The sequence below is a fragment of the Flavobacterium sp. PLA-1-15 genome, assembly GCF_049060005.1.
Lineage (GTDB): Bacteria > Bacteroidota > Bacteroidia > Flavobacteriales > Flavobacteriaceae > Flavobacterium.
This window is the reverse complement of record NZ_JBMGQS010000005.1, coordinates 1-57,671: the sequence shown is the minus strand read 5'-3', so window position 1 is coordinate 57,671 and position 57,671 is coordinate 1. Positions and strand designations below refer to the sequence as shown.

Annotated in this window: 48 protein-coding genes and 1 other RNA gene (1 of these 49 running past the window's edge); 25 read left to right on the top strand and 24 right to left on the bottom strand. The window is 37.0% G+C overall.

The window, feature by feature from the left end; all coding sequences use genetic code 11:
- The 7 genes from ACI6PS_RS05365 to ctlX form a co-directional block, all read left to right on the top strand.
- A protein-coding gene (locus ACI6PS_RS05365) for a tetratricopeptide repeat protein (protein WP_421011526.1) crosses the window boundary here: on the top strand, positions 1-1,510 show its 3' portion. It extends 467 nt beyond the left edge of the window; only the last 1,510 of its 1,977 coding nucleotides appear in the window; its start codon lies off the left edge, out of view; it ends in the stop codon at positions 1,508-1,510.
- 45 nt (positions 1,511-1,555) lie between these two features.
- Entirely contained in the window at positions 1,556-2,317 is a 762-nt protein-coding gene (locus ACI6PS_RS05360; RefSeq protein WP_421011525.1) for a LytR/AlgR family response regulator transcription factor, read from the top strand.
- Positions 2,318-2,424: 107 nt separating this feature from the next.
- Complete coding sequence (locus tag ACI6PS_RS05355) at positions 2,425-5,058, top strand: DUF7619 domain-containing protein (protein WP_421011524.1); 2,634 nt, start codon at positions 2,425-2,427, stop codon at positions 5,056-5,058.
- Between the two features lie 169 nt (positions 5,059-5,227).
- Entirely contained in the window at positions 5,228-9,130 is a 3,903-nt protein-coding gene (locus ACI6PS_RS05350; protein WP_421011523.1) for a DUF7619 domain-containing protein, read from the top strand.
- A 196-nt stretch (positions 9,131-9,326) separates the two neighbouring features.
- Positions 9,327-10,610 (top strand): citrate synthase, encoded by a 1,284-nt coding sequence (locus ACI6PS_RS05345; RefSeq protein WP_421011522.1) that lies wholly within the window; start codon positions 9,327-9,329, stop codon positions 10,608-10,610.
- A gap of 169 nt (positions 10,611-10,779) precedes the next feature.
- A complete protein-coding gene (locus tag ACI6PS_RS05340) occupies positions 10,780-11,694 on the top strand; it encodes a dimethylarginine dimethylaminohydrolase family protein (protein WP_421011521.1) in 915 nt (304 codons plus the stop codon).
- Position 11,695: 1 nt separating this feature from the next.
- Positions 11,696-12,631, top strand: a complete 936-nt coding sequence (gene ctlX / locus ACI6PS_RS05335; RefSeq protein WP_421011520.1) for a citrulline utilization hydrolase CtlX — start codon at positions 11,696-11,698, stop codon at positions 12,629-12,631.
- A 106-nt stretch (positions 12,632-12,737) separates the two neighbouring features.
- Here the strand turns inward: ctlX and ACI6PS_RS05330 are convergent, their stop codons facing one another.
- From ACI6PS_RS05330 to ACI6PS_RS05320, 3 genes are all read right to left on the bottom strand, one after another.
- A complete protein-coding gene (locus ACI6PS_RS05330; RefSeq protein WP_421011519.1) occupies positions 12,738-15,218 on the bottom strand; it encodes a DUF5686 and carboxypeptidase regulatory-like domain-containing protein in 2,481 nt (826 codons plus the stop codon).
- A 111-nt stretch (positions 15,219-15,329) separates the two neighbouring features.
- Positions 15,330-15,743 (bottom strand): type II 3-dehydroquinate dehydratase, encoded by a 414-nt coding sequence (aroQ, locus tag ACI6PS_RS05325; RefSeq protein ID WP_421011518.1) that lies wholly within the window; start codon positions 15,741-15,743, stop codon positions 15,330-15,332.
- 93 nt (positions 15,744-15,836) lie between these two features.
- Positions 15,837-16,379: a porin family protein gene (locus ACI6PS_RS05320; RefSeq protein WP_421011517.1), complete on the bottom strand. Its 543-nt coding sequence runs from the start codon at positions 16,377-16,379 to the stop codon at positions 15,837-15,839.
- A 340-nt stretch (positions 16,380-16,719) separates the two neighbouring features.
- On the opposite strand from ACI6PS_RS05320, the gene ACI6PS_RS05315 reads away from it, so the two are divergent.
- From ACI6PS_RS05315 to ACI6PS_RS05305, 3 genes are all read left to right on the top strand, one after another.
- Positions 16,720-17,307, top strand: coding sequence for an outer membrane beta-barrel protein (locus ACI6PS_RS05315; RefSeq protein ID WP_421011516.1), 588 nt, complete (start codon positions 16,720-16,722; stop codon positions 17,305-17,307).
- Between the two features lie 74 nt (positions 17,308-17,381).
- Positions 17,382-18,278, top strand: coding sequence for a site-specific tyrosine recombinase XerD (gene xerD, locus ACI6PS_RS05310; protein ID WP_421011515.1), 897 nt, complete (start codon positions 17,382-17,384; stop codon positions 18,276-18,278).
- Between the two features lie 83 nt (positions 18,279-18,361).
- The gene (locus ACI6PS_RS05305) at positions 18,362-19,879 is read left to right on the top strand and encodes a sensor histidine kinase (protein ID WP_421011514.1); all 1,518 of its coding nucleotides are present in this window, start codon (positions 18,362-18,364) and stop codon (positions 19,877-19,879) included.
- Between the two features lie 78 nt (positions 19,880-19,957).
- Here ACI6PS_RS05305 and rny read toward each other — a convergent pair whose 3' ends face one another.
- The 4 genes from rny to ACI6PS_RS05285 form a co-directional block, all read right to left on the bottom strand.
- Positions 19,958-21,523, bottom strand: coding sequence for a ribonuclease Y (gene rny / locus ACI6PS_RS05300; RefSeq protein WP_421011513.1), 1,566 nt, complete (start codon positions 21,521-21,523; stop codon positions 19,958-19,960).
- 51 nt (positions 21,524-21,574) lie between these two features.
- A non-coding RNA gene (gene ssrS / locus ACI6PS_RS05295) (6S RNA) lies at positions 21,575-21,681 on the bottom strand.
- Between the two features lie 53 nt (positions 21,682-21,734).
- Entirely contained in the window at positions 21,735-22,028 is a 294-nt protein-coding gene (locus ACI6PS_RS05290) for a cell division protein ZapA (protein WP_421011512.1), read from the bottom strand.
- Positions 22,029-22,033: 5 nt separating this feature from the next.
- The gene (locus ACI6PS_RS05285; RefSeq protein WP_421011511.1) at positions 22,034-22,324 is read right to left on the bottom strand and encodes a hypothetical protein; all 291 of its coding nucleotides are present in this window, start codon (positions 22,322-22,324) and stop codon (positions 22,034-22,036) included.
- 184 nt (positions 22,325-22,508) lie between these two features.
- Here ACI6PS_RS05285 and ACI6PS_RS05280 point away from each other — a divergent pair, with 184 nt between their 5' ends.
- The 3 genes from ACI6PS_RS05280 to ACI6PS_RS05270 all read left to right on the top strand — a co-directional run bounded on the left by ACI6PS_RS05280 (position 22,509) and on the right by ACI6PS_RS05270 (position 27,471).
- Positions 22,509-24,203 (top strand): M23 family metallopeptidase, encoded by a 1,695-nt coding sequence (locus ACI6PS_RS05280; RefSeq protein ID WP_421011510.1) that lies wholly within the window; start codon positions 22,509-22,511, stop codon positions 24,201-24,203.
- Between the two features lie 12 nt (positions 24,204-24,215).
- Complete coding sequence (locus ACI6PS_RS05275; protein ID WP_421011509.1) at positions 24,216-26,684, top strand: TonB-dependent receptor; 2,469 nt, start codon at positions 24,216-24,218, stop codon at positions 26,682-26,684.
- A gap of 61 nt (positions 26,685-26,745) precedes the next feature.
- Complete coding sequence (locus ACI6PS_RS05270) at positions 26,746-27,471, top strand: hypothetical protein (RefSeq protein WP_421011508.1); 726 nt, start codon at positions 26,746-26,748, stop codon at positions 27,469-27,471.
- 166 nt (positions 27,472-27,637) lie between these two features.
- Here the strand turns inward: ACI6PS_RS05270 and ACI6PS_RS05265 are convergent, their stop codons facing one another.
- The 6 genes from ACI6PS_RS05265 to ACI6PS_RS05240 all read right to left on the bottom strand — a co-directional run bounded on the left by ACI6PS_RS05265 (position 27,638) and on the right by ACI6PS_RS05240 (position 34,370).
- Positions 27,638-28,474 (bottom strand): helix-turn-helix domain-containing protein, encoded by an 837-nt coding sequence (locus ACI6PS_RS05265; protein WP_421011507.1) that lies wholly within the window; start codon positions 28,472-28,474, stop codon positions 27,638-27,640.
- 63 nt (positions 28,475-28,537) lie between these two features.
- Positions 28,538-29,239 carry a hypothetical protein gene (locus ACI6PS_RS05260; protein WP_421011506.1) on the bottom strand — a complete coding sequence of 234 codons (702 nt, stop codon included), beginning with the start codon at positions 29,237-29,239 and terminating at the stop codon, positions 28,538-28,540.
- A 68-nt stretch (positions 29,240-29,307) separates the two neighbouring features.
- Positions 29,308-31,137: an ABC transporter ATP-binding protein gene (locus tag ACI6PS_RS05255; protein ID WP_421011615.1), complete on the bottom strand. Its 1,830-nt coding sequence runs from the start codon at positions 31,135-31,137 to the stop codon at positions 29,308-29,310.
- Positions 31,138-31,139: 2 nt separating this feature from the next.
- Entirely contained in the window at positions 31,140-32,864 is a 1,725-nt protein-coding gene (locus tag ACI6PS_RS05250) for a phospho-sugar mutase (protein ID WP_421011505.1), read from the bottom strand.
- A gap of 19 nt (positions 32,865-32,883) precedes the next feature.
- A complete protein-coding gene (locus tag ACI6PS_RS05245; RefSeq protein WP_421011504.1) occupies positions 32,884-33,840 on the bottom strand; it encodes a glycosyltransferase family 2 protein in 957 nt (318 codons plus the stop codon).
- 2 nt (positions 33,841-33,842) lie between these two features.
- Positions 33,843-34,370 (bottom strand): DUF4199 domain-containing protein, encoded by a 528-nt coding sequence (locus ACI6PS_RS05240; protein ID WP_421011503.1) that lies wholly within the window; start codon positions 34,368-34,370, stop codon positions 33,843-33,845.
- Positions 34,371-34,604: 234 nt separating this feature from the next.
- On the opposite strand from ACI6PS_RS05240, the gene ACI6PS_RS05235 reads away from it, so the two are divergent.
- Positions 34,605-34,856 carry a type B 50S ribosomal protein L31 gene (locus ACI6PS_RS05235; protein WP_421011502.1) on the top strand — a complete coding sequence of 84 codons (252 nt, stop codon included), beginning with the start codon at positions 34,605-34,607 and terminating at the stop codon, positions 34,854-34,856.
- A gap of 145 nt (positions 34,857-35,001) precedes the next feature.
- Entirely contained in the window at positions 35,002-36,177 is a 1,176-nt protein-coding gene (locus tag ACI6PS_RS05230) for a GlmU family protein (RefSeq protein WP_421011501.1), read from the top strand.
- Positions 36,178-36,228: 51 nt separating this feature from the next.
- On the opposite strand, the gene ACI6PS_RS05225 is transcribed toward ACI6PS_RS05230, so the two are convergent.
- The gene (locus ACI6PS_RS05225; protein ID WP_421011500.1) at positions 36,229-36,666 is read right to left on the bottom strand and encodes a PepSY-like domain-containing protein; all 438 of its coding nucleotides are present in this window, start codon (positions 36,664-36,666) and stop codon (positions 36,229-36,231) included.
- Positions 36,667-36,732: 66 nt separating this feature from the next.
- Positions 36,733-37,167, bottom strand: coding sequence for a PepSY-like domain-containing protein (locus ACI6PS_RS05220; protein WP_421011499.1), 435 nt, complete (start codon positions 37,165-37,167; stop codon positions 36,733-36,735).
- A 372-nt stretch (positions 37,168-37,539) separates the two neighbouring features.
- On the opposite strand from ACI6PS_RS05220, the gene ACI6PS_RS05215 reads away from it, so the two are divergent.
- Together ACI6PS_RS05215 and mtaB are read left to right on the top strand one after the other, a co-directional pair.
- The gene (locus ACI6PS_RS05215) at positions 37,540-39,150 is read left to right on the top strand and encodes a tetratricopeptide repeat protein (protein ID WP_421011498.1); all 1,611 of its coding nucleotides are present in this window, start codon (positions 37,540-37,542) and stop codon (positions 39,148-39,150) included.
- Positions 39,151-39,464: 314 nt separating this feature from the next.
- Positions 39,465-40,793: a tRNA (N(6)-L-threonylcarbamoyladenosine(37)-C(2))-methylthiotransferase MtaB gene (gene mtaB / locus ACI6PS_RS05210; protein WP_421011497.1), complete on the top strand. Its 1,329-nt coding sequence runs from the start codon at positions 39,465-39,467 to the stop codon at positions 40,791-40,793.
- Between the two features lie 149 nt (positions 40,794-40,942).
- Here mtaB and ACI6PS_RS05205 read toward each other — a convergent pair whose 3' ends face one another.
- The 3 genes from ACI6PS_RS05205 to ACI6PS_RS05195 all read right to left on the bottom strand — a co-directional run bounded on the left by ACI6PS_RS05205 (position 40,943) and on the right by ACI6PS_RS05195 (position 42,381).
- A complete protein-coding gene (locus tag ACI6PS_RS05205) occupies positions 40,943-41,284 on the bottom strand; it encodes a hypothetical protein (protein ID WP_421011496.1) in 342 nt (113 codons plus the stop codon).
- 71 nt (positions 41,285-41,355) lie between these two features.
- Positions 41,356-41,640 carry a GNAT family N-acetyltransferase gene (locus ACI6PS_RS05200; RefSeq protein ID WP_421011495.1) on the bottom strand — a complete coding sequence of 95 codons (285 nt, stop codon included), beginning with the start codon at positions 41,638-41,640 and terminating at the stop codon, positions 41,356-41,358.
- Positions 41,641-41,658: 18 nt separating this feature from the next.
- Complete coding sequence (locus ACI6PS_RS05195; protein WP_421011494.1) at positions 41,659-42,381, bottom strand: pirin family protein; 723 nt, start codon at positions 42,379-42,381, stop codon at positions 41,659-41,661.
- 117 nt (positions 42,382-42,498) lie between these two features.
- Between ACI6PS_RS05195 and ACI6PS_RS05190 the strand changes: the two genes are divergently transcribed.
- Complete coding sequence (locus tag ACI6PS_RS05190; protein ID WP_421011493.1) at positions 42,499-43,164, top strand: alpha/beta hydrolase; 666 nt, start codon at positions 42,499-42,501, stop codon at positions 43,162-43,164.
- 35 nt (positions 43,165-43,199) lie between these two features.
- The gene (locus ACI6PS_RS05185) at positions 43,200-44,090 is read left to right on the top strand and encodes a lytic transglycosylase domain-containing protein (protein WP_421011492.1); all 891 of its coding nucleotides are present in this window, start codon (positions 43,200-43,202) and stop codon (positions 44,088-44,090) included.
- Positions 44,091-44,124: 34 nt separating this feature from the next.
- Here ACI6PS_RS05185 and ACI6PS_RS05180 read toward each other — a convergent pair whose 3' ends face one another.
- The 3 genes from ACI6PS_RS05180 to ACI6PS_RS05170 all read right to left on the bottom strand — a co-directional run bounded on the left by ACI6PS_RS05180 (position 44,125) and on the right by ACI6PS_RS05170 (position 45,300).
- Positions 44,125-44,418: a type II toxin-antitoxin system RelE/ParE family toxin gene (locus ACI6PS_RS05180; RefSeq protein WP_421011491.1), complete on the bottom strand. Its 294-nt coding sequence runs from the start codon at positions 44,416-44,418 to the stop codon at positions 44,125-44,127.
- Entirely contained in the window at positions 44,415-44,663 is a 249-nt protein-coding gene (locus ACI6PS_RS05175) for a hypothetical protein (protein WP_421011490.1), read from the bottom strand. Before ACI6PS_RS05175 ends, ACI6PS_RS05180 begins: the two co-directional genes overlap by 4 nt.
- A gap of 121 nt (positions 44,664-44,784) precedes the next feature.
- Positions 44,785-45,300, bottom strand: a complete 516-nt coding sequence (locus ACI6PS_RS05170; RefSeq protein WP_421011489.1) for a DUF2892 domain-containing protein — start codon at positions 45,298-45,300, stop codon at positions 44,785-44,787.
- Positions 45,301-45,470: 170 nt separating this feature from the next.
- On the opposite strand from ACI6PS_RS05170, the gene rpmH reads away from it, so the two are divergent.
- Together rpmH and carB are read left to right on the top strand one after the other, a co-directional pair.
- Entirely contained in the window at positions 45,471-45,632 is a 162-nt protein-coding gene (gene rpmH, locus ACI6PS_RS05165; protein WP_022828464.1) for a 50S ribosomal protein L34, read from the top strand.
- A 153-nt stretch (positions 45,633-45,785) separates the two neighbouring features.
- On the top strand, positions 45,786-48,641 hold the full coding sequence (gene carB / locus ACI6PS_RS05160) for a carbamoyl-phosphate synthase large subunit (protein WP_421011488.1): 2,856 nt from the start codon (positions 45,786-45,788) through the stop codon (positions 48,639-48,641).
- A 104-nt stretch (positions 48,642-48,745) separates the two neighbouring features.
- On the opposite strand, the gene ACI6PS_RS05155 is transcribed toward carB, so the two are convergent.
- Positions 48,746-49,123 (bottom strand): hypothetical protein, encoded by a 378-nt coding sequence (locus ACI6PS_RS05155; RefSeq protein WP_421011487.1) that lies wholly within the window; start codon positions 49,121-49,123, stop codon positions 48,746-48,748.
- Positions 49,124-49,452: 329 nt separating this feature from the next.
- On the opposite strand from ACI6PS_RS05155, the gene ACI6PS_RS05150 reads away from it, so the two are divergent.
- The 4 genes from ACI6PS_RS05150 to ACI6PS_RS05135 all read left to right on the top strand — a co-directional run bounded on the left by ACI6PS_RS05150 (position 49,453) and on the right by ACI6PS_RS05135 (position 55,753).
- A complete protein-coding gene (locus ACI6PS_RS05150) occupies positions 49,453-49,872 on the top strand; it encodes a hypothetical protein (RefSeq protein ID WP_421011486.1) in 420 nt (139 codons plus the stop codon).
- A gap of 157 nt (positions 49,873-50,029) precedes the next feature.
- On the top strand, positions 50,030-51,112 hold the full coding sequence (locus ACI6PS_RS05145; protein WP_421011485.1) for an efflux RND transporter periplasmic adaptor subunit: 1,083 nt from the start codon (positions 50,030-50,032) through the stop codon (positions 51,110-51,112).
- A 26-nt stretch (positions 51,113-51,138) separates the two neighbouring features.
- On the top strand, positions 51,139-54,333 hold the full coding sequence (locus ACI6PS_RS05140; RefSeq protein WP_421011484.1) for an efflux RND transporter permease subunit: 3,195 nt from the start codon (positions 51,139-51,141) through the stop codon (positions 54,331-54,333).
- On the top strand, positions 54,326-55,753 hold the full coding sequence (locus tag ACI6PS_RS05135) for a TolC family protein (RefSeq protein WP_421011483.1): 1,428 nt from the start codon (positions 54,326-54,328) through the stop codon (positions 55,751-55,753). The genes ACI6PS_RS05140 and ACI6PS_RS05135 overlap by 8 nt, the downstream gene beginning before the upstream one ends.
- Before the next feature lie 262 nt (positions 55,754-56,015).
- Here the strand turns inward: ACI6PS_RS05135 and ACI6PS_RS05130 are convergent, their stop codons facing one another.
- Positions 56,016-57,026 (bottom strand): hypothetical protein, encoded by a 1,011-nt coding sequence (locus ACI6PS_RS05130; RefSeq protein WP_421011482.1) that lies wholly within the window; start codon positions 57,024-57,026, stop codon positions 56,016-56,018.
- 456 nt (positions 57,027-57,482) lie between these two features.
- Positions 57,483-57,671 (bottom strand): T9SS type A sorting domain-containing protein (locus ACI6PS_RS05125; protein ID WP_421011481.1); only part of this gene is annotated, 189 nt, incomplete at its 5' end.

Below are 57,671 nucleotides of genomic sequence, written 5' to 3'. Positions count from 1 at the left end.
TTTGAAGTCGGTGAAGATTTATGAAGAAATTAATGATTTGGGCAGATGTGCACGGGTGTACAACAATATCGGGATTGTCTATAAGGCGCAGGGCGAGGATTTCAAGGCATTGGATTATTATATAAAATGCTTGAAAATTCAGGAAAAAATTCAGGACGAAACGATAGGCATTACTACGACCAACATTGGGAATATTTATCTTGACCAGAAGAATTTTGCGAAAGCATTTGACTATTATACGAAGGCGAAACAGTATTTTGAGCGGTTTCCGAACCAAGTAGGTTTGGGTGAATTGTATAATAATCTGGGACTGTATTATTATAAAACGGGAAATGCCACCGAAGCTTTGGCACACTATAACAAGGCATTGACGGTTTTTGGAGCTATCGATAACAAGTTTGGGATTTCGGATTCCTACTACCATATAGGTGAGGTTTATATGGGGCAAAAAAAGTATGAAGAGGCTTTGGTTGCTACCAATAAAGCGCTGGCTTTGGCAAAAGAACTCGACGTGATGGAGCAGGTGAAGAATACGGAGCTACGGCTGAGCGCCATTTATGAAAGGCTGCACCGACCGGCGGAAGCACTGGCGCACTACAAGATGTTTACGGTTGCGAAGGACAGTGTGAGTAATTATGAGAACATCCGCAACAGCGTGAGGGCGGAAATGAATTTTGAATTTGAGAAAAAGGAGGCGCTGCAGAAAAAGGAGCGGGAGAAGCGGGAACTGATTTACAGCGAGCAATTGAAAAGGCACCAGCAACAGATTGGGTTTGTGATCCTATCGCTTTTATTGGTGGTGGGGATTGTATTCTTGTTCTACAACCGTCTGCAGTTGAAGAAAACGCTGACGTTGCAGAAGGACCTTGCGGAGTATGAGCAGAAAGCACTGCACTTGCAGATGAATCCTCATTTTGTATTCAATTGTTTGGGGTCGATTTCGAGTTTTATTGTGCAGAACGGGACGGATTCGGCTATAAAATATCTTTCGAAATTTTCTAAATTGATGCGATTGACGTTGGAGTATTCGAAGGAATCTTTGATTCCGATTGACAAGGAAATTGAGAGCCTGCAGAATTATCTGGAATTGGAACAGCTTCGTTTCAACAAGAAATTTGAATTTAATATTACGAAAAGCAGCGAACTTGAAGACGATATGGCTTTGCCACCCTTGTTGTTACAGCCTTTTGTAGAGAATGCGATCATTCATGGATTGATTCCGAAAAAGGAAAGAGGGTATATTGATATTGATTTTTCGATTGAGGATCAAAGCCTGGTGTGCAAGATTATCGACAACGGGATTGGTTTTAATAAATCGAAGGAGTTGAAGGAAAATTTGGTTTCGGTACACAAGTCGATGGCGTTGGATATTACGCGGAAGCGACTGGAAATGATGGAGGCGATAACGGCAAAGACATCGCATGTGGAAATTGAGGAGCGTATTGCGGCAAACGGAGAAATTATGGGGACGATTGTGGTGTTGAAATTGCCGATTCAGTATATTAAATAGAGATTAAAAGGATTAAAATATTTAGGGATTTCCAATACATACACTATGATTACAGCTTTACTTATAGACGACGATCAGAATTTACGGAATGGGATGAAGGGGCTTTTGGAGCGTTATGCTCCGGAAATCCATATTTTGGGTGAAGCAGATTCTGTGAAGACGGGGATTGAGGCGATTGATAAATGGAAGCCTCAGGTGGTTTTTTTGGATATTCAATTGGGCGACGGGACAGGGTTTGATATCTTGGAACAGCTTGCGCTGAAAAACGGAAAGTCGTCTTCGCATATTGTTTTTATTACAGCACATGAGCAGTATGCCATAAAGGCATTCCGATTTAGTGCGTTGGATTTTTTGTTGAAGCCTGTAGATCCGGAGGAATTGCAGAAAGTGGTGGAGAAAATCAAAAATGTGCTGAAGCAGAACGATGGTTATGCGCATATTGACTTGCTGTTGGAAAATATCCGAAAGAAGGTGGATAATTTCAAGAGGATTGCGCTTTCAACTTCGGACGGGATTCATCTTTTTGAAATAAGCGACATCATCCGATGTGAGAGTGAAGATAATTATACGAAGTTCTATATTAAGAACAGCAAGCCAATCATGATTTCGAAAACCCTGAAGGAATATGAGGAGATGCTGACGGAACATGGGTTTGAAAGGATCCATCAGTCGCATTTGATTAATCTATCGTATTTGAAATCCTATATCAAGAAGGATGGAGGTTACGTGGTGATGGCGGATAACTCGAACCTGCCGATATCGCAACGCAAAAAGGAACGCTTGCAGGAACTTTTGAAGACGATTTAGTGGAATTCTAATTGAAAACCGTCGAATACTCATTTGTGCAAAATTGATCGTAAAGGAGAATTATCTTTATAAAAAACATTTTCAGCAATTATAAATTACCCCTAAATATGAAAAAAATACTACTCTTATTGTTGTTTATCTCCTCGAGTTTGTATGCTCAAATTCCAATTGGACAGGCTAATGATTTGTTGGCTTGTAATGATAGTGGAGACGGTGTTGAAACTTTCGACCTGACTTCTGTTGAAATGGCGGTTCTAAACGGTTTGAATCCATCGGAGTATTCGATTGATTATTATACTAGTCTGTCAGATGCAGAAACGGAGGAGGGAGCTATTGAATTTCCTATGAATTATGTAAATACTACAAATCCTGAGATAATTTATGTGCGGGTGGAAGAGATTGCAGATCCTACCAATTTTGAGGTTGTAACTTTTGAATTGAGGGTGAATGAGCCCCCTGTTTTTAGTATCAATGATATTACTATTTGTGAAGGATCAACTGGACTTTTGGATTCGGGATTAAACCAAGGGCTTTATAATTTTCAATGGTATTTTGGTTCTTTACCAATTGGAGGTACTATTGGAGGGAGTTATCTGGCAACACAAGCGGGAACTTATTCAGTAGTGGTAACACATATATTATCGGGATGCAGTTATGAGGATAGTGCTGTTGTGACGGTTGTACCTGGAGCAACTGCTGTAATAGCTGGATATTCTTTGGAAGACCAATGGATCCAAATAGAGGGAACACCAGGTGCAGAAGTTACCTATACTATTGATGGTATTAATCCGATTTCGGTAGTTATTAGTTTATCAGGAGCTCTTCAGGTTAGTTTACCTGTTTTGCCGTCTAATTCTATTTTCTGCTTAACAAGTGTGACTTCTTCTACAGTGCCATTTTGTACTATTGCTTTATCCAATTGTACTGCCCTTATTGATAATCCAACAGACATTGTAAATATTCCTGATGCTAACTTTAAGGCTAAATTAATAGAGTTAGGAATTGATACTAATAACGATGGCGAAATTCAATATTCTGAAGCCGCTGTAGAAACCGGAACGTTATATGTGTCGGGTTCTAATATAGCAGATTTGACAGGACTCGAAGCTTTTGTAAATTTAACGGGTCTTTATTGCTCGGGTAATAATTTGACCCAAGTAGATGTCAGTCATATTCAAGGTGATAACTTTGATTTTTCGTCAAATCCTAATTTACAATACATCAATATGAAGAATGGGATTAGCAATGGCTGTGTAGTTTTATTAGGAGATTGCTGTGATCATATATGTGCCATGTTTCTGGATCTACCCTCTTTGCAATATGTTTGTATTGACGAAAACGAGGCAGTTCCAGGAAATGATTGGCTTGTGACTGAAGGGATTAATCTAAATAGCTATTGCTCTTTTTTTCCTGGAGGAAATAATAATACGATAACAGGCTCAGTAGTATTTGATTTTGACAATAATGGCTGTACTGATAATGATGCCCAGCCTTTTATTAAAATGAATATCATTAATGGATTGCAAGAAGGAACAAGCTTTGCAGATGAAACTGGGAATTATATTTTTTATACCCAAGAAGGAAACTTTACAATAACGCCACAGTTAGAAAATTCATCATTATTTACGATTTCGCCAGCCAATGCAACTGTGAATTTCCCAACCAATAATAATTCCGTTTCAACCAATAATTTCTGTATCACTCCAAATGGAGTAGTGCCAAATGCAGAAATCGTGGTAGCTCCGGTAACTCCAGCCCGTCCAGGTTTTGACGCTGAGTATAGAATTGTTTACAAGAATACAGGAAATCAGGTACTTTCGGGACAGGTTTATTTCTATTATCAAGATGCAGTTTTAGACTTGGTGAGTACAAGTGAGCCGACTTCTGCCCAAGCAACAGGACTGCTAACATGGAATTATACAGATTTGCATCCTTTTGAATCAAGAAGCATCAATGTGATTTTGAATGTAAACGGTCCGATGGAAACACCGGCAGTAAACAATGGAGATGAATTGACTTTTAATGTGGCATTGAATCCGATAGACAATAACGAGATTGTCTTCTCCTATCCTCAAATTGTTGTTGGTTCTTTTGATCCGAATGATATTATTTGTTTGGAGGGTGAAAATGAAGCTCCATCGGCAATTGGGGATTATCTGCATTATATTGTGAATTTTGAAAACACAGGAACAGCTCCGGCAGAAAATGTGGTTATAAAAGTAGAAATTGATACAACGAAATATGATCTTCCGAGCTTGCAGCTCTTGAGCGGTTCGCATCCGGTTGAAGCAAGGGTAAAAAATAATGTTGCCGAATTCATTTTTAAAACCATCAATTTAGAAACCAATGGACACGGGAATATTCTATTGAAAATACGATCAAAAGAATCACTGGAAGTTGGAGCAACGGTAACTAAGAAAGCGAATATTTTCTTTGATTATAATTTTCCGATCCTAACGAACGATGCCAATACTACTTTTCAGGATCTTTCGGTAGAAGAACATTTGCAGGACAATACGATAGCAGTTTATCCTAATCCAAGTCGGGATGTAGTGAATATAGAAGCAAGTTCTGTAATCAATTCGGTTCAGGTTTATGATATCCAAGGTAGATTGTTGATGACGCATTTGGCAAGCGACTTGAAAACGAGTATTGATATTGCAGATAAAACCAGCGGTATCTATTTCTTTAAAATTTATTCTGATAAGGGAATAAAGGTTGAAAAAATCATTAAAAAATAAGTCTATAATGCTGGCAAGGTACTGATGTATTTTGCCAGCTTTTGTTTTAAAAAGATTACTCAATGCGAATTCTAATTTGAAACATACGAATACTCATTGACCCAAAATGAATCAGAAAAGCCGAATTATCTTTATAAAAAAATAATTTCAGCAATTAAAAACACCAAAAATGAAAAAAATATTATTCTTACTGTTGTTGACTTATGGGTTTTCGAACGCCCAGATTGTTAACATTCCGAATGAAGCTTTTAAGGCAGAACTGTTATCGGCCAGTCCGACGGTGCAAAAGGCCCAAAACTTTAGCGACCAATGGATTAAAATTGACGCCAACAATGATGGCGAGATTCAAGAAAGCGAAGCACAACAGGTGAAGCTGTTGGCTATTTCTGAATTGTTAGTTTTCAACGTTACAGGTATTAATGGCTTTAGTAATCTTGAATCTTTGAGGATCAATACGTCTTTGATATCATCGCTTGACGTTAGCGGGTTGGCTAATCTAAAGACGTTGACGTGTCTTAATATGCCTATCCTTTCGACGCTAAATGTAAACGGAGCAACTGACCTGAACAATTTATCTTTATTCAGCTTGCAGAATCTTACGACTTTAAATATTAACAATCTGACAAATCTGGAAAAGCTAACCTGTTTGGGTATTTCGGTTGCCAGTTTGAATATTAGCGGTCTTTCTAATCTTTCTGAAATTCTGTATTCAGGAAATGCATCTACGACTACTATGATTCTTAATGATCTTCCAGGCCTTACAAAGCTTGATTGCGCTTTTAATAATCTTAATGTTTTAACCGCTACAGGACTTACGGCGCTTACGGATTTGAATTGTTCTGGAAACCAACTGACCAACTTAAATGGTTTTCTAAATCTTGTGAAATTGAATTGTGAAAACAATAAGCTTACGACGCTGAATGTAACGAGTTTGAACGCATTAACCGAATTGTATTGCGGTGGGAACGAGCTTACCAGTTTGAATGTAGATGGGCTTGAAAGTCTTACGAAGTTGTCTTGCAGTCATAATAAATTTACCACTTTTAGCTTGAGTGATCTTCCTAATTTAGTGAGTTTGGATTGTGGTAATAACAATAATCTTATCAGCGTGACCTTGCAAAACTTGCCAAGTTTACAAGACTTTAAAGTAATTGGTAATGTTAACAGTAGTGTCCAACCGCTGGGACAAATGACGAGTTTAAATTTGAGCGGTTTGCCTAATTTGCAAAAATTAGAATGCAATAATGGAGTGTTGACTTCTTTGAATTTAAGTGGATTGGCGAGTTTGACAGAACTAAACTGCAGTAGAAATCAAATTACAAATTTGAATGTAAGCAACTTGCCCAATCTGCAAAAACTAGTTTGCGATACCAACCCTATTGCCAATTTGGATGTTTCTAATCTGACCAATTTGACCGAATTGACTTGCGCAGGTGGATATGTTGTTGCCGGACAAATGACCAGTAGTTTGACTTCTTTGAATGTTAGTGGCTTGACTAATTTGAAAAAACTGTATTGTTCTTTTAGTATGCTAAACAATTTAAATCTTTCGGGTTTGAGCAGTTTGGAGGAATTGTATTGCGATGGAATCTCTAATGATTTAGGGCAACTCGCTTCTTTAAATGTAAACGGTTTGACCAACTTGAAGAAATTGAGTTGTAATAATCAGCAACTTTCAAGCTTGAATGTAAGCAATTTGGTTAATCTTACTGATTTGTATTGTTCTCACAACCATATTACAAGTTTGGACTTGACGGGATTGACTAATCTTAAAATATTGGATTATACCTATAATCAATTATCCAATTTGAATCTAGTTGATTTGCCAAATCTTGCAAGCCTAAAATGTTCTCAAAACCAATTGATAACATTGAATGTGCTTAATTTGACCAGCCTTACGGATTTGGATTGTTCGTACAATCAGCTTACAACCTTAAATTTGAGTGGTTTGAATAGTCTTGTAAAACTGGATTATTCCTATAATCAGCTTACGCTTTCAAATATAAGCGGTTTGTCAACAAATCTAAAATCATTAAACTGCGATTCAAATAGCTTGGCTAGTTTAGACGTAAGTGGTTTGACAAATTTGGAAACTTTAAGTTGTAAAGAAAATCAAATAACAGGTTTGGATGTAAGTAGTTTGACAAATCTGAAGTTTTTAGATTGTACTAGCAATCAACTGGCAAGTTTAGAGCTATTCAATTCTCCGAATCTTGAAGTATTGTATTGCGGTCAAAATCTGATAGACAATCTAAACGTTTTCTGGCTCAACAGCTTAAAGCAATTGCATTGTAGTAATAATCAACTTACGAGTTTTGATTTGAGCAATAGTAATAATTTGACGCACTTGGACTATTCTAATAATTCAATTCCGAATTTAGATGTAAGCAATTTAATCAACTTGCAACTTCTAGGATTGGCGGGGACTCAAAGTACGGTTTTGGACTTGGGTAATTTGCACCAGCTTAATATGTTGTACTGTAATGATAATTTGCTCACAACCTTGGATGCCAATAATGCAACATTTCTGAATGTGTTGGATTGCAGTAATAATCAACTTTCAACATTATTTATAAAAAACGGAAGAGATGAACAGGATCTAAATTATTCTGGAAATCCGAACCTTGTTTATATCTGTGCAGATTCTTCGCAAATAGAAAGTATTCAGACCCATTTGAATGATAGCAATATGGACGCAACCGTTTGCAATACCTATTGTTCTTTTGAGCCAGGAGGAAACAACAACACTATAACGGGAATCACCATTTTTGATTTCAATAACAATGGATGTGATGTGGGCGATGAGGTAAATTCATTTATCCGACTTGATATAAACGATGGTACTGAAACAGGTTCGACGGTGACAAACATCAACGGGACTTATAATTTCTATACCGATGCAGGCACTTTTGTAATAACGCCAAATATTGAAAATCCAAGTTGGTTTAATTTTTCACCAGAATCGTCAACCTTCACTTTTACAACTGATAACAACATCGCAACACAGAATTTTTGTATTGCCGCTGTGAGTATGCATCAAGATATAGAAGTAGTTTTTGCACCTTTGGAACCTGCCCGTCCTGGCTTTGATGCCACGTACAAGGTGGTTTATAAAAACAAAGGGAATCAAATGGTTTCTGGTGCGGTTAATTTAATTTTTGATGATGCAAGAACCGATTTAGTTTCGGCTGAACCAACGGTGGATATTGTTGGAATCAATTCACTTACCTGGAATTATGAAAACCTGATGCCTTTTGAAAACAGAAGCATTGTGATAAGGCTTAATGTAAACGGACCAATGGAAACGCCAGCTGTTAATAATGGTGATGTTTTAGATTTCACAGCTTCAATAACGCCAGTTGCTACCGATGAGTTGCCGTTGGATAATCAATTTGCTTTCAGTCAAACCGTTGTAGGATCTTTTGATCCGAATGATATTGTTTGTATTCAAGGTGATAATCTCTCTCCATCAGAAATTGGAAATTACCTTCACTACATAGTAAATTTTGAAAATACAGGAACCGCTCCGGCAGAAAATGTAGTAATTAAGATAGACATAGACGCGACAAAATATGATGTTTCAAGCTTGCAACTCTTGAATGGTTCGCATCCTGTAGAAGCAAGAGTGAATAATAACACAGCTGAATTTATCTTCAAGAGTATTCAACTCGATACAAACGGGCATGGAAATATTTTATTGAAAGTGAAATCAAAAACATCATTGAACGATGGAGATACAGTAACCAAAAAAGCGAATATTTTCTTTGATTACAATTTCCCTATTCTGACGAATGATGCCAATACCACATTCCAAGATCTTTCGATTGATGAACATTTAATGGATAATTCAATAACCATCTATCCAAATCCAAGCCGTGATGTATTGAATATCGAAGCTAGTTCTGCTATAAATTCGGTTCAGGTTTATGACATTCAAGGAAGATTGTTGATGACGCATTTGGCAAGCGATTTGAAAACGAGTATTGATATCGCCGATAAAGCTGATGGAGTTTATTTCTTTAAGATAAATTCCGACAAAGGAATTAAAGTTGAAAAAATAGTTAAAAAGTAGACCAATTAAATAATCTGTTTTTTATTCTAAACCCACGGAGCCATAACCGTGGGTTTTTTATTTTTTAGGAGTATATATCAATTTTGCATATTTTATACAATTATTAACGATTTCGTTGCACTATTCATTTTTTAATTCAATTGCAATTCCTTAAGTTTGTTAAATTATTATATCAAGAATAAAATACAAAACAATTATGTCAAAAACAGCAATATTAGAAATCGATGGTAAAAAATTCGAATTTCCTGTAATTCAAGGGAGTGAAGGAGAAGTTGCAATCGATATCAACAAATTACGTGATTTAACAGGAATAATAACGATGGATCCGGGTTATAAAAATTCAGGATCTTGCAAAAGCGATATTACTTTCCTAGATGGTGAAGAAGGAATTTTACGTTACAGAGGTTACTCTATCGAAGATTTGGCTGAAAAAGCAGATTTCCTAGAAGTTTCTTATTTGGTAATCTTTGGAGAATTGCCTACAAAACAACAATTGCACCAGTTTGAAGAAGACATTAGAAAGTATACCTTGGTAAATGAGGAAATGAAAAACATCATTGATGGTTTCCCAAAAACAGCTCACCCGATGGGCGTTTTATCTTCATTGACAAGCGCATTGACAGCTTTTAATCCAAAAGTTGTAAATGTTGATAATGAAAAAGAAATGTACGATACGGTTTGTAAAACAATGGGTAAATTCCTTGTTTTGGCAACTTGGACGTTCAGAAAAAGTTCTGGTTTCCCATTGAACTATTACGACAATACAAAAGGATATGTTGAGAATTTCATGCGTTTGATGTTTGAATTGCCAACTGGACCTTATGAAATCAATCCGGTTGTAGTTTCTGCATTGGATAAATTGTTTATCCTTCACGCAGACCACGAACAAAACTGTTCTACTTCAACAGTAAGAATGGTTGGTTCTTCTCAATCAGGATTATTCGCTTCTATCTCTGCAGGAGTTTCTGCACTTTGGGGACCACTTCACGGTGGAGCGAACCAAGCTGTTTTGGAAATGCTTGAAGCCATCCAAAAAGATGGTGGAGATGCAGATAAATACATGGCGAAAGCAAAAGACAAAGATGATCCTTTCCGTTTGATGGGCTTCGGACACAGAGTTTACAAAAACTTCGATCCAAGAGCAAGAATCATCAAGAAAGCGGCCGATGAGGTTTTGGCAACTTTAGGTGTTGACGATCCAGTTTTGGCTATCGCTAAAAAATTAGAAGAAGCGGCTTTGAACGACGACTACTTCAAATCTAGAAACCTATATCCAAACGTAGATTTCTATTCTGGAATCATCTACCGTGCTTTGGGAATTCCAACAGATATGTTCACTGTAATGTTTGCCATCGGACGTTTGCCAGGATGGATCGCACAATGGAAAGAAATGCGTGTAAACAAAGAACCAATCGGAAGACCAAGACAAATTTATACAGGTCATCCTTTAAGAGACTTTAAAACTGTAGAAAACAGATAATAGTCTTATAGTATTTCAAAAACCTCTCCAATTGTGAGAGGTTTTTTTATGGAATTTATTTAATCGATAAATTAACGACTATTACGATAAGAAAACTTCAATAATCGAGTCCCTTTTTTTATATTTGCCTACCTATGACAACAAAATGCCGTAGGAAAAGCCAAAAGCTATGTTGCAATTAAATGTAAAAAACGAAACATCAAGATTAAGGGCCGTCGTACTCGGCTCGGCAGTAAATAATGGTCCAACGCCTACAGCAGATGAAGCCTACGATCCTAAATCTTTAGAACACATCTTGGCAGGGACTTATCCAGTTGAAAAGGATATGGTTGCGGAAATGGAAGCCTTCAATAAGGTATTCGAGAAATATGACGTGAAAGTTTTTCGTCCTGAAATGATTGAAAACTATAATCAGATTTTCTCACGAGATATAGGATTTGTAATTGACGATACTTTCATAAAAGCCAACATTTTGCCAGATCGTGAAAGAGAATTGGATGCGATTCAATATGTAATCGACCAAATGGATCCTAAAAAAGTGGTTCGACCTCATGAAGAAGTACATATTGAAGGTGGTGACGTGATGGTTTGGAACGATTATATTTTTATCGGAACCTACAAAGGAAGCGATTATAAGGATTATATCACTGCAAGAACCAATATGGAAGGTGTGCAATACATCAAGGATTTGTTTCCAAATAAGATTGTAAAGGAATTCGATTTGGTAAAATCTAAAATCGAGGCTCGCGATAATGCATTGCACTTGGATTGTTGCTTCCAACCTGTCGGAACCGATAAAGGAATTATTTATAAAAGTGGTTTCCGCGAAGAAGCCGATTATATGTATCTGGTAAAACTTTTTGGAAAGGAAAATCTTTTTCACATCACCAGAGATGAAATGTACAATATGAATTCAAATGTATTTTCAATTGCTCCAGATGTTGTGGTTTCTGAAAAAAACTTTACAAGACTAAACAACTGGCTTAGAGAAAAAGGATTTACAGTTGAAGAAATTCCTTATGCTGAAATTGCCAAACAAGAAGGGCTTTTGAGATGTTCAACTTTACCGTTAATTAGAGATTAAAATGAAACAAACTACCAATTCCATACTAATGATTCGTCCTGTAGCTTTCAGGATGAACGAACAAACCGCTGTAAATAATTACTATCAGAAAGTTTTAGATGGACTTTTACCGGCAACTGTAAATGCAAAGGCGCAACAAGAGTTTGATGCTTTTGTAGAAAAACTCCGCTATGTGGGTGTTGATGTAACGGTTGTGGACGATACTTTAAATCCAGATACACCAGATTCTATTTTTCCGAACAACTGGATATCCTTTCACGAAAATGGAGATGTGGCGTTATATCCAATGTTTGCTGAAAACCGTAGGCAAGAGCGTCGAGAGGAAATTTTGGATTTATTAGAAGAAAAAGGTTTCCAAATAGACAATATAGTAGATTATACGGAAGCAGAGGACGATGGTTTTTTCTTGGAAGGAACAGGAAGTTTATTGCTTGACCGTGCTAATAAAAAAGCCTATTGCGCTTTATCGCCACGTGCTGATGAAGAATTGTTTATTGAATTTTGTGAAGATTTCGATTTGGCTCCGATAATTTTTGAAGCTTTCCAAACCGTAAACGGAGAGAGAAAACTGATTTATCATACGAATGTAATGATGTGTCTGGGAGAAACTTTTGCAGTGATCTGTGCAGATTGCATTGATGACAAGAAAGAACGTAAAATGGTGTTAGACAACTTGAAAGAAGACGGAAAAGAAATTATTCTGATTACAGAAGACCAAGTAAACAATTTTGCAGGAAATATGCTTGAAGTGAAAGGTGCAAACGATAAGCGATACCTGATTATGAGTGCCGCAGCGCATCAGAGTTTGACTGAAAAACAGATTGCTCAACTTGAGAAACATGCAGAAATCTTGAGTTCAAGTCTTGATACCATTGAAGCTTGTGGTGGTGGAAGTGCAAGATGTATGATGGCTGAGATTTTTCTTCCGAAGAATTAAATATTTTTTATATTATAAAAATGAAAAACCCGAAGATTGTGTTCTTCGGGTTTTTTATGGTTTAAGGTTTTAAATCTTTGTGACTTTGAGCCTTTGCGACAAAATTTTATTCAAGTAAATTCAAAAACTTTAGTCCAAAGACAACACCATCTCCAATATATCCGTTTTGATACGAACGAACATAATCAACTCGCAACAGTTTGAATTTTCCAAAACCCAAACGATCCAAACCAACTGAAAATTCCTGATACGGTTTTTTATCGGCTGTAGCCAAATTATGAAAGCCTAGGATAAGTGTTGTATTCAATTTGTTCAATAACGGAATTTTATTCATAATAAAGCCATTGTCATTGTGCTCAAAGTGCGATTCAAAGTAGGATTTGTTTGTACTGTTTGCATAATACGGCATCAAGTTGAATACATTCAAATATCGATCGGCAGTTCCAATGTGTGTTTGGTTTCCGTTGAAATGTTTGTAATCGATAAAAGAAATATTGTCAGCATCAAAAAACTTTCCACCTTTCAAATTCATCGAAAGTGTTCCTTTATTTCCTAATGTTTTGTCATAATAAAGTGAACCTGAAACTGCGTGAAATTCATAGGATTTATCCGTTGCGGCAAATGCTTTTTCGTAGTTGAAAGTCAATGTTGGATATTTGCCGTTTCTAATATTGAATTTTCCATCTGGCCTTGAAATGTATTTTTGTCCGAAATTAATTCTACCAAAAATAGATGCTTTCACCAATTGATGTTGCTCAAAAGGAGCGTTCAAATAATTATCTGGCGCTAACGGATTGTTCGAAGTAAACAAATCGCTGTCTTTAATAATTACATAATCGGTATTGTTGAAAAGTGGTTTTCGCTGTTCATATTCTAATTTTCCATTTAAATACAAACCGTTTGCCACGTTCTGGCCGTAATTGATTTGGGCAAATTCCTTGTTGTATAATTTCATGTAATTATCCTTAAAAAATAAAGAGCTTACTGTGTTTACAATATTAGAAATTGGATTAGCATTGTTAAACTGACTTACGGAACTTCCTCCAGCAACAGAGATAGCAGCATAATTCTGATTATTGAATCGGTGATAATAACTTCCCATCACACGCAATCTGTCTTCCGCAAAGCCATAATTAAAAACAGAATTGATATAGGTGTATTTTCCATTTTCTTCATTCCACTTTCTGAAAGAGAAACCCGAATTTAAATTCCATCCTTGAACGGTGTTATAACTAGTTGAAGCCAAATCAGATATTCCAGCGTAATTGAAAGACCATTTATCCATCGATTTTTTATAGGTATAACCCGTGATAATATCAAATATTTTAAACTTATTTCCCTTTGCATCAATTGAGTCCAAGTACTTTTCTGATTTTCTTAATGTTTGTAAGCTATCTTTTTTTACATAATCATTACTTTCTTCCAAAGTCAAGGGAACTGGTCGGTAGGCATTCCAATAAACCGAATCCTTTTTATTGGCATTTTCTTCAAAACTCAGGATTTCATTGGTAAATGTTTTCTTTTCGAATTTATCCGGAAACTCATAATTGCTGAAAACGTGCGTAAACTTTCCAAGGAATTTAACCCCAAAAGCACCTGCTGTAAATTCTAGGCTTTGAAGATTTTTAGACCAAACATGTGTAGTTTTATTGTAGTTGTAATTTTGTTTCAAATTCATCACATCCATAAAATCTTGGTGAGAGCGATAACCTTTCACATCAACATCAACACCATAGATAGCCCAGGAATCTTCTACAATATAGATGTAACCTTCAAAAACAGGCTCTCTGTCTCGTCTTGGAACGATCTTGATTTTATTGATCATTTGGTTGTTTTCGTCCTGGAAAGTTCCTTCCAATACATATTTGTAATAGCTGAAAGCATTGTCGGCAATCGGCGAAATCATATTAGTGCCGAAAGAAACTGTATTTTTGTAGAAATCAAAATTGGTTCCTCGGGCAGAATTATAACTGAAACCATTATCGTTTCCGCTGATTTTGGACGCAATAATCTTCTCTTTGAAATTATCAGGCTTCTCATACATGATTTTTGAAACCGTTTCAGAAAGATAAACAATGCCACTACCGGTTGAATCTAACGTTCCATCCATGTTACCAATCTCTTGTCCCATAAATTTCTTCGGAACATTTTTTAGCTTGAACAAACCACGGGAATAAAAATCTGCCTTAAAGCGGGCGGTGTTGTCGGCATTGTCTTTCTTGGCGGCGATGGCTTTTCGGATAACCGCATTTGCTGGATTTTCCTTTGTATTGATCACTACTTCTGAAAGTGAGATGTTTTCCTCTTCCAATTTAACATCTAGGACAAACGGAAATTTATCAATTGTAATGTTCTTTTTTAGCGTTTTATAGCCAAGATATTGAAAGATGATAGTATGTTTTCCGGTTGTCCTTACGTTCAATTCGTATTGTCCAACTTCATTAGATGAGGTTCCGTTATAAGTGTTTTCAACAAAAATAGAAACTACAGGTAGGGGAAGGTTCTTTTCGTCGGTAACAGTTCCTTTAATTTGTGCAAAAATCGTAAAGCTGGAAAAGAGCAAAAAAAGAGTAGAGATTTGTTTCATTGTATATTGTTTTAAGGTAAGACGAATATATCAATAGAAAGGTTGCATCTACAATCTAATTAACACGATTTTACATATTTTTTGAAAGAATTATGAATTTCAATAATAATTTTAAAGAAAGGATTGAAGGGCCAAATCATAACTTTGCAGGCCAAAACCAAGGATGACACCCTTTGCATTCGGAGAGATATACGACTGATGCCTGAATTCTTCTCTTGAGAAAGTATTAGAGATATGAACCTCAATAACAGGAGTAGTAATGGCTTTTACTACATCTCCAATTCCAATTGAAGTATGAGTGTAAGCAGCGGCATTCAATATTATTCCGTCATAAGAAAAACCAGTTTCCTGTATTTTGTCGATGATTTCACCTTCAATATTACTTTGAAAATAATCGAGTTTTACCTCAGGAAATTTCAATCTCAATTGATTAAGATAATCTTCAAAAGTTTGACTGCCATAAATTTCAGGTTCTCTTTTGCCTAAAAGATTGAGGGTTGGTCCATTGATGATAATGATTTGCATTTTCGTTTTTTGTAAAAATAGTGAAATTGAAGTTTTGTACAATAAAAAAGCCGTTCCAAATTTGAAACGGCTTTCCAAAAATATTCCTTGTAATTAGAATTTTAATCCTACTGAAAGCTGTATTACTTGGTTCGTAACCTTTGCTTCTTTTGAAGTGTCTGTCAAACCTGCAACATATCTTGCTTGCAAGAAGATATTGTTAGTAACATCAAATGCTAAGCCTCCAACTGCTGCAAAATCGAATGATTTAGTTTCAAACTGGGTTTCCACACTTGGTGCGCTATCATTTACAAGAAATGAAAATTGAGGACCTGCTTCTAAACTCAGCTTGTCTGAAATTAAATAAAATTTTGCTAATACTGGAACAGAAATATAGTCCAGTTTAAAATCGCCAGCACCTTCTACTTTTGTTCCTTGAGAAGAATACATTACCTCTGGTTGTACTGAAAAATTTTCAAATACATTAACTTCTAGTAGGGCACCAACGTGAAAGCTTGTTAGATTATCTCCTTCAAATCCTTCTCCATCGAGTTTTGCAAAGTTAGCTCCAGCTTTAACACCGAAATCAATACCTTGTGCATTCATACTTGTCGAACCGGCAATACATAAAATTGCCATTAAAAATAACTTTTTCATAATAGGGGTTGTTTAGTTTGATGTAAAATTAATGTAATAACTTCTTACAAATTATAAAAATTACATTAAAAAATATTAAAATTTCAACTCAATTGTTTTTAACTATAACGTTATAGTAGTATCAACAATTTGAATTTGTTTTTATGGTTTATTAACAATTAATTCTGCAAATTGAATGTGAAAATTATTTTTGTTCAGTTTTTATAGGCTATTTGGGATAATAAAAGGTTTCTTGTGTTTTAAAAAATGTTGATAACTTTGTTAATAACTGAAAAACATTTAAAATAGAGTTAATAAGAAATTAATATAAATTTGATTAAACAATTTTAAAACAATTAACATGAAAAAAGTTATTTTATCTGCATTGGCCGTAATGACATTCGGCTTTGCTAACGCACAGGAAGGAAATGGTAACGGTGGATTCTCTAAAGGGTCTATGTTTGTTTCTGGAGCTTTCTCTATTGGTTCAGAAAAAACAGGCGAGGAGAAATCATCAGGATTTGAAATCGAGCCTAAATTTGGATACTTTGTTTCTGATAATATCGCAATTGGCGGTAAATTAGGTTATGCATCTGTAAAGTCTGAAGATGGCGGAGTTGATGTTGCAGATAACACAGCATTAACAGTTGGTGCTTTTGGTAGATATTACTTCACACCAGCATCGCAATTTTCTTTATTTGGAAACTTAGGCTTGGATTACAGAAGTATTGATTATAAATTAGAAGATGCTCAGGCTAAAGAAATTGGGGTGAACTTAGGTTTAGGTTTAAGCTATTTTGTATCTAACGACTGGGCTATCGAGGCAACTTGGGCTGGTTTAGGATATACTTCTAACGACAATGGAGGAGACGGTGCTGAAAAAACAAATACTTTTGGTTTAGGTGCTGATTTGAGAGCAATCTCTTTTGGAGTTGTTTACAAATTCTAATTTCAACTTATCGATTTAAAAACCACGCAAATTGCGTGGTTTTTTTATTCCCAATTATTCTCGTTCTTTGTGGTATGAGTTGGAAATCTTTTCTGAAAAGCTATCAGTCGTATTTGAAGATTGAAAGAGGATTATCGCAAAATACAATCGATAATTATTCTTTTGATATCGAAAGATTGTGCGCTTTTTTGGATACGAATCAAATTAAGGTTTCCCCTGAAAAAATTGCTGAAGAAACAATTCAGCAATTTATTTATGAAATTTCAAAGCAAGTAAATCCAAGATCTCAGGCAAGGATAATTTCAGGATTGAAAAGCTTTTTTAGCTATTTGATTTTTGAAGATTACAGGACTGATAATCCTTTAGAATTAATAGAAACTCCACGGATAGGGAGGAAATTGCCGGATACTTTATCTCTTGAAGATATTGACAGGCTGATTGATGCGATCGATTTGAGTTCAAATGAAGGCGAGCGGAACCGTGCAATGTTGGAAACGCTTTACGGTTGCGGACTCCGAGTTTCGGAACTTACGGAACTCAAAATTTCCGATTTGTTTTTTGATGAAGGTTTTGTGAAAATTACTGGAAAAGGCAACAAACAAAGATTTGTACCCATTAGTAAACTCACTGAAAAGTACATTCAGATTTATAGAAATACTGTAAGAAATCATTTGAACATACAAAAAGGCTATGAAGATACCTTATTCCTAAATAGAAGGGGAAAGCAACTTACAAGGGCCATGATCTTTACAATAATTAAAGATTTGGCGGTAAAAATAAATCTTAACAAAGTCATCAGTCCGCATACTTTACGGCATTCTTTCGCAACACATCTTCTGGAAAATGGAGCCGATTTACGTTCCATACAGCTGATGTTGGGGCATGAATCCATTACTACAACTGAAATTTACGTGCATTTAGACAGAAAACATTTGTCAGAAATTATAAACACTTTTCATCCAAGAAAATAATTAGTATGTAAATTTTATGTAAATTTGCATCCGTTTAATAGTAATGTTTTATCTTTTCAAAATATTCAGCCCCAATTAAATAGATGAAGTTAGATAAATTCCCGGATTCGTTTAAGCGTAAAGAAAAGATAATTTTCTACGACAAGCTTTTGTCGCAAATTCCCGACCTGATATTCCAGATGACAATCTCCAAAAAAGGAACAATTAGGTTCCCGTTTTTAAGTGAATCTGTTATAAGTCATTTTGAGCTTACAGATGAGGAAATTGATCAAAATACAATTGAAGTCCTTCAAAAGAAAATCATTTCCGAAGATTTTAATGCTTTTTTAAATTCTATCGAAACGGCAAAACTCAATTTTGAAACATGGTATTTTGAGTTCAGATGTGACCTTCCTGTAAAAGGTTTGAGATGGTTTAGGGTAAATGCCACGAAGGAAGCAAACGCCGATGATTTTGTTTTCTATGGACGTGTTAGCGATTATACCGAAAATGTAAAGCAGGAGTTAAAGTTGAAAATTTCTGAACAGCGTTATGAGTTTGCCTTGGAAGCTTCTTCGGAAGGAATCTGGGATTATAATGTTACTACAAGCCAAGTTTTCTTTTCGTCTCAATCCATGAAAATGTTGGGCTTCGAGGAGCAAGACAAAATCCTTTCGATAGACGACTGGGACAGTAGGATCCATCCAGATGATCTTGAAAAGTATAAAAAAGACATACAATTTCATTTTGAAAATACATTTTCCTTCTATGAAAATCTCCAAAGAGTTTTGACTAATGACGGAACTTACAAATGGATTTTGAGCAAAGGGAAGGTAGTTGATCGTGATTTATTGGGAAATGCGTTGAGGGTTATTGGTACTCATTCTGATATTTCAATGCAAATTGAAAGAGAAAATGAATTGAAAAAGACACTTGAAATCCTAAACGAACAAAATAAAAGATTGTTGAATTTCGCCCATATTGTTTCTCATAATCTCAGGTCGCATGCAAATAATTTCCAAATGTTAATGGATATAATTGAATCGGATGCTGACCAAGATATTAAAGAAGAAAGCCTGATTTATATGAGGACAAATTCTAATGATTTGACCGAAACGATTGAGAATCTTAAAGAATTGGTAGATATTAATTCTGATTTAAAACCCATAAGAGAGCATCTTAACCTATCGCAATATTTAAGAAAGATGATTAATTTATTGAGTGAGGAATTTGCAAGGCATAAGGTGGAAATTAATATCAACATCCCGAAAGACATCACTGTTTATTTCAATCCAGCTTACTTAGAGAGTATTCTATTGAATTTTTCAACCAATGCGGTAAAATATTCTCACTCGGAAAGAACGCCAAAAATTCAGTATGATTTTGAATTGGTCGAAGGTGTAAAGGTACTTTCAATATCCGACAATGGACTAGGAATTGATCTAAGAAGGCATGGAAATTCCCTTTTTGGAATGTACAAGACCTTTCATAAGCATCCGAATTCTAGAGGAATTGGATTGTTTATGTCAAAAAATCAGATTGAAGCTATGGGAGGTAGAGTAGAAGTAGAGAGTGAAGTGAATTGCGGTTCTTGTTTTAAAATTTATTTTAATGAGGATTAGTGTAAGATCTAAATCTGCAGGATCTACTTATCAAGCATAAAAAAAAACGCCTCAATTGAGGCGTTTTCTAATTTCATTTTATTTGGCAATATTTACAGCTCTGGTTTCTCTAATAACTGTAATTTTCACTTGTCCAGGATAAGTCATTTCGGTTTGAATCTTTTGTGAGATATCAAATGAAAGTGAAACTGCTTTTTCATCCGATACTTTTTCGCTTTCAACGATTACACGTAATTCTCTACCTGCTTGAATCGCATAGGCATTTTTCACTCCGTGGAATCCAAATGCAATCTCTTCCAAATCTTTCAGACGTTGGATGTAAGAATCTAAAACCTGACGTCTAGCGCCTGGTCTTGCACCTGAAATCGCATCACAAACCTGAACAATAGGAGAAAGCAATGATTTCATTTCAATCTCGTCGTGGTGGGCTCCAATCGCGTTGCACACTTCTTCTTTTTCACCATATTTCTCAGCCCATTGCATACCTAACAATGCGTGTGGCAAATCGCTTTCTGTGTCTGGAACTTTACCAATATCATGCAGTAAACCAGCTCTTTTAGCCAATTTTACGTTCAATCCTAGTTCAGCCGCCATGATTCCACAAAGCTTGGAAACCTCACGCGAGTGTTGCAGTAGATTCTGTCCGTAAGAAGAACGGTATTTCATTCTACCCACCACTTTAATCAATTCTGGGTGCAATCCGTGGATTCCTAAATCGATTACGGTTCTCTTACCAACTTCAATGATTTCATCGTCAATTTGTTTGGTTGTTTTGGCAACAACTTCTTCGATTCTCGCCGGGTGAATCCTTCCGTCGGTTACCAACTTATGCAAAGCCAAACGGGCAATTTCTCTTCTAACCGGATCAAAGCAGGAAAGAATGATCGCTTCGGGAGTATCGTCAACAATGATTTCTACACCAGTTGCAGCTTCCAAAGCACGGATATTTCTACCTTCACGACCAATGATCCTACCTTTTACATCATCCGATTCGATGTTGAAAACAGAAACGCAATTCTCCACTGCTTCTTCCGTTCCAACTCTTTGAATGGTATTGATGATGATTTTCTTCGCTTCCTGTTGGGCTGTAAGTTTAGCTTCTTCCAAAGTATCTTGGATGTAGGACATCGCACCAGTTTTGGCTTCTGCTTTCAAACCTTCAACCAATTGGTTTTTAGCTTCCTCAGCCGAAAGGCCTGAAATAACTTCAAGTTGTTCCAATTGACTTTTGTGCATCTTGTCAACCTCAAGTTGCTTCTTGTCAAGTATTTCAATCTTAGAAAGATACTCTTTTGTTTTGGCTTCGAAATCGTCGTTTACTTTTTTCGCTTTCGACAATTCGCTTGAAACTTGAGATTCCTTGTCACGGATTCTTTTTTCTACTTCTGCAACCTTTTTATCTCTTCCAAGGATTACTTGTTCGTGCTCTGCTTTTAATTCGATAAACTTCTCTTTTGCTTGTAGAATTTTATCCTTTTTGATATTTTCAGCCTCTAAATTGGCGTCTTTTAGAATTGATGTCGCTTCTTTTCTTGCGTTTTTAATCAAGGTAGAAACATTGTTCTTTTCCATCAGTTTTGCGATGAAGAAACCTCCCGAAATACCTACTATTCCTACGATAACTATAATTAATGTACTGTCCATTTTGTTTTTGTTTTTGTATATAAAAAAAGCCTACATTAGAGTGAATTGTATAAACTCGTAAGGACAAGTTTTGAGCTAACTCGCTGTTCAAGCTTCCGTACTGAAACGGCTTGCTATAGTAACGATGATTTGCTCATTCTAAATTGTTAGTGTTGAGTTTACCAAAATATGAACTAATGTAGGCAGTATTTTAGTCTATGTTTAAGAACGTTTATTTCTCGAGATATTGCGCTAAAAGATTGTTTATTTTTTTTAATCTTTCGTTGGTTTCTGTATTATCCGTGGTTGTATCGATTTGTTTTTGCTCTAATTGTGATGCAAATTGTAAAGCACACATCGCCAAAACATCCTGTTTGTCCCTCACGGCATAATTTTCTTCGAATTGCTTGATCATAATATCAATTTTTTTAGAAGCACTTCTCAGACCTTCTTCCTGCGACATATCTACCGTTAACGGATAAACTCTGTCTGCAATTGATATTTTAATTTTAAGCTTTTCGTCCATACTTACTAATCGGATAACTGTGCAATACAGTAATCAATTTCACGAATTAATGAATTTATCTTAAGCTTTGTATCTCTTTTATTTTCTTCACTGCCCAGTAACGAATTGGCCATCTTGAGTGTGTTATACTTTCCTTTCAAGGTTTCAATCTCACGAGACTGATTTTGTATGATGGTTGCCGATTTTTGCAATTCGTCTTGTAGCTCCTTCGAAGTCTTCTCTAAATTATCCAATTTAGCAAAAAGTTTCGAAAGTCTATTCTCAAGAGTATCAACAATTTCCGCAATTTCACTCATTGACGCAATATTTCGTTACATAATCTACAAAGTTAATATTCCTATTTTATTACACAATGTTTTTAATTGTTTTTTACGAAATTTAATGCTTTTTACTATAATAATTTGAAAAATAGCTAGTTATAATTTGAACTATTTCTCGGTTAGATTGTGACTTTTTTTTATATTAGCAAAAATGTTTGTTATGACTTTACGATTGCTTTTTTTACTATTAGCCATACCGGTTTTTTCTCAGAATTATCCAAAGGATTATTTTAAATCACCATTAGATATCCCGCTTCATCTTTCAGGTTCCTTCGGCGAATTGAGAAGCAACCACTTTCATACCGGTTTGGATTTTAAAACCCAGCAAAAAGAAGGCTTGAATGTTTACGCTTCCGCGGAAGGCTACGTTTCGCGTATAAAAATTTCAACTTTCGGTTATGGAAAGGCAATTTACATTACCCATCCAAATGGATATACAACAGTTTATGGTCATTTGAAAAAAGCTTCTCCTACAATTGAAGCATACATCCGTGACAATCATTACAAAGAAGAAACCTACGAAATAGAAATGTTTCCAAAGCCGGGAGATTTGCCAGTAAAGCAAGGTGAACTTATTGCATTTTCCGGAAATTCGGGAGGATCCGGCGGTCCGCATCTTCATTTTGAATTTCGTGACACGCAATCCGAAAAACCGATCAATCCTTTGCTTTTTGGTTTTGATGCTTTGATAAAAGATACCAAATTACCAGCAGTTACAACATTGATGGCATATCCTGTTGGAGAAAACTCAAGCGTAAACCAATCGCTTCAACCTATTACCCTGAACATTTCGCTTCAGCCCGATGGAAGCTATGTTTCCGAAAAAGTAGCGGTCAACGGAAAAGTTGGTTTTGGAATCAGTTCCTACGATATGTTTGATTTCAATTACAATAAAAACGGACTTTATAAAGTGCAATCGTATTTAAATGGAGTTCCGCATTTTGGTTATCAGTTCGATACTTTTGCTTTCGACGAAAGTCGTTACATCAACGCATTGCTTGATTTTTATCGATTTAAGAGAATGGGAGTGCGCATTCAGCAGTTATTCATGACCAATTCTTATCCGTTGAGTTTAATCAAAACCAACGAAAATTTGGGTGTGATAGAAGTAAAACCGAACCTTACCAATAATTATCGAATTGAAGTTTCAGATTTTAATAACAATAAAGTTGTGGTTAGTGTTCCAATTCAATATTCGCCCAACCAGCCAACAATTGCAAACAATATCAAGAAAACGGATTATTTCCTGAAAGCCAAAAACGACAATATTTACAAGAAAGACAATATGTCGGTTTTTGTTCCGGCCGGAACTTTTTATGATGATTTCTATCTAAATTTTGATGTAAAAGATGATACTTTGACTTTTCACGACGAATCGGTAGCGGTTCATAATAATTTTACCGTAACCATCGAAAACAATAAATTTACGCCAGCTGAAAAGGAAAAAATGTTCATTGCTTCAGTTGAAGGGAAAAGGTTGAGCTTTAACTTTACCAAAATAAAAGACAGCGTTTTTACATCCTACACTAAAAATCTTGGAAAATTTGTTTTGGCAAAAGATACTACGGCGCCAAGAATCACTCCTGTAAACATCAAAGAAGGAAAATGGTTGAGCAACCAAAGCAATTTAAAATTGACTATCAGCGATAATTTATCGGGAATTAAAACGTTTAGTGGTTATCTGAATGGGAAATGGGTTTTGTTTGAATACGATTACAAAACCAAGACAATCGTTCACGAGTTTGAGGAGAAGTTTTTAGCCGAAGGTCGAAACGATTTAAAAGTGGTCGTTACAGATAATGTTGGAAATTCTACTATCTTTGAAACTCATTTTTTTAGAAGTCAAAAAAAATAATAAAAAGTCCTCTTGAAAACACAACATACCTTATTTACTCTGTTTTTTTTTCTTTTTAGTTTTACTGCTTTCGCACAGACGGCAAGGATTCAGGGTGTAATTCTTGATGAAAATAACAAGCCTGTAGAAAATGTAAACGTTACGTTTTCGAACGGTTTTACTGCTTCGGATAAAAACGGCTACTATGTCTTATATGTTCCCGCAAATGAAAATGTTACGATTGTTTTCAGTCATATAAACTTAAAAAAAGCTACCCAAGTTGTGAATCTGAATACAAATGAAAATTTTGAATTCAATCCTATTTTAAAGTCAAATGCTGAACAATTGTCTGATGTTGTCATCAATACAAAAAGTAGAAAACGTTCGCAAGGCCTTGAAAACATTGATCCGGCTACTATTAGGAAAAATCCATCCGCAAATCCTGGAGTAGAAAGTATTTTGAAGACTTTCGCAGGTGTGAGCGGAAATAATGAGTTGAGTAGCCAATATAATGTGCGTGGTGGAAATTATGATGAAAACTTGGTTTATGTAAACGAAATCGAAGTGTACCGTCCTTTCTTGATTCGTTCAGGACAACAAGAAGGTTTGAGCTTCACCAATACCGATATGGTTGAAAATGTTGATTTTTCAGCAGGTGGTTTTCAAGCAAAATATGGTGATAAATTGTCGTCTGTTTTAGATATAACGTATAGAATTCCAAAAGGATTTGGCGCTTCGGCCGAAGCCAGTTTTCTTGGCGGAAGTGTTGCGGTGGAAGCTGTTTCTCCTAATCAAAAATGGACAAATATTACAGGAATCCGTTACCGGGACAACAGTCTTTTGGTGAACAGTCAAGAAACGGAAAGCAATTTCAGACCTTCATTTGCGGATGTACAAACCTACTTTACTTACACGCCTTCTACAAAATGGCAATGGAGTTTTCTAGGGAATGTTTCACAAAACAAATACAGCTATGAGCCTTTGAGCCGTCAGACGAATTTTGGAACAATTAGCGATCCGATAGCTTTGTTGGTTGTTTACGACGGAAAAGAAAAAGACGAATACCGTACTTTTTTTGGAGCTTTCAAATCGGTTTATCAGGCAAATGAAAATAATACATTTAAGTTTATAGGTTCGGCTTATCATACGACAGAACAGGAATACTTTGACATTTTTGCACAATATCGTTTGGGTGAAGTCAATACCAGCATTGGTTCTGACGATTTTGGAAATGTAGATTTCTCAGAAGGAATCGGTTCTCAGTTGAATCATGCCCGAAATGATTTGGATGCCTTGATTGTAAATGCCGAAGTAAAAGGTGTGCATCAGATAGAAAAAAACACAATCGAATGGGGTTTCAAGTACACTCGTGAAGATATCAGAGACAGGATCGTAGAGTGGGAAGTAATTGATTCTGCCGGTTTTTCATTGAATCCTCCGAAATTTGAATTACCTGTTAATGAACAACCTTATAATCCGTATGTTGGGCCGTTGGTTCCTTATCAGAATGTTAGAGCTACAAATTATGTAAAAATTGACCGTCTTTCGGGTTATATGCAGTGGAGCCGAAAAGATGAGATTGGTGATCACGAAGTTTGGTACAATGCGGGTGTAAGAGCTCACAATTGGCAGGTTTCTGGTGATGATTTAACTGGAAAAAGCCAAACTACATTCAGTCCGAGAGCTTCTATCGCCATCAAACCGGATTGGGATAAGGATATGGTTTTCAGGCTTTCGGGAGGATTGTATCATCAACCGCCTTTTTACCGCGAGTTGCGCGATATGAACGGTGCTGTTAATCCAGATGTAAAGGCACAGCAGTCGTTTCATATTGTTTTGAGCAATGATTATAGTTTTAAAATGTGGGATCGACCTTTTAAATTGGTTTCAGAAGCTTATTATAAATCACTGACAGATGTAAATCCTTATACGTTAGAAAATGTCAGAATTCGATATGCTGCCAATAATAACGCAAAAGCTTTTGCCCAAGGTTTGGATTTGAGATTGAACGGTGAATTTGTTCCTGGAACTGAATCTTGGTTGAGTTTTGGTTATATGAAAACCGAAGAAAACATTGATAATAAGGGTTTTATCGCGCGTCCAACCGATCAGCGATTGAAATTCGGGATACTTTTCCAGGATTATATGCCGAACATTCCAAGTGTCAAATTATACTTGAATTTGGTTTACAATACAGGTTTGCCAGGAGGTTCGCCGTCTTATGCTGATCCTTATGCCTATCAGTTGCGTTTGCGTGATTACCGTCGAGCGGATGTTGGATTTTCGTATGTTTTAACAGATAATAATGCCAAACGACCGGAAGGGCATTGGCTGAAAAGATTCAAAGACTTATCATTTGGTTTTGAAATCTTCAATTTATTTGATAACCAAAACGCCATAACAAACACTTGGGTACGAGATGTTTATTCGAAAAATCAATATGGTGTTCCTAATTATTTGACGACAAGGGTTTTCAATTTGAAACTATCAGCAAGGTTATAAATACGTTAATACTAAAAGAAAGTTTTAAAAATCACTATATTTGAATAGAATTCTGATGACTATGAAAAACTTAAACATACTATTGGCTGGGTTTGCTGTTTTGGCACTGACAAGCTGTAAGGAAGAGGCGGAAACTCCTAAGGTTACCTATGAAAAAACTTCAACTACGGAAGCAAAACCGCAACCAATCGATTCTTCTCAGATAGAAATTGCCGACTTGCCAATTCAAATGGAAGGAACAAAATATTTGATTCATCCAATTGGAGATTATAGGGTTTACGAAGGTAGAGCAAAATCAAGCTATGGTTCTTCTAATACCGATAAAGTAAGCTTTTCGATTTCGAATTACAACCGATTTGAAATTACAGGATTTCTTCAGAATTTGAAATTCCAACACGTTGATTCAACTGAAATCAGACCGCTAACGGATAAGAAAATGGTGATTCAAACGGCAAGTTATCTGAATACTATTTTTGAAAAAACCAAGCATCAACTTTTAGTATATTCCGTTGCTGATATGGATACCAATAAGGACAATAAATTAGATGTAAGTGATATCAAGTCATTGTACATCAGTGATATCAGCGGAAAAGATTTCACAAAGCTTTCGCCGGATATGCAGGAATTGATTGATTGGAATTTGGTAGAATCGAAAAATCGTCTTTACTTTCGAACAATAGAAGACACCAACAAAAATGGTCAGTTCGACAAAAACGATGTAATACTTTATTACTATGTAGATTTATCTAACAAGGATTGGAAACTGGAAAGCTACAAACCAGTTTAAGGAATTATTTTCAGAAGATTTAAGTCTAGAAAAAATATTCAAAAAGACTTACAACCATCGAAACTAATAAAGAAACCAATTTAATAATTACTGAGATCATCTTGATTGTGTTTTTAATTTAAACAAATGTAAGTCAACTCATTTGATTAAAATTGTAAAAATGTAATCATTGTGTAAAAAGCCAATTTATTTTTCCATTTTGGTGGGAAGTGATGTTCTTAAAAAAGGCTTTTGGTGTTAAACCAGTCAATGATTTGAAGTCTTTTATCAGGTGGGATTGGTCGTAAAAGAGCAAGTCATTGCTTAAAGTTGTTAGATTTTCACCAGAATTTTTATATTCAATTTTAGATTTCAAGGCTTCCCTGAAGCGTTGGATTTTCTTAAATTCAGAAGGCGTTTTGCACAAATGTGTTTCAAAATGTTTGCTTAGATTTTGCCTGCTGGTCTTGTATTTATCGGCCAATTCTGCTACTGAATAATCATTATTTACGTTTGTCAAATCTTCGATGACTCTATGTAAAAAGGTGTGGCGGAAAGGTGTCAATTTCGAGAGCCAATAGTCTTCAATCAAATCCTTTTTGGTTTCTATATCTTTTTCTTTCAAGATAAACTGCATTTTTTCAGTATAATCATCATAAGGAATAAAATTCGAGAAAAAGTCATTCGTAAAATCACATAGAGGCTTATTCAAAAAAGAATTTAATCCCAATGGTTTGAAGTAAAAAGTAATTTCATTGAGTTCGCCTTTGCAAACTACGTGGATTGGTTTTTTGTAATGGCATATTAAATCTGACGAAAACGAATTATTCTTTTTGCCAGTGATAATAGCCTTGTTTTCAGAAAACTCAATCACCGTATCCTGATAAACCGATATAATGCTGAAATTATTCGGAAAAGTAAGGTACTCTACAGTCGGGTCATCTTCTTTTTGGGTAAGAAAATAATAGCCTTCCATATAGGTTTCGAGTAGTTTGTTTTTAGGCTTGCAGAATTCTAGTTTCATCTTGCAGATTTGGTAGAGGTAAATTTAAAGAAATACTTCAATTAATTTGCAATCCACTAAAAATTAAATCAGAATATCACTTTCCAAATCAGATTTTTCGATAGTAAAATCAAACCCAAGTCGTTCTACCAAATCAATCACAAGCTTTTTATACCAATTTTCAGATTTTGGATGAATGTAGATTTTTTCGATAAGATTACAGATGTCAACATCGATTTTTAGTCCGTTGTCAATCTCAAGATGATAAGAAGTCAAATCAGAAATAATACGGATTTCTCTTTCGTATTGAAAACTTTTCCGTTTGAAAAGAAATGGAAAAAAGGTATTTTCAAACGGAATGTATTCTTTTTTGTAGTCGATATAATTCACTTCGCCGATATGTTGTTGGTAGTCATTGTCGGCATTCAAAGCTTTTTGAATTCTGCCCAAAGTAGATTGAATCGCTAATCCTTCACTTTTCTGAGTAAAAATCTGCCACATCGCAAACGACTCGTATTCGTTGATGTGCCAACTGCTGATGACCACATTTTTGCGATGCGTTTTGTAGTATTCTAAAAAGCCGGGATTGTCAATCGAAAGTTTCTTGATTTCCTCGAAAGTCGGTTCGCTGAAAGTACCTTCGTATTGATCCTCAAACTTATCCGAACGCGACATGAACAATTTTCGGTAGAGCAGTAAATCAACAAATTTTGACAAGTCCAAGTATTTCCAAACGATGGTGTCTGGATCTTCGGGAAGTTTGATGGTATTGTCGGCTATATACATATTCTAAAATTACTTATAAAAATGTAAAAACCATTTAAAGATTGAATTAAATAAATAAAAAATTTAGGTTATTCAAAACTCTGCATCATCACCAATTTAGAATAAGTTCCGCCTTTCGCAAGAAGCTCTTCGTGAGTTCCTTGCTCTACAATTTCACCTTTTTGCATCACTACAATTTTATCGGCTTTTTGAATGGTCGAAAGTCGGTGGGCAATTACCACGGAAGTTCTATTTTGCATCATGTTCTCCAAAGCATCTTGAACCAATCTTTCGCTTTCCGTATCCAATGCCGAAGTGGCTTCGTCCAAAATCATAATCGGAGGATTTTTCAAAACAGCTCTTGCAATGGAAAGACGTTGTTTTTGTCCACCAGATAGTTTGTTTCCGCTGTCGCCGATGTTGGTGTCGATTCCCGAGGGTAAATCTTTTACAAATTCGTAGGCATTGGCAATTTTCAAAGCATTGATTACTTCTTCATTTGTAGCTTCTAGATTACCTAATCGAATATTGTCTTTAATGGTTCCGTTGAACATAATGCTGTCTTGCGTTACCAAACCAGTCAAATCACGCAAGGATTTCATTGTTACATCTTTTATATTATGATTGTCGATGAGGATCTCACCATTTTTCACATCATAAAAACGCGTCAAGAGATTGGCGATTGTGCTTTTTCCGCTTCCGGATTGTCCAACCAATGCAACTGTTTTTCCTTTAGGGATTGTCAAAGAAAAATTCTTTAAAACAGGTTCTTCTCCATAAGAGAAATTGATATTTTTAAGATTGATTTCATTCTTGAAGTCTTGTAGTTCAACAGCATCAACTTTGTCTTCGATAGTATTTTCAACTTCTAAAACTTCAAAAACCCTTTCGGCAGCAGCCAAACCATTTTTTACTTGGTAGGATGCTTTTGAAATTGCCTTTGCGGGAGTTAAGATGTTATAAGCCAGACCTAAGTAAACAATAAAAAGTGCACCATTTAATGTCTTGTCTACCAATACTAGGCTTCCTCCGTACCAAAGTAAGATAGCTATTACGACGATTCCCATAAACTCACTCATAGGAGATGCTAAATTATTTTTCTTGCCAATTGAATTGTTTAAATGCAATAATCTATTGATGGAGTCAATGAATGTTTTCTTAAAAAAAGGTTCTGCATTGTAACTTTTCACCACTTTTAATCCTGTGAGACTTTCTTCAACAACCGAAATCAGATAGCCGTTTTCCTTCTGTGCTCGTTGTGATTTTGATTTCAAAGATTTTCCAATTTTTGAAATGATAAAACCGGATATTGGGATAAATACAAAAACAAACAATGTCAGTTCGAGACTGATTTTTAGCATGGCAAGTATCGCGAAAACAATAGTTAACGGTTCTTTTATGATCAATTCCAAAACCATAAAGAATGAGTTTTGAACTTCGTTGACATCGCCTAGCATTCTTGCCATAATATCTCCCTTTCTTTTTTCTGAATAATAAGAAATTGGCAGGTCTATTATCTTGTTGAACATTTTTTCACGTAAATCACGCAGAACGCCATTCTTCAGTTTCATTAAATGTTGCGAAGCGGCATAATTGAAAACATTTTTCAACAAGAATGTCGATATAACAAGGGAAACTGTTAATAATAGCGCATATTCAGGGCCATTTTCTTCCGAAAGTTTTGTGATGTAGTATTGAAGATATTGTTTTCCGTAAGTTCCTAGCTCTAAAATCCCTTCATATTTTGGCAATGCAACGACACGCTCGTTCATTTTGAACAAAACTTCCATTAAAGGAAATAATGCTACAAAGGAAAGAGTGCTGAACAAAGCATATAATACATTGAAAAAGATATTCCAAACTATATGGAAATCATACTTTCTTGCAAAAGGAATTATCTTCTTTATATTTTCATCCATCATTATACTCCTAAATCGGCAATTATATTTTTAATTTTTGAGTCTAATTGTGCTTCAACTTGATTAGCGTTTGCCACATTATCAAGAGGAGCATTTACACTCACATAGAATTTTATTTTTGGCTCCGTTCCACTTGGTCGAGCTGCAATTTTAGAACCATCTTCAGTATAATAAATCAAAACATCTGATTTTGGAATGTTCAAAGTCTCAACTTCATCTGTAAATAAATTTTTCGCAGTTGAATTTTTATAATCTTCTACCATCACGACGCGCTCACCAGCAATTTCCTTCAAAGGATTTGAACGTAGATTTACCATCATCTGGTTGATTTCTGCCAATCCTTCAATTCCTTTTTTAGTCAGTGAAACCAAGTGTTCTTTATAAAAACCAAAATCTACATAAAGATTTTGCAATTCTTTGTAAACAGAACTTCCGTTTGCTTTAGCTTGGGCAGCAACTTCACAGATCAATAATGTAGCAGCAACGGCGTCTTTATCGCGAACGGCATCGCCAACCATAAATCCGAAGCTTTCCTCGCCACCGCCAATAAATTGCAATTCAGGAAAATCCTTGATCATTTTTGCAATCCATTTGAAGCCGGTCAAGCCCACTTTGCATTCAACGCCATAACCATCTGCCAAAGCAAGCATCATTGGAGTTGAAACAATTGTAGAACCAATGAATTGTTTTCCGTTGATTTTTCCTTGTTTTTTCCATTGTTCCAATAAAAATGCCGTCATCAAAACCATGGTTTGATTTCCGTTAAGCAAGGTCATTTTTCCTTCGTTATTTCGAACGGCAACACCCAATCTGTCACAATCAGGGTCAGTTCCAATAACAATATCGGCGTTTAATTTATCGGCTAAAGCCAAAGCCATCGTCAAAGCTTCAGGCTCTTCTGGATTTGGAGATTTAACCGTTGGGAAATCGCCATTTGGTTCGGCTTGTTCCGGAACGATGTGTACATTTTTATAACCAGCCTGTTCCAAAGTTTGCGGTACAGCTTTTATTGAAGTTCCGTGCAACGATGTGAAAACAATGTTCAGATTGTCTTTGGCGGAAGCCGAAGTATCAAAACTTGCATTTTTAATCGATGACTTTACGAAAGCATCGTCAATTTCCTTATCGATGTATTTGATTAGATTTTCATTTGCTTGAAACTTGATTTCGTCGTATTTCAAATCTTCAATAACCTTGATGATTTCGCTATCCTGTGGCGGAACCAATTGTCCACCATCTTCCCAATATACTTTGTATCCGTTGTATTCTGGCGGATTGTGAGAGGCAGTAAGTACGATCCCGGCTTGGCAACCTAGATATTTCAAGGCGAAAGACAATTCTGGAGTCGGACGCATATCTGAAAATAAATACACTTGAATGTCATTAGCAGAAAAAACATCGGCAACCACTTTCGCCAACGTGTTGCTGTTGTGACGGCAATCGTAAGCAATCACGACTTTTAATTTCTTTCCAGGAAAAACTTTGTGCATGTAATTGGCAAGTCCTTGCGTATTTTTTCCTAATGTATATTTGTTGATACGGTTGGTTCCAACACCCATAACGCCTCGCATTCCGCCGGTCCCGAATTCAAGATTTTTATAGAAACTTTCTTCCAGTTCTTTTGGAGAAGAAGTCATCATTTCCTTGATTTTTTCTTGTGTATCGTTATCAAATGTTGGTGTAAGCCACTCATTTACTTGGTCTAAGATATGTTTTTCGATGTGCATTTCAATAAGTTTTAAACTATTATAAATTTACTTCTTTTGCTATTTTGTATCGTCCTTCGTTGCTTTTGGTTTTTAAGATGATTTCACCTAAAAATCCGGCAAGAAACAATTGTGTACCTAAAATCATGGTAGTTAAAGAGATGTAAAACCAAGGATTGTCGGTTACTTTTATGGTTGGATAATCATTGTAAAGACGGATTAATTTGTTGACACCTATAAATAAGGCCGATAAAAATCCTATGACGAACATGCCGGAACCTAAAGCACCAAACAAGTGCATCGGTCTTTTTCCGAATCGGGAAAGAAACCAAATAGTGATTAAATCTAGGAAACCATTGATGAAACGCTCCATTCCGAATTTGGTTTCGCCGTATTTTCGCGCCTGATGTTTTACGACTTTTTCTCCGATTTTTCCAAAGCCGGCATTTTTTGCCAAGACAGGGATATAACGGTGCATTTCGCCCGAAACTTCAATATTTTTTACGACGATATTCTTGTAGGCTTTCAATCCGCAATTGAAGTCATTCAGCTGTACATCCGATGTTTTTCGTGCGGCCCAGTTGAATAATTTCGAAGGTAGATTTTTCGATACAATAGAATCATAACGTTTCTTTTTCCAACCCGAAACCAAGTCGAATTTCTGATTGATGATCATGTTGTACAACTCCGGAATTTCCTCTGGATTGTCTTGTAAATCGGCATCCATTGTAATCACCACATCTCCTTTTGCCCGTGCAAAACCTGCATGGAGTGCTTGGGATTTTCCAAAATTCTTAAGGAAATGGATTCCTTTTATATTTGGATTTTCGTTGGATAATCGTTCAATGATGGACCATGAATTATCCGTACTTCCGTCGTCAATAAAAATGACTTCGTAGCTGTAATTGTTTGTTTTCATTACCGAAATAATCCAATCGTGGAGTTCCTGCAACGATTCTTCTTCGTTTAGAAGTGGTATTACTATGGATAAATTCATTGTTATAAGTTTCTCTTATTTCTGAAAATTAATGCAACTAGAAATCCGATAAGGCAATCCCTCAAAAGGTATTTGATGAAGGCCGTAATCACTTCCTTAATCGTAAACGGATCAAAAGTTTTATAGAATTCTAGAGTCTGATTAATGTTTTCCTGAGGCATCAGGTTTTGTTTCAATAAATTGACATCAAAATTACGCATTGCCAACACAATATTTGTTTTTATTTCTGGGGAAAGAGCGAAATTGTATATCAAAATCAGATAAAGACAGGAAAGTAAACTTCCTGTTAGGATTGTAATAAAATAACCCGAAAAAGCTTCTTTGAAAGTAATAAAGCCGCCTAGTTTTCCTTTAATGACTACAATTGAAATGATGCCGAAAATAATGGTCAAGGCTAATGTTGAAACGCCTGCCCAAACATTGGTCAGCAAAGCAAGGTTTACAAAATAAATGTAACTCGAAAGCAGGATCAGCAGTATTCCTAATATAAGACCGATGCTGAATCCCGTCTTTTTAATAATGTCTGTCATTGAAGTATTTTCAAAATAATCTACAAATATAGTAATTCCGCTATTAGATAAATAAAAATCATTTCATATAATCTTTTAAAAAAAAGGAAGTAAAGATTTGTTTATTGAAAAATAATTGTAAATTTGCAAACTCAAAATAAATAAGTAAAAACAAAAAGTTATAAGGCGTTTATACCTTTTCAGTGAAAAAGAAAAGCTTCAAAGCAAATTATAGCCAACAATAAAAGATTTAAAATGAAAAAAGGAATTCACCCAGAGAATTACAGATTGGTAGCTTTTAAGGACATGTCTAACGACGAAGTTTTTATCACAAAATCTACTGCAGATACTAAAGAAACAATCACGCACGAAGGTGTAGAATATCCAGTTGTAAAGATGGAGATTTCTAGAACTTCTCACCCTTTTTACACAGGTAAATCTAAACTTATCGATACTGCAGGACGTATTGATAAATTCAAAACTAAATACGCTAAACACGGTAAATAATTATTTATCTGTTTCAAGATACAAAAGCCTTCCAACTCGGGAGGCTTTTTTATTGCTGTGATATTTGCATTAAGAATCTAAAGCCTCTATAAAAGCAAATAAAATCTTTGTAACTTTGAACATTAAATTTGAAACAAGAAACAAAATGAACTATATACTTTTTGACGGAACAGTTAGAAATGCCTTACTGCCATTCACATTTACACGTCCGGTTGCCGATATCCGTGTTGGAATTTTAACCATACGTGAAAAATGGGAAAAATATTTAGGTTCAACCACCACAAGTTTGACGGAAGAATATTTGTCTGAAAAATTTCCGATGGTGGAGTTGGAAGAAAACGTAATGATAAACGCATCATTTCTTCCAAATGCAGTCTTGGCTGAATTGGTTTCAAATTTAGAGCCTAACCAAGCCATTTTTAAAGGAGAGGAAGTAATTGCTTTCTTCACGCAAGATTCGCAAGAAGAAGTTGATTTTGATACTTACGAAATCATAGAATATGCTGAAGATTGCTTGACAATTGAACACACCTGGGATATCTTTCAAAAAAATGATAGTGCCATCCGTGAAGATTTTGAATTATTGACAGAAGACCGAAAATCGCAACCGATCCCTAAAAGTGTAAATGTAATTGCACCAGAAAATATATTTATAGAAGAAGGAGCAAAGCTTGAATTTGTAACGTTGAATGCTTCTACTGGACCTATTTATATTGGTAAAAATGCCGAAATTATGGAAGGTTCTGTAATTCGTGGGCCATTTGCTTTATGCGAATCTGGAAGAGTAAAATTAGCTACAAAAGTCTACGGTGCAACAACAGTAGGGCCTCATGCTGTTATTGGTGGAGAAGTGAGCAATTCAGTGCTTTTTGGATATTCAAATAAAGGGCATGACGGATTTTTAGGAAATTCAGTTTTAGGAGAATGGTGTAATATCGGAGCCGATAGTAACAATTCGAACCTAAAAAACAATTATGAAGAAGTAAAACTGTGGAGCTATGAAACAGAAGGTTTCGCAAAAACCGGACTACAATTCTGTGGTTTGATGATGGGTGATCACAGCAAATGTGGTATCAACACGATGTTCAATACAGGAACAGTTGTAGGAGTAAGTTCGAATATCTTCGGAAGTGGATTTCCTCGTAACTTCGTTCCAAGTTTTTCATGGGGTGGAGCTTCTGGATTTACAACCTACATCACTAAAAAAGCCTTTGAAACCGCACGCTTGGTGATGCTTCGAAGAAACGTAGAATTCGACGAAAAAGAAATGCGAATCCTAGAACACGTTTTCGAAGAAACTAAAAAGTGGAGAAAAGAATAAACTAAAAAAGGCTGTTTCAATCGAAACAGCCTTTTTTATAGTATCAATATTTTACTCTTCAGTATAAATTCTATAGAACTTTCCTTCTGCCTCAAACTGTAATTTTACATCATTATCCAATTTCACAAAAATGAATCGAGGTCCATTTTCTACTTCAACAACTCTGCGATTTCCGTAGTTTGTCTTCAAATAAGTAACTGTTGCCGGCTTTAAATAGCTGTAAGGAACAGGATTGTTATTTCCTTCAACTTCTTTCCATTTTCCGTAGCTGTCTAGCTCAATTTCAATTCCATTCTCCAAAGTAACTTCGTATTTGTGTTTCTTGTCAGAAGGAACTTTAAAAATAGTTTTGATTTTCTGGTCTTTAAAATGTGTCGCCACAAACTCCGTTCCTTGAGTGGGCAAGGTTCTAACCTGCTCTTTTTTTTGTGCATTCATAAAGAAGCTCGTCATAAAAAGCAAAGCAGCAATAATAATTTTATCTTTCATTTTAGGCAAATTTAAAATTTAGGATACTAATGTACTAAAAATTATACAAACCCAACAAGTGAAGTCTTATTTATCTATTCTCAAGAATTTACCATTCAAATCAAACTCCAAATCCAATCCATTTGTCAGATCTACATCATAATCCCTAAGCCCTTTATCGATATGGGTAATCTGCTCATTTGGGTATTTTGTTTTCACATAATCCAAAATCGTTTTCGGAATAAACGCAGTTGGAATTGGTTTTTTGTCGCCGTCCACTTCTTTCCATTCACCTTTTTGATTAAACTCAACTTCAGTTCCGTCATTAAGCTTAACTTCGAATGTAACTTTCCTCATGTCAGTATCTTTAACGACGGTCCTGACGGGATTATTTTTGAAATTTGTTGCTAAAAAAGTAACTGCTGAAGCTGGCAATTCACTCTCTTTGATTATTTCTTCCTGAGCATTCATAATAGAAGACGCCATGGCAAAAGATGCCAAAAGGATATTTTTAATTTTCATAAAACTTTGATTTTAAATTCAACACTAAATTAGGCAGCCTTAAAATGTATTCCTAAAACTTTATGAAACCTTTAATTCAGGGCCATTCGCTGTGAAAGAGTTCAAACGCAAAAAATTGAGAAAACTATTAGAATTTTTCTGGAAAGCTACTGTATTCAATTCCAAATCAATTTATTAAACCTAAAGAAATTGTTTTTCATTTTATAAAAATTATGTTATAGATTAGCCATTTGTAATAATAATAAAAAAGATAATTAAAAAATCAACATTTTGTTTTATTGATAATGCTAAATGTATAATTATTGGTTTCTGTTTGATAGAATGAATATAAAAACACTATTTTTTAGCTTGTTTTTTTGTCTAATTGTTAATATGGCGACATTTGGACAAACACTTGAACAATGTAAAAAAGTCATTGATTCAGGCTTTGTTGCTATGGATAAAGGCGATTATTCGGTTGCTTTAGAGTATTTGACCAAGGCACAAATAGCAGCTGAGAAGAATAATTGGCACCAGCAACAGTTTGAAATCAAAAATAATATTGGAATTATTTATTATAATCTTTCGGATTATGGAGAAGCATTAAATTACTATCTCGAAGCTTACACAGTTGCCATCAAACACTTGGATCCCATACGCGAAATGGCAGTTCTCAATAATATTGGAGGAATGTATGCAATGGAAAAGAAATTTGTGAAAGCAAAGGAATATTATCTAAAGGCTTACAATACCGCCAAAGAGGAAAAAGATGCCATAAAAGTATCCTTATATGCTATTAATATGGCAAGGGCGGAAAATAGGTTGGATAACCCGAAGGGAGCAAAAAAATATATAGAAGAAGCTTTGGAAATCCTTGCAGATCATAAAGAGTCTACTGTATTGAACATACAAGCCGAAGCAACTTTTGCTGAATATCTTTTATTGGAAGGGGAATTAGGGCAGGCAAAGACTATATTGTTGAAGTTGTATACTAAGACAAAAAGAGTAAGAGAAAAAGAATATAATATGACAATCCTAAATCATTTGGCGCATATCTATTCTTTAGAAGGAAATACAGATAAAAGTATTTTTTATTTGAGATTGGCTTTGCAAGACTGCAGGGATTTGGATATGAAAGCCAATCTTTTAAACGAGCTTTCATTGGCTTATGTCAAGAAAAATGATTACAAAAATGCTTTAGAAGCTAAGAACGAAATGGTCAAAACCAGGGATTCAGTAGCGAAATTAAATAATGAAAAATTATACGAAAACAATAAGGTAAAATTTGAAATTCAGAATTATAAAAACGATCTGAATTCTCAATTGGAAAAGTCAAGTAACGAACGAAAAATCTTTATTTCGGCCATTGTAATCTTCATGGTATTGCTGTTTTTCGTCTACAGAATGTTTAGAAATCGGGCTATCAAGCAGGAGCAGAAGAAGATTATAGCTGAAAGGGAACAAAAGATCATTGCGCTTGAATTGGAGAAAGAAAAGAACGAAAATCTTTTACTCGAGAAACACGTAAAGGAAATAGAAAACGAAGCACTTCTGGAGCAGGAAACCCTCAAAAACGAGATCGAACAAAAAAACAGAAAGCTTTCTTCAAAGGCATTATACCTCTCGGGAAGAAACGAAATGATTGAAGAAATTGTGAATTCACTATCAGAACTTCCGGATGTTTCACAAAATTTAAAACTCAAAACCCACATAAAATCGCTGAAAGAACATTTAAAAACTGATTCGGAATGGGATAATTTTATTGTCCATTTTGAAGAAGTCAATCAAGGATTGCTTTCGACTTTAAAGGAAAAACATCCGAATCTTTCTTCAAATGATATCCGTTTTATCTGCTACGTTTATATGAATTTGAGCCTGAAAGAAATCGGGACAATTTTCAACATCACACAGGAAGCCTGTCGAAAACGCAAGGAGAGAATCTTCAGGAAAATGCAAATCGACAAGGACATTTCATTCTACGAATACCTTTCAAGATTAGCATAAACACAAACAGCGTGCTCTTCACGCAAGTGGAAATTTAAGGAGCAAATCATTTAGGCATTTCAATAATCGTAGTTCCTGCTGTCCGTTACAATCTTTTGCCTCGAAAAAAATCGAGGCAAAAGGATTTCCACTACCATCAGGGCTAAAGGAAAATCCATTTTCATTTCCAGAAACTTTTTCGGTCAATATTGGCGCTAATCATCTCGGTTAAAGAGAATCAATCTAAAATAAACGAATCGTTTCCTATCTTAAAAAATGTATGTAAATTTGCAGGCTTAATTTTTTGACAACGATTTCATCAATTAAGCTTTATTATGGAAAACAAAAAGAAAGTCGCTTTTTATACTTTGGGGTGCAAGCTGAATTTTTCAGAAACCTCCACGATTGCCAGAAATTTTCAAGACGAAGGTTTTGACCGTGTTGATTTTGAAGAAGTTGCCGATATCTATGTCATCAATACATGTTCAGTAACAGAAAACGCCGACAAGCAATTCAAGCAAGTAGTAAAAAAAGCAATGAAGTTGAACGATAAAGCTTTTGTTGCCGCAGTTGGGTGCTATGCCCAATTAAAACCGGAAGAATTAGCTGCAGTCGACGGTGTAGATTTGGTTCTCGGAGCTACAGAAAAATTCAAAATTACCGATTACATCAACGATTTGTCCAAGAACGATATGGGCGAAGTGCATTCCTGCGAAATCTCCGAAGCTGATTTCTATGTAGGAAGTTATTCCATTGGAGATAGGACTAGAGCTTTCTTGAAGGTCCAAGACGGTTGCGATTATAAATGTACCTATTGCACGATTCCTTTGGCACGTGGTATTTCTAGAAGCGATACGTTGGAAAATGTATTGCAGAATGCAAAAGAAATTTCACAGCAAAACATAAAAGAAATTGTTTTGACCGGTGTCAATATTGGCGATTATGGAAAAGGCGAATTCGGAAATAAAAAACACGAACATACTTTTTACGAACTCGTTCAAAAGCTGGATGAAGTAGAAGGAATTGAACGTTTACGAATTTCATCCATAGAACCGAATTTGCTAAAAAACGAAACGATAGAATTCGTTTCAAAAAGCCGCACTTTTGTACCGCATTTTCATATTCCACTACAATCGGGTAGCAATGATATTCTGAAGAAAATGAAGCGTCGTTATTTGCGTGAAATTTATACCGAAAGAGTAAATAAAATCAGAGAAGTGATGCCTCATGCCTGTATTGGTGTAGATGTAATTGTTGGTTTTCCTGGTGAAACCGATGAGCATTTTCTGGAAACTTATCATTTTTTGAATGATTTGGATATTTCCTATTTGCACGTTTTTACCTATTCTGAAAGGGAAAATACCGAAGCGGCGAATATGGAAGGGGTTGTTCCCGGAAATGTTAGGGCAAAGAGAAGCAAGATGCTCCGCGGACTTTCGGTAAAAAAGCGTCGCGCTTTTTATGAAAGCCAAATCGGAACGAATAGAACCGTTCTTTTTGAAGGCGAAAACAAAGAAGGCTACATTCACGGATTTACCGAAAATTATGTAAAAGTAAAAACCCCTTGGAATCCAGAATTGGTGAATACACTACACGAAATAAACCTTACCAGAATTGATGAAGATGGAAGTGTAAGGATGGAGTTTTTGAATGTATATGCGTAAATTCCAAAAAACAATTTCCAAAGGACAAATAAATTTCAAGCTATAATCCCGAAGTTTCGGGACAAAATCCAAAACTTTACGAATCGCTAAGGTTTGGATTTTTGATTTTATTTGTTTTTTGATTTTTGAGATTTGTAATTTAAGAAAATCTAGTATTTATAGTGAAATTTAATCTTCGTTATCCTAAAAACACTCTTGCCATATTGCTCAATAAACTCAAAAGTATTTCTTCCAGGCTGTTTAAAATCGACAATTATTTTTGCGGAAATTTCATAATACATTTTTTCACCTTCCATCATAAAGCGTGCACCGGCATTTCGATAGGCCGATCGGACCAACGTAAATTCAGATAAATTCCAAGTAGTTAGTTGTGTATCGAAATGATCGGCTTCAGTACAAAGTGCTTCGGTGATTTCGGTTTTCGAGCCATAATATTTTTCAATATTTTCGAAAAAATGAATGACTTTTGAAGTGGTTTCTTGTGATGGCATCAGGTAAAAGTAAGGATTTATCCAAAAAGAAAAAAGCTTTTACAATCAAGTAAAAGCTTTCAATGTTTGATTTAAATTTTAATTCCCGGAGGAAGTAATTCTTTGTAAACCGGATTTTTTCTGAAAAAAGCGGCAATTTTCGGTAAAATCGGAACTACTTTCAATTTACGTTCAACAGCAATAGCCATAATGTTTTTCAAAAGATCGCTGATGAATTCTTCGTCATCAAAATTTTCAGGAACATTGATGCGGGTCAGGAAAATCTTCTTTTCTTGGAACGAATATTCCACAGAAACTAACTTTCCGTCAACCAGCGTTTCAAATTGTCTTGAAAAAGTATTGTCTTTAATTTCCATAGTTTGAATCTCCTTTTTTTAAGCGTGTGTCATTGGTACTTCTACCAAAAGTATTTTTGCTTGCTGTTTTACATCAATATCAAAATCTTCAAAATTTATAATGCCCATTGCATCTCTTTCATTCAAAATCTGTCTATCAACCTCGATTTCTCCTTCAATAAGGAAAAGATAAACGCCATTTTTGGCAATGTTAACCTTGTAATTTACAGTTGTTCCGTTTTCAAAAATCCCTAGATTGAAAAAAGTCTGCTGATGTACCCAAAGTGCGTTTCCGTCGTTTTTATCTCTAGGCGAAACAACATTTACAAAGGTATTGATTTTGCTGGCCAAATCAAACGATTTCTGGTCGTATCTCGGTTCTACATTTTGTGTTTCTGGAAAAACCCAAAGCTGTAAGGTTTTTGCTCTTTCCTTCTCGCTCGCATTCATTTCGGAATGTAAAATTCCCGTTCCGGCACTCATTACCTGAACTTCTCCAAAACGAATCACGCCTTCATTTCCCATGCTGTCACGGTGCTTCAATCCGCCTTCGAGTGGAATGGTAATAATTTCCATATTATCGTGGGGATGTGTGCCGAAACCCATTCCAGCGGCAATTGTGTCATCATTCAAAACCCGAAGCATTCCGAATTGCACCTTGTCGGGATTGAAATAATTTCCAAATGAAAAAGAAAAATTAGCATCGAGCCAGCCGAAATTCGCCTTTCCTCTTTCGGTGGATTTGTATAGTTGTGTCGTCATAATTTATTGATAAATTAAAAGTTCGGATGAAGTTCTGTCCGAGAAAAAAAGTATTTTTATGCAAATTTCGTAATAAATCACAGATGTTGCTGTTATCATACCGTTAAAACAATTTTGATGCAAAAAATCCACGTTTATTTTATGCCGGGACTTGCCGCAAGTTCCTTGATTTTCGAGCGAATTGAATTGCCTGAAAATGTTTTTGAAATTCATTTATTGGATTGGGAAATGCCGATTTCGAGAGAAATTCTGAAGGAATATGCAAAAAGAATGGCTTCGCTTGTAACACATGAAAATGCAGTGCTGGTTGGCGTTTCGTTTGGAGGTGTCTTGGTGCAGGAAATGGCACAATTTTTAAAGTTGAAAAAAGTGATCATCATTTCGAGTGTAAAATGCAATCTTGAAGTTCCAATGCGGATGAAATTTGCAAAATCGACCAAAGCTTACAAGCTTTTGCCAACAGGATTGATGAAAAATGTAGATGTTTTGGCAAAATTCTCTTTTGGTACAATAATCAAGCAACGATTGAAGTTGTATGAAAAGTACCTGTCGATGCGCGAAAAAGTCTATTTGGATTGGGCAATCGAGCAGATGATCATGTGGGAGCGAACAGAAGTGGATACGAAAGTAATTCATATTCACGGTGATATGGACGAGGTTTTTCCGATAAAGAATATTAAGAATTGCCACATCATCAAAGGGGGGACACATATTATGATTCTGAGTAAATTCAGGTGGTTGAATGAAAATTTACCACGAATTATTTTGGAAGAGGAAGTTTAATTGGATAGTTTTACAACAATCAAAAAAAAATGAAAATGAACTGGATAAAAAAAACAGGAATAATCACAGCAGTAGTATTAACAAGCGGTGCTTTGATTCACGCGGTTTCAGGCGAAATCAAAACTGAAACGACAACAACTAGTAAAAGATACTTTCCGGCAAGTGTAGATTTTGCAGGAGAAGCAACGCCATTAAATATTTCAGATGTCAGAGAAAGATTCGACAGGGAATTATTGGTTAATGCCAATTTAGATGCTTCGACGCTTTTAATTATAAAAAGAGCCAACCGATTCTTTCCGATAATTGAACCTATTTTGAAAAAAAATGGTGTGCCGGACGATTTTAAATATTTGGCTGTAGCCGAAAGTGCCTTGATGAACGCAACATCTTCCGCCGGAGCAAAAGGATTTTGGCAGTTCATGCCTGCAACTGCAAAGGAAAGAGGTATGGAAGTAAACGATGAAGTGGACGAAAGATACCATTTGGAGAAATCCACCGAAGCGGCCTGCCGTTATCTGTTGGATGCAAAATCGAGACTGGGTTCGTGGACATTAGCCGCGGCATCTTATAATGGTGGTTTGGCTGGCGTGAACAAACAAATAACAAGTCAAGGTGTTTCCAATTATTATGACTTATTGTTGACAGATGAAACCCATCGTTATGTTTTCAGGATTTTGGCCTTGAAGGAAATCATGAAAAACCCGACGCTTTATAATTTCAATGTGATGCCTGAAGAATTGTACCAGGGAATTCCAACCAAGAAAGTTGTGGTGGATTCTTCCGTGACTGATTTGGCAGCTTTCGCAAAAGAGCAAGGGATCAACTATAAGATTCTAAAAATTCACAATCCGTGGTTAAGGGATAAAAAACTGACCAACGCTTCCAAGAAAAAATACGAATTGGAAATCCCTTTGAGTGGGTATTAAAAAACAAAAAGCTTTCAGGAAACTGAAAGCTTTTTTAGTATTCGTTTAGTTTTTTTGGATTTTGTCTTCCATCAAAAATATCTAATATAATTACTTGGTCATTCGTTCTTTCATAAATGATTTTATAACTCCAAATGCTGATGTGACGAAATTTTACCTTGTTAATTATAGGATCAATCGAATATTCAAAACTTTCATCTTGTAATTTTTCGGCTAGTTCAATAATTTTTTCAATAACCATTTCTGCATTTTGTGGACTATCTTCAAGAATGTAAAAGTAAATATTTGTTAATGAATTACTAGCTTCTTCGGACCAAACTACATTCATTTTTTAGATAAAAATATGCGATTTTTAACTTCTGCAGATGTAAAAGTTTTGGCGCCATTAGCTATAGATTCGCTAATTGATTCAATATGATTGATATATTGGTTTCTTGTCAAAGGTTTGCCATCAGTTGTGTAAGCTAAAACATAAGTCCCATTTAGTACAGTATCAATTTCATCCAAAAGTTTTTCGTCTTGAATGGTTTTTACTTTTTGAATGATTTTGATTTTATGCTGTTCTAAATTCATAATCTATAATTTAAAAAGTAAAGATAATAAAATTATGATTGAATCTTAATGATTTAGTGGTAACAAAAAAGCTTTCAGGAAACTGAAAGCTTTTTTTATATCTGTAAACTGCGACTGAACATTAGATTTTCTTCATCTGTTCCTTCATCATCTTGATCTGGTCTTTCAACAAACCTTGTTTGTCCAATTTCTTAGCTTCGTTCAAAAGATTCGTCGCTTCCAATTTTCTTCTTCTGGTCATCGCTACACCCGCTAGGTTTAATTTTGCTATGGCAATATCCGTATCCATTGACAAACCAAGTTCCAATGCTTTTTTGAAGTGTTTTTCAGCTTGTGTGATATTCGTTTGTGACAACATCAATCCGTGAAGGTATTGGAAGTATCCTTGTTGTTTTCTTACCAATGAAGCTTCAGGGTTTTTGATGTAAGCCAGCCATTTTTGAGCGCCAGGGAAATCCTGTTTTCTCAATTTAAGGAATGCCAAAAGGATAAACTCATTTTTAAAGTAAAGAAAAATAAAAATTAGCGATAATAATAAAAGGAAAATTCCATTACCGATATTACTTTCTGTAAATTGCCAAATACCAGTAGCGATAATAAGTCCGGCTAAAATAAGTTTGATATTTTTGTGAAACATAATGCGTTTTTTATATGAGTTTGCAAAGGTAGTAAAATCAATTAAAAATATTTTTATAAAACTACTTGTCAGAAAAAAAAACCTTTGTATATTTGCACTCGGTTTTTAGGGAATGATATCTCTATCACGAAATTATAGAAATTAAATCACGATTTTAAAGATACAAAGCAATGAGCAAAAGAACATTTCAACCATCGAAAAGAAAAAGAAGAAATAAACACGGATTTATGGACAGAATGGAATCTGCGAACGGAAGAAAAGTTCTAGCGCGTAGAAGAGCTAAAGGAAGACATAAATTGACTGTTTCTTGCGAGCCAAGACACAAAAAATAATGTTTATTGAAAAATAAATAAAGGCGTTACTTATTTTAGTACCGCCTTTTTTTATACCTTTTCGTTAAAGTTTAATACCCCCGAGATTTTAAGTCCTCAACTAGCTGAAAATCTTTTGATTTATAAAATACCTAACTACACAACAACTACACAATGCCAAAAGACAACTCCATCAAATCGGTTTTAATTATAGGATCAGGTCCAATTGTTATTGGTCAGGCCTGCGAATTTGATTATGCAGGTTCCCAATCTGCTCGTTCAATTAGGGAAGAAGGGATCGAAGTAATTTTGATCAACTCGAATCCGGCAACAATCATGACCGATCCTTCAATGGCAGATCACGTTTATCTGAAACCATTGACCACAAAATCCATCATCGAAATCCTAAAAGAGCATCCGCAGATTGATGCCGTCTTGCCTACAATGGGAGGTCAGACTGCATTGAATTTATGCTTGGAAGCAGATGAAAAAGGAATCTGGGAAGATTTTGGCGTAAAGCTGATCGGTGTTGACATCAATGCCATCAATATTACCGAAGACAGGGAGCAATTCAAGCAATTGTTGGAAAGAATCAACGTGCCGACTGCACCTGCAAAAACGGCTACTTCTTTCCTTAAAGGGAAAGAAATCGCACAGGAATTTGGTTTTCCATTGGTAATCCGTCCTTCGTTTACCTTGGGTGGAACTGGAGCGGCTTTCGTTCATTCTAAAGAAGAATTCGACGAAAAGCTTACTTATGGTTTAGAAATGTCACCGATCCATGAAGTCTTGATTGATAAGGCTTTGTTGGGATGGAAAGAATATGAATTGGAACTTTTGAGAGACAAGAACGATAATGTTGTCATCATCTGTTCGATTGAAAATATGGATCCGATGGGAATCCACACAGGAGATTCCATCACGGTGGCTCCGGCAATGACTTTATCGGATACCACGTTCCAAAAGATGCGTGACATGGCAATCCTGATGATGAGAAGCATCGGGAATTTTGCAGGAGGATGTAACGTGCAGTTTGCCGTTTCGCCAGATGAAAAAGAAGACATCGTTGCGATCGAAATCAACCCACGTGTTTCTCGTTCATCAGCTTTGGCATCTAAGGCTACAGGTTATCCGATTGCAAAAATTGCTTCGAAACTTGCTTTGGGATACAACTTGGATGAACTTCAAAATCAAATTACTAAATCAACTTCAGCACTTTTCGAGCCAACCTTGGATTACGTTATCGTGAAAATCCCGCGTTGGAATTTCGATAAATTCGAAGGAGCCGACAGAACCCTTGGACTTCAAATGAAATCCGTTGGAGAGGTTATGGGAATCGGAAGATCGTTCCAAGAAGCTTTACATAAAGCGACCCAATCTTTGGAAATCAAAAGAAACGGACTTGGAGCTGACGGAAAAGGATACAAGAACTACGAACAGATCATCGAGAAACTGACGTATGCAAGTTGGGACCGTGTTTTTGTGATCTATGATGCGATTCAAATGGGAATTCCATTGAGCAGGATCCACGAAATCACGAAGATTGATATGTGGTTCCTGAAACAATACGAGGAATTGTTCCTGCTGGAGAAAGAAATTTCCAATTATAAGATAGATACTTTGCCAAAAGAATTAGTGCTTGAGGCAAAGCAAAAAGGATACGGCGATAGACAAATCGCACACATGTTGGGCTGTCTTGAAAGCCAGGTATATAAGTTGCGTGAGGAGATGGACATCAAGCGTGTTTATAAACTGGTGGATACTTGTGCGGCAGAATTTAAAGCACAGACGCCTTACTATTATTCTACGTTTGAAGCTGAAATTGAAACAGCCGATGGTAAGAAATATGTTGCTAACGAAAGTATTGTAACCGATAAAAAGAAGGTAGTCGTTCTAGGTTCCGGACCAAACAGGATCGGACAGGGAATAGAGTTTGATTATTCTTGTGTGCATGGGGTTTTGGCGGCAAAAGAATGCGGTTACGAAACCATCATGATCAACTGTAATCCAGAAACGGTTTCTACCGACTTTGATACGGCGGATAAACTATACTTCGAACCTGTTTTCTGGGAGCACATCTACGACATAATCCGTCACGAAAAGCCGGAAGGTGTAATCGTGCAGTTGGGTGGACAGACCGCTTTGAAATTGGCTGAAAAGCTTTCAAAATACGGTATCAAGATCCTGGGAACAAGCTTTGATGCTTTGGATTTGGCCGAAGACAGGGGACGTTTCTCTGAATTGCTGACCGAACTGAACATTCCTTTTCCGAAATTCGGAATTGCCGAAAGTGCTGACGAAGCTTCGAAATTGGCCGATACGCTAGATTTTCCTTTATTGGTTCGCCCTTCATATGTATTGGGAGGACAAGGGATGAAGATTGTCATCAACAAACAGGAATTAGAAGAACACGTAATTGATTTATTGAAATCGATTCCAGGAAATAAATTATTGCTGGATCATTATTTGGATGGTGCGATTGAAGCCGAGGCAGATGCAATTTGCGACGCTGATGGAAACGTATACATCATCGGGATCATGGAGCACATCGAACCTTGTGGTGTACACTCGGGCGACAGTAATGCAACATTGCCTCCTTTTAATTTGGGAGAGTTTGTGATGCAGCAGATCAAGGACCATACGGTGAAAATTGCGAGAGCCTTACAAACTGTAGGATTGATCAACATCCAGTTTGCAATAAAGGACGATACGGTGTACATCATCGAAGCAAATCCAAGGGCATCGAGAACGGTTCCGTTTATCGCGAAAGCTTATGGAGAACCTTATGTAAACTACGCTACAAAAGTAATGTTGGGTGAAAACAAGGTAACCGATTTCAAATTCAACCCGCAATTGAAAGGATATGCCATCAAGCAGCCGGTTTTCTCTTTCAGTAAATTTGCAGGAGTGAATAAAGCATTAGGACCAGAGATGAAATCAACGGGAGAAAGCATCTTGTTCATCGACGACTTGAAAGACGACCAGTTTTATGAGTTGTATTCCAGAAGAAAAATGTATTTGAGCAAGTAGCGACAAATAATCATTTGTCTTTTCATAAACAAAAATCCCTTTCAATTGAAAGGGATTTTTTGTTTACAATATCCATTCACTATTAGAAAAAGATTTTGTTTTTGTTACCAAGGTCTTTTCTTATTCCTAAACTCTAATATGTTTTTTGTGAATTTGCCTGTTAAAGGGTCAATTTCAAAATACCCACCTTCCCAATTGAAAAGCCTTGCTGTTTTTTCATCAACTTTATAGACTTCAGTATACGGGTCATTAATCCCAAGATATTGCTTTCCTTCAAACTCAACTTGGTCAACTTTTGGAATTTGCCAAATAATTTCTCCATTTCTATTTACTCCCCAAACATTTTCATTGATATTTGATTCATGATAATCGGTAATTACCAAGATCACTTCCCCAAATTTTTCAGTATGAGATATTTTGAATGGAAATTCAATTTTTTTTGCCCCAAGCCTTAATACATTCTTGTTTACAGAGAAGTTCATTTTGAAAATATTTATAATTTATTATAACTGCAAATCTATACCATAATTTTTAAAAGAGCCTCTTTTTCAGTTGCGGTGACCTTTGATCCAGTTGCGATGACCTCTGATTCACTTGCGATGACTAAAACCGCAAAATTTACTCACAAGCAATTCTTGGGTTGCCCAAACTGCTTCGCTGTTTAATTTCATAAGTAAATCGGTCAAAATGCTTGTGTCGAAATGCATTTCCACTATTACGTTTTCTGTAATTTAACATATTATTAAATCACCAGGTATGTTAAAGTAAATAGTAAATGCCTTAATTTTGTTCGCGGAAGAATAAATCATTAATGAAACAGTTGCTCTCCTTTTTCGTTTTCTTGTTGTTGGGATGTGTGAAGCTATCGGCCAGCACAGTCAATGATTTTGAAACTATCGAAACAACCGAAACTGTTACACCAGAGGTAATCAACAACGATGCACCGCATGCTTTACTGATACCGCAGGATTTTATTTTTACTTCCGTACACATCACTTTAGAGCAGGAATCGAAAAACATCTTTACTACGGATAATGAAAAAGCCGAAGAAGAGGTGCCGACATCGGTTAAAAAGCCAACCAATGGCGCTTTTGTACTTGCAAATCCCCATTTTTTAAAGCAATTTGTCGGTTCTGACGACAGTTCCATAAAGCAATTCCAACCAAGGAATTATTTTGTTTATTTCCCTTCAAACACTATTCAGATTCTATTCTGTACCTTCAGGATTTGATACCTTTTTCTTAATGTAATGTAAGATACTGAACCTCTGTTCGGTTATTTTTCGTTGCCCTAAATCGGTTTGCATTGCGTCAAGCGGATTTATCGTGTATGATTTTCTCGTACACTTTTCAAAACTCCAAAAACACATACCGTTTAAATTTTAGAATATGAAAAAAGTACTCATGCTGATGAGCCTTTGTGCCTTGCTTTTGAATGCAAGCTGCAAAACAGAACATAAAGAAAAGGAAAAAGAAGAGGAATTCTTAGTGACCAATCCTGTAAAAAAGGACACCGTTGTGACCAAGGATTATGTATCGCAGATCCAGGCCAGCCGCCATATCGAAATCAGGGCTTTGGAGCGTGGTTATCTGCAAAAGATCTATGTTGATGAGGGGCAATTTGTAAAGCAAGGACAGATTCTGTTTCAAATTATGCCGAAGATCTACGAAGCTGAAATGCAAAAGGCCAAAGCCGAAGCTGGTTTTGCTGCCATTGAATATAAAAATACCAAGCGTTTGGCCGACAATGATGTGGTGGCGCCAAACGAATTGGCTATGGCCAAAGCCAAGCTGGACAAGGCAAATGCCGAACTTTCGTTGGCACAGGTGCATCTTGAATTTACGCAGGTTCGAGCACCGTTTGACGGAATTGTCGACCGCTTCAATGTACGTTTGGGTAGCCTCGTGGAAGAAGGCGACCTGCTGACCAACCTTTCCGACAACAGCAAGATGTGGGTGTATTATAATGTAACCGAATCGGAATACCTGGATTTCAGACAGAACCAGAAAGACGATTCAAAACCTGTTGTAAAACTTCTGATGGCCAACAACCAATACTTTGACCATTCTGGAATTGTAGAAACCATCGAGGCCGATTTCAATAACGAAAACGGTAACATCCAGTTCAGGGCTACGTTCCCTAATCCGAAGGGATTGTTGCGTCATGGCGAAACAGGAAATGTTCACGTGACGGTTCCGTTGAAAAATACCTTGCTGATTCCTCAGAAGGCTACTTTTGAGGTACTGGATAAGAAATATGTTTTTGTGGTCGATAAGGACAATGTGATCCATTCAAGAGAAGTGGTAATTGAAGCCGAAATGCCGCACTTGTTTGCCATCAAATCAGGTATTTCCGAAAACGACAAGATCCTTCTGGAAGGACTGCGCCTTGTAAAGGAAAACGAAAAAGTGAAGTATAAGCTTGTAGCGCCGCAAACGGTGTTGTCTAACTTGGAACTGTATGCCGAGTAATCGCATTTCCTTAAAAAAAGAAAAACATGTTTAGCAAGTTTATACACAGACCCGTTTTTGCGATCGTGATCTCGATCATCATCGTCTTTGTTGGCTCCTTGGCCATCAAGCAGCTTCCTATTTCGCAGTTCCCGCCTATTGCACCTACAACGGTAAACATCTTTATCGCCTATCCGGGTGCAAGTGCCGATGTTTTGGTAAAATCTACATTGATTACCCTTGAAAACTCCATCAACGGGGTAGAAGGGATGCGTTACATTGCCACCGATGCCACGAGTGCGGGTGAGGCAACGCTCCGTATCATCTTTGAACCCGGAACTGATCCCAACGAAGCAGTTATCCGGGTCAAGACGAGGGTCGATCAGGTAATGCCGCTTTTGCCAGAATTGGTACAGCGTGAAGGAGTGGTGATCACTCCAATCCAGCCGAGTATGTTGATGTACGTCAACCTTTACGCCAAGGACAAGAGCATGGACGAGAAATTCCTCTACAACTATGCAAGTGTGAAGCTGATTCCCGAAATCAGCCGTATCAAGGGTGTGGCAAGGACGCAGATTTTAGGAAGCCGTACGTATGCCATGCGTGTTTGGTTGAATCCAGACAGGATGCGTGCCTATAATGTTTCGGTAGAAGAGGTGATGAAAGCCTTGGGCGAACAAAGCATCATCGGTCGTCCGGGTAGGATCGGACAAAGCTCTGGTATTGCCGCCCAGTCGTTGGAATATGTGCTGACGTACAAGGGACGTTTCAATAAGCCTGAAGAATACAACAATGTCATCATCCGTGCCAACTCAAAAGGACAAACCATCCATTTGAAGGACATCGGAAAAGTAGAATTAGGAAGTGAGTTTTTTGATATCTATTCCAACCTTGACGGACATCCATCTGCCGCCATCGTTTTAAAACAGAATTACGGTAGTAATGCCAGTGATGTAATCGAGGAAGTAAAGGCCAAATTGGAAGACATGAAGGAAACGTTCCCTCCAGGAATGGACTATAAGATCAGTTATGACGTGTCGCAATTCTTGGATGCTTCTATCGATCAGGTTTTGGAGACGTTGCGCGATGCCTTTATCTTGGTGGCACTCGTAGTGTTCATCTTCTTGGGTGATTGGCGTTCAACGCTGATTCCGATCTTGGCGGTTCCCGTCTCGCTTATTGGGGCGTTTTTCGTCATCCAGTTTTTCGGACTTTCCATCAACCTGGTGACGCTCTTTGCCCTCGTATTGGCCATCGGTATTGTCGTCGATGATGCCATAGTCGTCGTCGAGGCCGTCCATGCCAAGTTCGAGGAGTTTCCGCACATCTCGCCCTATAATGCGGTAAAGAAGGTATTGGGTGAAATCAGTGGAGCGATCATCGCCATCACGGCAGTTATGGTTTCGGTATTCCTTCCAATCTCGTTCATGTCGGGACCTGTGGGAACATTCTACCGACAATTCTCCATCACCATGGCGAGTTCGATTGTCATTTCAGCCATCATCGCCTTGACGCTTACGCCGGTTCTATGTGCGATGCTGTTGAAAAACAACCACGGAAAACAAAAGAAAGGCAATATATTGACCAAAAGCCTGGACGCCTTCAACCGAATGTTTGATAGGCTGACAGGAAAATACGTCATCCTTCTAAAGAAAATTGTCAACAGAAGATGGCTTACTTTCGGAATACTCTTGGCGTTCTGCGCGGGTATTTTCTTTGAGAACCAAATCCTGCCTTCCGGATTTATCCCGAGTGAAGACCAAGGAACCATTTATGCCATCATTCAGACACCGCCGGGAGCTACTTTGGAACGCACCAACCAGGTATCACAGAAATTGCAGAAGATATGCGAGAAGATTGATGGGGTAGAATCGGTTTCGTCTTTGGCAGGTTATGAAATCATGACCGAAGGGCGTGGTTCCAATGCAGGAACGTGTCTGATCAACCTGAAAAAATGGTCGGACAGAAAGCATACCGTTAAGGAAATCATGGAGGAACTTGAAGAGAAATCACAAGGACTTGGAGCCGTGGTGGAGTTCTTTGAACCGCCGGCAATCCCAGGATTTGGTTCTTCGGGAGGTTTTTCGATGCGTCTGTTGGACAAGAATACCGAAACCGATTATCAGGATTTCGATAAGATCAACAAGCAATTCATGGCCGATTTGGGCAAACGCAAGGAGCTTTCAGGCTTGTTTACCTTCTTTGCAGCCGATTATCCGCAATACGAATTGGAAATCAACAACGAATTGGCGATGCAGAAAGGCGTTTCTATCGGTACTGCGATGGAAAACCTTAACATCCTGATCGGAAGTACCTACGAGCAGGGCTTCATCAAGTTCGGACGTTTCTTTAAGGTATATGTGCAATCCGATCCTAAATTCAGGAGATTGCCTTCGGACATCTTGAACCTTTACGTGAAGAATGACCAGGGCGAAATGGTGCCATACTCCGCTTTTATGACCTTGAAGAAAACACAGGGGCCGAATGAGGTGACACGCTATAACATGTATAATTCCGCCGCCATCCAAGGTGCTCCTGCAAAAGGCTACACCACTGCCGATGCGATTGCCGCCATTAAAGAAGTTGCGAGTGAGTCGCTTCCAAAAGGTTATGACATTGCTTGGGAAGGTCTTTCGTATGACGAAGCAGGCCGAGGAAACGAGTCGCTTTACATCTTCTTGGTTGTATTAGTGTTTGTCTATTTTGTATTGGCCGCCCAGTATGAGAGCTTTATCATTCCGTTGGCCGTAGTGTTCTCGTTGCCGGTCGGGGTCTTCGGATCGTTTGCAGTATTGCAGATGATGGGACTTCAAAATGATATCTATGCACAGATCGGACTCATCATGCTCGTCGGGTTGCTGGGTAAGAACGCCGTACTGATTGTGGAGTTTGCCGTTCTCAAGCGACAGCAGGGAATGACAATTCTTGAAGCCGCCATCGAAGGCGCAAAGGTACGTTTCCGTCCGATCCTGATGACGTCCTTCGCCTTTATCGCCGGATTGATTCCGTTGATTATTGCTTCAGGAGCAGGAGCCATTGGTAACCAGACCATCGGAGCATCTGCACTTGGTGGTATGCTTTTCGGAACCATCTTTGGGGTAGTCATCGTGCCAGGATTGTACTTTATTTTTGGCTCGTTGGCCGATGGACGCAAGCTCATCAAGGGAGAGGAAGAGGGTTCTTTATCAGAAGGATTCATACATCAAATAGATAATTTCGAAAACACGGAGGAACATGAATAACACGTTTAAATATATAATCGCATTGGGCCTTGCCCTGAACTTTACGGGATGCAAGACACCCGAGCTGGTTCAGAAAACAGAAAAGAAGGAAGTACCTTTGAGCTACAACAGCTCAAAGGACACCTTGAATACCGCCACCCTCAAGTGGAAGGAGTATTTCAAGGATGTCTATCTTGATTCGCTCATCAACACGGCCTTGTCCAACAATCAGGAGCTTAATATTACGATGCAGGAAATTGATGTGGCCAAGAACGAAATCAGGGCGAGAAAGGGAGAATACCTTCCTTTTGTAGGACTTAAAGGTGGAGCAGGAGTAGAAAAGGTAGGACGCTACACCAGCCAAGGTGCCAACGATGCCAATACTGAAATCAAGCCCGGCATAGAAACACCCGAACCGCTTCAGGATTATGGCGTAAAAGCTTATGCTACTTGGGAGCTCGACATTTGGAACAAACTCCACAATGCCAAGAAAGCGTCTGTAAGCAAATACTTGGCTACTGTAGAGGGCAAGAACTTTATGGTCACAAATCTTATTGCCGAGATTGCCAATTCTTACTACGAACTCTTGGCGCTCGACAGCCAGCTGGCCATCGTGCAGCAAAACATCGGCTTGCAGAACAACGCCCTGAAGATTGTAAAATTCCAGAAGGAAGCCACAAGGGTAACCGAACTCGCCGTAAAACGTTTTGAAGCACAGGTATTCAATACCAAGAGCTTGGAGTTTGGCATCCAGCAAAGGATTGTGGAAACCGAAAACAGGATAAACTTTCTGGTTGGAAGATTTCCGCAACCGGTAAAAAGAAGTACCGATAACTTTACTGATTTGGTTCCTAACGCCATCAGTGCCGGTATTCCATCACAGTTGTTGGAGAACCGTCCCGATGTAAAACAAGCAGAAATGGATCTTGCTGCAGCCAAATTAGATATAAAAGTTGCCAAGGCGCGCTTCTTTCCTTCGGTAGGGATTTCAGCGGGTATTGGCTTGAATGCATTCGATGCAAAATACCTGTTCAAGACTCCGGAGTCGTTGCTGTATTCGCTGACAGGCGATTTGGTAGCACCTTTGATCAACCGAAATGCCATCAAGGCGAGTTATTATTCGGCGAATGCCAAACAGATACAGGCGGTTTACAATTATGAAAAGACGATACTGAATGCCTATATAGAAGTAGCCAACCAATTGGCTAAAATAGAGAACATGAACAAGACGTATGATTTGAAAGCACAACAAGTACAAGCCTTAAATACCTCAATTGCCATTTCAAACGACTTGTTCCTTTCGGCACGAGCCGATTATATGGAAGTACTGCTGACGCAACGTGATGCACTCGAATCCAAGTTTGATTTGATTGAAACCAAACTGCAACAGATGAACGCAATGGTGAACATCTATCATGCCTTGGGCGGTGGTTGGAAGTAATATTGTTACTGGTTTATATAGAAAATCCCTTTCGTATGGAAGGGATTTTTTGTATCATCTGTCATTGCGAGGCACGAAGCAATCTTAGTATCAACTTCCTTAATTTTTTCCATCTCGGTATTGTCACCCGAGCACTCTCGAAGCTTTAGGAATGGAGACTAAAAAGATTCACAAACGGTAGTTTTTGATTTTGTTTGAGGATGCGGTTTGCAAACTGCGCAAGCAATTCAGGATATGTTATCGGGCTTTTACAACCATTTTCCTAATTACACGAAAAGTTCACCGTACTTTCCAATGAATTATTCATAGGACTAACAAGCAGGGCAGTACCTCCAAAGGGTCCCGGCACATAACGGCGGGTAACATTTTTATAGTGGCCACTCTGAAAACGTGGAAATCCATCCACATCATACTCATACGAATAGTCAATATGCGTGGTGTCGCTCGTAGAATAGCGGTGTGCTATAATTTCAATGTTCTTCAGCATCTTTGTTTCAGAAGGTGTTTCCTTGGCAAAGAATAATTGGTAGATAGGCCTTTTAGGAAGATACTGTACCGATTCCTGATGCGACAAATTCGAGATAAAGAGCAATCCCAGTGGCCCTTCAAAATAAGGCTCGACCTTGTTTTCGGTATCAAAGTAGCTATAGGTATAATCGGCTGTATAATACTCCTGTGAGTCGAGGTCGTAAAGGTTTTGGACCGATTTCTTTACTAGATTCCCATTCACATACTCGTACGTACTTTTCACTTCTACCGAAGCACCTTCCTTGAAAGTAGTAATGCCGGTCAAGACACCGCCCCCATCATAGTGCGCAGTAGTAGTCGCCACCAACACCCCTTGAGCATTAAACTCCGACTGTTTGGCTACTTTACCTCTCGAATTATACTCCACCTCATAGTACGTTTCCAACTGATTGTCTATTGTTTTAGACACTTTATTGGCCTTTCCCTGCGCATTATAGTCGATGGTGTACACCGAAACCACAGGCGGAGCAGTAGGAGCGGCGATGTTAAAGTCAGAAGTGGTGATTTTAATCAGTTGGTCTTGCTCGTTATAGACCATATCGCTTAGGTCCCCACCAAAGAAAATCCGGTCGGGTCGGGTTTTGCATTCCACAGAAACTGGGTCGTGGTGTGGGTCATCATCGTTGCAGGAAGAGAACGTAAGGAGTAAGAAGGCCGCAATGGCAAAGCAATTAAAAGGAAGCTTATTGTTTTTCTTCAATTGGTTAGAGGGACTAGTTGCGTTACTAGTAAGCGCTGTTTTCATAATTGGTGCTGTAAATTAGTTGGATTGATTCTATTTCAAACAAGGGGGGTGAATAGAATTACCGCTCTAAAGTACTGCATAAAAGAAGCATATTCCTTTACTATCAAGGCATGTCACACTATTGTCCTTGGGATAATTTTGGGACCTGCTTTTGGGATTTGTGTCTTTTTAAAGAAATTTATCTTTTGAAAACCTTGTGAGGCCTTGTCCTGTCTATCCGGAAGCGTTCTCTTTGTGCCGCGGAGCATTCACTTTGTACCGCGGAGCATTCACCTTTTACCGCGGAGCATTCACTTTGTGTCGCGGAGCATTTACTTTGTGCCGCGGAGCACTCACTTTGTCTTGCGGAACATTCACTTTGTGTCGCAACGTATTTACTTTTATTTTTAATTGAAAAAAGGGTTTGGCAGCAACTGCCAAACCCTTTTTGTAATGTATTGTAATTAACGCTTTGTGTTATTCTACGGCTATTTGATGTCCTTCGACTTGGCCGTTTACGTTGATGTTTAGGATGTAAACTCCCATTGGCAGTCCTGCTACTGAAAAGGTTGCTTGGTTGTTGTTGATTTGAACGGTTGTTCTGGTTTGTCCGTTCATGTCTACCAATTCGCCGGATACGGCAGTATCTGTTGAGGGGATGTTGTT

Bases quoted from the DNA above. Each gene is read 5' to 3' on its own strand.
- xerD (WP_421011515.1), top strand. From the start codon at position 17,382: ATGAGTTGGAAATCTTTTCTGAAAAGCTATCAGTCGTATTTGAAGATT.
- ACI6PS_RS05235 (WP_421011502.1), top strand. From the start codon at position 34,605: ATGAAAAAAGGAATTCACCCAGAGAATTACAGATTGGTAGCTTTTAAG.
- ACI6PS_RS05195 (WP_421011494.1), bottom strand. From the start codon at position 42,381: ATGACGACACAACTATACAAATCCACCGAAAGAGGAAAGGCGAATTTC.
- ACI6PS_RS05175 (WP_421011490.1), bottom strand. From the start codon at position 44,663: ATGAATTTAGAACAGCATAAAATCAAAATCATTCAAAAAGTAAAAACC.
- ACI6PS_RS05240 (WP_421011503.1), bottom strand. From the start codon at position 34,370: ATGACAGACATTATTAAAAAGACGGGATTCAGCATCGGTCTTATATTA.
- rny (WP_421011513.1), bottom strand. From the start codon at position 21,523: ATGGACAGTACATTAATTATAGTTATCGTAGGAATAGTAGGTATTTCG.
- ACI6PS_RS05135 (WP_421011483.1), top strand. From the start codon at position 54,326: ATGAATAACACGTTTAAATATATAATCGCATTGGGCCTTGCCCTGAAC.
- ACI6PS_RS05360 (WP_421011525.1), top strand. From the start codon at position 1,556: ATGATTACAGCTTTACTTATAGACGACGATCAGAATTTACGGAATGGG.
- ACI6PS_RS05130 (WP_421011482.1), bottom strand. From the start codon at position 57,026: ATGAAAACAGCGCTTACTAGTAACGCAACTAGTCCCTCTAACCAATTG.
- rpmH (WP_022828464.1), top strand. From the start codon at position 45,471: ATGAGCAAAAGAACATTTCAACCATCGAAAAGAAAAAGAAGAAATAAA.
- ACI6PS_RS05340 (WP_421011521.1), top strand. From the start codon at position 10,780: ATGTTGCAATTAAATGTAAAAAACGAAACATCAAGATTAAGGGCCGTC.
- ACI6PS_RS05170 (WP_421011489.1), bottom strand. From the start codon at position 45,300: ATGTTTCACAAAAATATCAAACTTATTTTAGCCGGACTTATTATCGCT.
- ACI6PS_RS05260 (WP_421011506.1), bottom strand. From the start codon at position 29,239: ATGTATATAGCCGACAATACCATCAAACTTCCCGAAGATCCAGACACC.
- ACI6PS_RS05290 (WP_421011512.1), bottom strand. From the start codon at position 22,028: ATGGACGAAAAGCTTAAAATTAAAATATCAATTGCAGACAGAGTTTAT.
- ACI6PS_RS05140 (WP_421011484.1), top strand. From the start codon at position 51,139: ATGTTTAGCAAGTTTATACACAGACCCGTTTTTGCGATCGTGATCTCG.
- ACI6PS_RS05255 (WP_421011615.1), bottom strand. From the start codon at position 31,137: ATGGATGAAAATATAAAGAAGATAATTCCTTTTGCAAGAAAGTATGAT.
- ACI6PS_RS05320 (WP_421011517.1), bottom strand. From the start codon at position 16,379: ATGAAAAAGTTATTTTTAATGGCAATTTTATGTATTGCCGGTTCGACA.
- ACI6PS_RS05185 (WP_421011492.1), top strand. From the start codon at position 43,200: ATGAACTGGATAAAAAAAACAGGAATAATCACAGCAGTAGTATTAACA.
- ACI6PS_RS05150 (WP_421011486.1), top strand. From the start codon at position 49,453: ATGAAACAGTTGCTCTCCTTTTTCGTTTTCTTGTTGTTGGGATGTGTG.
- ACI6PS_RS05180 (WP_421011491.1), bottom strand. From the start codon at position 44,418: ATGAATGTAGTTTGGTCCGAAGAAGCTAGTAATTCATTAACAAATATT.
- ACI6PS_RS05355 (WP_421011524.1), top strand. From the start codon at position 2,425: ATGAAAAAAATACTACTCTTATTGTTGTTTATCTCCTCGAGTTTGTAT.
- ACI6PS_RS05285 (WP_421011511.1), bottom strand. From the start codon at position 22,324: ATGAGTGAAATTGCGGAAATTGTTGATACTCTTGAGAATAGACTTTCG.
- ACI6PS_RS05225 (WP_421011500.1), bottom strand. From the start codon at position 36,666: ATGAAAGATAAAATTATTATTGCTGCTTTGCTTTTTATGACGAGCTTC.
- ctlX (WP_421011520.1), top strand. From the start codon at position 11,696: ATGAAACAAACTACCAATTCCATACTAATGATTCGTCCTGTAGCTTTC.
- ACI6PS_RS05350 (WP_421011523.1), top strand. From the start codon at position 5,228: ATGAAAAAAATATTATTCTTACTGTTGTTGACTTATGGGTTTTCGAAC.
- carB (WP_421011488.1), top strand. From the start codon at position 45,786: ATGCCAAAAGACAACTCCATCAAATCGGTTTTAATTATAGGATCAGGT.
- ACI6PS_RS05345 (WP_421011522.1), top strand. From the start codon at position 9,327: ATGTCAAAAACAGCAATATTAGAAATCGATGGTAAAAAATTCGAATTT.
- ACI6PS_RS05245 (WP_421011504.1), bottom strand. From the start codon at position 33,840: ATGAATTTATCCATAGTAATACCACTTCTAAACGAAGAAGAATCGTTG.
- ACI6PS_RS05230 (WP_421011501.1), top strand. From the start codon at position 35,002: ATGAACTATATACTTTTTGACGGAACAGTTAGAAATGCCTTACTGCCA.
- ACI6PS_RS05270 (WP_421011508.1), top strand. From the start codon at position 26,746: ATGAAAAACTTAAACATACTATTGGCTGGGTTTGCTGTTTTGGCACTG.
- ACI6PS_RS05330 (WP_421011519.1), bottom strand. From the start codon at position 15,218: ATGAAACAAATCTCTACTCTTTTTTTGCTCTTTTCCAGCTTTACGATT.
- ACI6PS_RS05155 (WP_421011487.1), bottom strand. From the start codon at position 49,123: ATGAACTTCTCTGTAAACAAGAATGTATTAAGGCTTGGGGCAAAAAAA.
- ACI6PS_RS05305 (WP_421011514.1), top strand. From the start codon at position 18,362: ATGAAGTTAGATAAATTCCCGGATTCGTTTAAGCGTAAAGAAAAGATA.
- ACI6PS_RS05315 (WP_421011516.1), top strand. From the start codon at position 16,720: ATGAAAAAAGTTATTTTATCTGCATTGGCCGTAATGACATTCGGCTTT.
- ACI6PS_RS05145 (WP_421011485.1), top strand. From the start codon at position 50,030: ATGAAAAAAGTACTCATGCTGATGAGCCTTTGTGCCTTGCTTTTGAAT.
- ACI6PS_RS05280 (WP_421011510.1), top strand. From the start codon at position 22,509: ATGACTTTACGATTGCTTTTTTTACTATTAGCCATACCGGTTTTTTCT.
- ACI6PS_RS05220 (WP_421011499.1), bottom strand. From the start codon at position 37,167: ATGAAAATTAAAAATATCCTTTTGGCATCTTTTGCCATGGCGTCTTCT.
- ACI6PS_RS05205 (WP_421011496.1), bottom strand. From the start codon at position 41,284: ATGCCATCACAAGAAACCACTTCAAAAGTCATTCATTTTTTCGAAAAT.
- ACI6PS_RS05265 (WP_421011507.1), bottom strand. From the start codon at position 28,474: ATGAAACTAGAATTCTGCAAGCCTAAAAACAAACTACTCGAAACCTAT.
- ACI6PS_RS05250 (WP_421011505.1), bottom strand. From the start codon at position 32,864: ATGCACATCGAAAAACATATCTTAGACCAAGTAAATGAGTGGCTTACA.
- ACI6PS_RS05215 (WP_421011498.1), top strand. From the start codon at position 37,540: ATGGCGACATTTGGACAAACACTTGAACAATGTAAAAAAGTCATTGAT.
- ACI6PS_RS05200 (WP_421011495.1), bottom strand. From the start codon at position 41,640: ATGGAAATTAAAGACAATACTTTTTCAAGACAATTTGAAACGCTGGTT.
- mtaB (WP_421011497.1), top strand. From the start codon at position 39,465: ATGGAAAACAAAAAGAAAGTCGCTTTTTATACTTTGGGGTGCAAGCTG.
- ACI6PS_RS05190 (WP_421011493.1), top strand. From the start codon at position 42,499: ATGCAAAAAATCCACGTTTATTTTATGCCGGGACTTGCCGCAAGTTCC.
- aroQ (WP_421011518.1), bottom strand. From the start codon at position 15,743: ATGCAAATCATTATCATCAATGGACCAACCCTCAATCTTTTAGGCAAA.